Origin of the sequence: Archangium sp. Cb G35 (assembly GCF_001896145.1) — a bacterium.
Lineage (GTDB): Bacteria > Myxococcota > Myxococcia > Myxococcales > Myxococcaceae > Archangium > Archangium violaceum.
Genome location: NZ_MPOI01000002.1, coordinates 857,571 through 915,241, shown reverse-complemented (window position 1 = coordinate 915,241; position 57,671 = coordinate 857,571). Strand labels below are relative to the sequence as shown.

Genomic DNA, 57,671 nt, shown 5'->3' with positions numbered 1-57,671 from the left:
CCCGCCGCAGCTCGAAGGCGGAGAGATTGAGCGTGGCCTTCGCCGCGTCCGGCTGGAACTTGATGCCCGCCTCGAGCTGCTGGCCGCGCTCGGGCTCGAAGAGCTCTCCCGTCGCGGTGACCCCGGCGACCGGGTTGAAGGAGCGGGCATAGCTGACGTACGGCGCCAGGCCGTTGTCGAAGGTGTAGATGATGCCCGCGCGGCCACTGAAGGCCTGCTCGCCGCCGTCGTAGCTCGAGGCCGGCAAGAGCGAGTTGTCGAGCCGCAGGCCCACCCAGTCCTGGCGTCCGCTGAGCACCAGGTTCAACCGCTCGGCGATCCGGAGCTGGTCCTGGAGGTAGACGCCGAACTGGTTCTGGCGGACCGCGTTGACCGCGTAGCGCGAGGCGGTGGGCGTGACGGGAGCGTAGGCGGGCTCGAGCAGGTCGAGCGAGGTTCCGGCCTCGTAGCCCTGCTCGTCGTCGAGCGCGTAGTGCTTGTAGTCGAGTCCGAACAGCACGGTGTGCTGGAGCGGCCCGGTGTCGAAACGAACCTGGGCCTGATTGTCGACCGTGAAGAGATTCGTGAGCGGCGTCGTCACGAAGTTGCCACGGGCGAGCTGTTCGTCCTCCGGCGAGCCCGCGTACCCGACGCCATAGAGGGTCTGGAAATCGAGGGCGAGGTGGCCGTAGCGCAGGTTCTGGCGCACCGTCCAGGTGTCGTTGAAGCGATGCTCGAACTCGTAGCCGATCAGCGCCTGGTCACGCTTGAAGTGGTCCGAGTCCGGCTCGCTCGTGAAGAGCTCCGTGGGGATGCGCCCGTAGGGGGCGTTCACGACGGTGCCCACGTAGGGCAGGAAGTTCTGGCCGCGCGTGCGATCCACCAGGTAGCTGCCGTGAAGGGTCAGGCTCGTATTGGCGGTCGGCTTCCAGGTCACGCTCGGGGCGAGGAAGAGCCGGTTGTTGCCGGTGTATTGGACCTGGGTGTTGCCGCCCCGGGCCAACGCCGTCACGCGGTAGAACCACTGCCCGCCCTGACCGATGGGGCCGCCGAGGTCGGCCGCGCCGTAGCCATTGAGGTACTCATTGATGCCGGCCTCCACATGGAGGAGCCGTTCGGCGGGAGGCCGTTTGCTGACGAGGTTGAGCAGGCCGCCGGGATTGGTGCCGCCGTAGAGGACCGACGAGGGGCCCCGCACCGCCTCGATCCGCTCCATCCCGAAGGGCTCGAGCCTCCAGGTGGCGAAGGAGCTGGAGAAGAGCTGCAACCCATCCAGGTAATAGCCGGCCTCCTGGGAGGGGAAGCCCCTCATCAGGAACCAGTCGTTGCGCGAGTCGGCGCCGAACGACTCGGAGCGGACGCCGGGCGTGTAGCGCGTGGCCTCGACGATGCTCTGCGCCTGCTGGGCGTCCATCTGCTCACGGCCCACGACGGAGACCGACTGCGGCGTCTCGAGCAGGGACGCATCCGTCTTGGTGCCGCTCGCGCTCTGCCGGGCGACATATCCGTTCACGGGACCCGTGGCGCTCTCCCGCTCGTCCTCGACATGAACGGTGTCCAGGGTGAGCGGCTGCTCCTGCTCCTGGGCAACCGCCGCCGTCGAGAGCGCGAGCAGTGAGACGCCCACGAGAGTACTTGGAATTCGAGGAGACATGTTGTGGCTCTTGAAAATGATTCTGAATCGCAATGTCAGGTGACAGGCGTGTGGCCGCCTAACATGGGTGTACGAGGCGGGCAAGCCAGGATCACACGCCTTCCTCGCCGGACAGCCGCTCGGGAATGCACGCGACGAGCACGTCGATGGCGGCGCGCACCTTCGAGGGCAGGTGGTTGGTCCGCGGCCACACGGCGTAGATCTCATTGCCGTAACGGCGCTCCTCCTCCAGCACCGCGACGAGCCGCCCGTCCCGCAAACGCTCCGCGACGAGCCAGGAGGGGAGCCACGCCAGCCCGGCGCCCTGCACCGCGGCATCCGCGATGGTCTCCACGTCATCGAAGCGCAGGCGCGAGGGGACCGGCACGAGCTTCTCGCCCCCCTGCCCATCCGGGAACCGCCAGGGTTTGGAGATGCCGTTGCGGCCGTAGACGACGGCCTCGTGGCCGTCCAACTCCGCGAGTGTCGCGGGATGGCCATGCCTGGCGAGGTAGGCCGGCGAGGCGCAGACCAGCATCTCCTGGACGCCCAGCCTGCGAGCCGTCAGGCCGGCATGGTCCGAGAGGGGAGCGACTCGCACCGCCAGGTCATAGCCCTCCTCGATGAGGTCCACCACGCGGTCGCTGAAGGAGACCTCCACCTCCAATCCGGGATGCTGGTGGGCCAACTCCCAGAGCACGGGGGCCGCGCAGTGCCGGCCGAACATCACCGGCGCGCTCACGCGCAGGCGGCCGGTCGGGGCGCGACGGCCAGAGTCCAGCGCCGCCGTGCCGGCCTCCAACTCCGCCAGCGCGCGCACGCAGCGCTCGTAGAAGGCCTGGCCATCCTCGGTGAGGCTCTGCCGCCGCGTGGTGCGCAGGAACAGGCGTGCCCCCAGGCGGACCTCCAGCCGGGCAATGCTCTTGGCAACGGCCGAGCGCGACAGGCCCATGCGCTCGGCGGCGAGAGCGAAGCTCCCGGCCTCGGCGGCCTGGACGAACGCGACGACTCCACTGAGGCGCTCCATCATGACTCCGCTCCCATTGGCGACTTCGTGTCCACGGTGAACCGACGCGATGTCGCTACTGGAGAAAACCACTCGCCTTTATATCCCTCCCGGTTCTTCCACGCACTGACCGGGAGCAAGACGATGGGTGGCACGATGAAGCGGTGGCAGTTGTTGCAGGGGGGCCGGGCGAACCTGGAGCTGGCGGAGGTGGCGATTCCCAGGCCGGGTCCGGGCGAGGTCCTGATCCGCGTCTCGGCGGTGTCACTCAACTACCGCGAGAAGCTCGTCCTGGATGGGGCCGGGTACTCGGATTCGTCCAGGCCGTTCGTTCCGACCTCCGATATGGCGGGAGAGGTCGTCGCCGCCGGGGCGGGCGCTCACCGCTTCGCGGAAGGTGCCCGCGTCATCGCCAACTTCCAGACCGACTGGGTGGACGGTCCGTTGCCTCGCGCGAATGGCGGGGTGCGCAGTCTGGGCGGCAGCGCGCCGGGCGTGCTGGCCGAGTACGTGGCCATGCCCGAGAGCTGGCTGGTGGCCTCTCCCAGAACGCTGGATGACCTCCAGGCGAGCACGTTGCCGTGCGCCGGGCTCACCGCCTGGACCGCGCTGGTGGAGCTGGGGGGCCTGCGCCCGGGCCAGACGGTGGTGACGCAGGGGACGGGCGGCGTGTCCCTGTTCGCGGTGCAGCTCGCCTCGGCCATGGGCGCTCGGGTCATCGTGCTCTCGGGGGATGAGGACAAGCTTTCCCGAGCGAGAGCGCTGGGGGCGGCCCACGGCATCCACCGCCGCCACACGCCCGACTGGGAGAAGGCCGTGCTCGACCTCACCCGGGGCGAGGGCGCCGACCACATCCTGGAACTGGTCGGTGGGGACAACCTCGCCCGCTCGGCGAAGGCGCTCGCGTCCGGCGGGCGCATCTCCCTGATTGGCGTGCTGGAAGGCTTCGAGTCCCGCTTCCCGGTGCTTCCGCTGCTCCAGTCGCAGGGCGTCATCCAGGGCATCTTGGTGGGACACCGGCGCGGCCTGGAGAACCTGGTGCGCGCGGCCGACCAGCTCTCGCTCGCGCCCGTGGTCGATACCGTCTACTCCCTCGCCGAGTTCCCGAAGGCGCTGGAGCACCTGGACCGTGGGCCCTTTGGCAAGCTAGTGATTCGCGTCCGCTGACGTCGGCGGCACGCCAATGCACGGCGGCACCTCACCGTCGCCGGTGCCGAAGAGCTCCACGAAGGCGCGGCGATCGTGCGCGGGCAGGATGAGCAACCCTGGATCCCGCGCGTGGAGCTGCACCAGCTTCGCCACCTCCGCCTGGGTGCGTGCGAGGTCTTCGTCGGTGAACTGCCGCATCAGCCACGACTTCCCCACGTTCCGCTCGATGGATTCCCTCAGGTTGATGAGGTCTCCCACGTGCACGAAGCGCTGGGTGGGTGACACGTTCACGAACGTCGCCACGCTGCCCGGTGTGTGCCCGAAGGTGGGCACCACCACCACGGTGCCGTCACCGAAGACGTCGAAGCGGGCCTCGTAGTTCGCGTAGGGCTCCGCCTCGAAGGGGAGGGGCACCATGCGGTCCTTCAATGCCCGGGCATGCGCGGGGAGCGCCACCCCGTGCGGGTGCTCGAGCTCCGCTTCGATGAGCTGCTTCTCCTCGGCGGCCAGCCACACCGGTACGTCCGGCAGCGACGCCACTCCGCCGGCATGGTCGGCGTGTACGTGAGAGAGCAGCAGCGCCTTCGGCCGCGTCACCCCGAGCGCGGTGAGGGCGTCCTTCAAGTTCCGCCGTGGCTCGTTGCGGCCCGCCGTCTGCGAGAAGATGAAGCGTTTCCAGGCGCCCAGCTCCTGCTTCTCCTCCTGCGCGTGGGGAGAGATGCCGGTGTCGAGCACGAGATCGCCCTTCGGGTGGCGGATGACGAGCGCCGCGGAAGTGACCTCCCACGTGTCCGCGACGGTGGAGCCGCCCGCGCCGTACCCCCCTGGTGCCGTCAAACCGCCTGTGTCCACCCAGCACACCTGGAGCGGCGTGCCCGGGGACGGCGGGGGGACGAAGGCGTGGGGCGCCGCCGGGGGCAACGACGCGCACGCGGTGGACAGCAACGACAACACGATGAGCTTTCGCATGGGGCACTCCTCCTGGAGGGTTCGAGCGAAAGGTGCCCGTCCGCCGCGTCATTTGCCTTCTGGATGTGGGAATGATTGAGATTCACGGCGTGAATCTCGCCACCTTCGACCTGAACCTGCTCCGCGTGCTCGACGCGCTCTTCATCGAGCAGAGCGTGGGGCGCGCGGCGGCTCGCTTGCGGCTCTCGCAGCCGGCCACCAGCAACGCGCTGGCCCGCCTGCGCGACGCGCTCGGAGACCCGCTCTTCGTGCGAAGCCGTCAGGGCATGGTGCCCACCGCGCGGGCCCAGGCCCTGCGTGGGCCGCTCACGCTCGCGCTGCGGCAGCTCCAGGAAGCCCTGATGCCGCCCGAGGACTTCGCGCCCGAGACCGCGCACCGCACCTTCGTGCTGGCCGCGAGCGACCACGCCCAGCTCCTCGTGCTTCCCCAGCTCGCGGCGCAGCTCGCGCGCTACCCCGGCGTGAAGTTTCGCGTGGTCCCGCTCCCACGTGACTTTCCCACCGTCGAGCTGGAATCCGGAGAGCTCGACCTGGTCCTCGGCGTCTTCGACCTCGCTCCGGGGGATCGTGCACCGCGAGGACTCCAGCGGCAGGTGTTGGTGCGCGAGCGCTTCGTGCTCGTTGGCCGCGCGCACCATCCCGCCTTGCGCAATCCGCGGCAGTTGGACCTGTCACTGCCACAGCTCCATGTCTCACCGCGCGGCGGCACCGAGGGGCGCTTCGAGCGCAAGACGAAGCTCCGCCGCAACGTGGTGCTCTTCACCCCGCACTACCTCGTGGCGCCCTGGGTGCTGGCGAGCACCGACATCATCGCCGCGCTGCCGGAGCGGGTGGCGCGCCGCTTCGCCGAGGCCTTCCCGCTCACCGTGGTGCCGGTGGAGCGCCCCCACGAGCCGCTCCGCGTGCAACAGCTCTGGCATCCGCATCGGCAACAGGAGCCCGCTCACCGCTGGCTCCGTGAGCAGGTGCTCGCCGCCGCGCGCGCGTCACCCGTGGGGGAGGGGGCCTCCGGCTGAGCCTACCGTGCGGTCTCGCTGGAGAGCGACGCCAGGTCGATGACGAAGCGGTAGCGGACATCCCCCTTGAGCATGCGCTCGTAGGCCTCGTTGATCTTCTGGATGGGGATGATCTCGATGTCGGAGACGATCTGGTGTTTGGCGCAGTAGTCGAGCATCTCCTGCGTCTCGGCGATGCCTCCGATGCTGGAGCCGGCCAGCCGCTTGTTGCCGTTGATGAGCGAGAACGCGCCCACGGGCGCCGGCTCCGGCGGAGCGCCGACGAGCACCATCGCGCCCTGGGGGCGAAGCAGGCGCAGGTACTGGTTGTAGTCGTGCGGCGCGGAGATGGTGTCGATGATGAGGTCGAGGCGGCCCGCGAGCTTCCGGAAGGTGGCTTCATCCCGGGTGACCTCGAACCCCTGTGCGCCCAACCGGCGGGCATCGGCCTCCTTCGCGCGTGAGGTGCTGAGCACCGTCACCTCGGCCCCCATGGACGCGGCGAACTTCACCGCCATGTGGCCGAGCCCGCCCAGGCCCACCACGCCCACGCGGTCACCCTTCTTGCAGTTCCACTGCCGCAGAGGCGAATACGTCGTGATGCCGGCGCACAGGAGGGGCGCCGCGCTCGCGGGATCCAGGCCCGCGGGGACCTTCAGGGCGAAGTGCTCGGCGACGACGATCTGCGAGGCGTAACCGCCGCGGGTCGGCGTCTTCCGGTCCATCTCGGTGCTGTTGTAGGTGTAGGCGACGCCCTTCAGGCAGAACTGCTCCAGGTCCTGACGGCACGACGCGCAGTCACGGCAGGAATCCACCATGCAGCCGACGCCCGCCATGTCGCCCACCTTGAGCTTCGTGACGTGCTGGCCGACCTGCTTGACCCGGCCGATGATCTCGTGACCCGGCACCATGGGGAAGATGGAGCCGCCCCACTCATCACGCGCCTGGTGGATGTCGGAGTGGCAGACGCCGCAGTAGAGGATGTCGATGAGCACGTCATGGGGGCCGGGCTCGCGCTGCTCGAACGAGAACGGCGCCAGGGGCTTGTTAGCGGCGGCGGCGTAAGCGAGGGCTTTCAGCATGGTGTCTTCCTTCAAGAGGGGGATTGACTCGACCGCTCCTGATATGCACCGGATACATCGCATCCGAAACTGGCGGAATGCACATGGGCCACTTAGAAAATCTTCACGATGGCCCTGACCCCACTCAATGCCCTGCACGGCTTCCTCGCAGTCGCCCGCCACCGTGGCTTCGCGCCCGCTGCCTCCATGCTGGGCGTCTCTCCGTCCGCCTTGAGCCAGGCCGTCCGCCAACTGGAGGAGCGCCTGGGTGTCACCCTGCTCACCCGGACCTCCAGGAGCGTGGCACTCACGGAGGCGGGCCGGCGCCTGCTGGAGAACGCCGGGCCGGCCGTGGACCAGGCGCTCGATGCGCTCAAGACGGCCTCGGCTCAGCCGGGCGAGGTGACGGGACGGGTCCGGTTGTCCGTCCCAGCGATCGCCGTGCCCGTCGTCGTCGCTCCCTTGCTGCCCCGCTTCCATGCGCTCTACCCGAAGGTGGAGGTGGAAGCCCGGGTCGAGGACCGCTTCGTGGACATCGTGGCGGAGGAGCTCGACGCGGGCATCCGTCTGTCGGAGTCCATCGAGCGCGACATGGTGCAGGTCCGGCTGTTCGAGCCCAGCCGGTTCGTCGTGGTGGCCGCGCCAGCGTACCTCGAGCGGAAGGGCGTCCCGGAGACGCCGAAGGAGCTGCTGTCGCACGAATGCATCTGCATCCGCTCCACGACCACCGGTGGGCTCTATCAGTGGGAGCTGGAGCGCGGGCAGCGGAACTGGCGCATCCCGGTCCAGGGGCCCATCATCACCAACGACACGACGCTGATGCTGGAGATGGCCGAGGCCGGCATGGGGCTCATGTACGCGTTCGAGCCCACCGTCGCCGAGCGGCTACGGCGTGGGAGCTTGAAGGTGGTCCTGGAGCCCTTCGCGCCCGTGGTCCCCGGCCTCTTCCTCTACTTTCCCAGCCGTGCCCAGGTCTCGCCGGCCCTGCGGGCCTTCGTGGACGTCGCACGCCAGGCCGCGGCGGAGCGGAAGCCGCGGAAGCGCGGGTCGTGACCCATGAAGGTTCAGGAGGCACACATGACGCAACAGCAGTACGAGTTGGAGAGGCTGATCCGCAGGATCCGGGACCACCACTACATCGAGACCTACGTCAAGCCGAAGAACGAGGCCGAGTACCTCGAACGTCTGAAGGAGGAGCAGGCGGAGAACGAGGTGACGCTCGGGGAGATCCGGAAGCTCCTCGCCTCGGGCGTAGGACTGGACTTCGAGACGGTGAACCGCCACACGCCGCTGCTCATCGCCGTCACCCAGGACAACGTCGAGCTGATCCAGCTCCTCATGGAGTACGGCGCGGACATCCGCGCGCCCGTCCACTACGACACGCCGCTGCACCGTGCCGCGGAGTTCGGCGCGGCGCGCGTGGTGTGCTTCCTCATCGAGCAGGGCGTGGACCCGCGCGCGCCGTCACCGGGCGGGAGCACCGTCCTGGGCCGCGCGCGCGGCTCGCAGCACAGCAAGGGCGTGGTGTCCCTGCTGGTGGAGTTGCTGAAGCCAACGAAGTCGCAGCGGCCGCCGCCTCCCAAGAAGGCGAAGGACCTCTCCGAGGAGAACGTCCTGCGCTACCTCGCGGCGGAGGCGCCCGCGGGCGTGAGCGCCGAGTCCTGGGCGCGGTTGCGGCTGCTCATGGAGGGCGTCTTCGTGGAGGAGCACTCCATCACCCTCGACGAGTTCTACGAGGGCATCCAGGAGCAGTCCTCGTTCAGGCCGGACCTCGTCTTCGCCGCCATCGGGCTCATCCAGGCGGTGTCCACGCGCGCCCCCAAGGACAAGAAGGTCAAGAAGCTCTCCGCCTCGACGCTGTGCCACCACGGCAACCTGGAGATCGACGGCAAGCTGAACATCGGCTCGCTGCTGGTGACGGGCAACCTCACGGTGAAGGGCACCGCGTCCAACGTCCAGGGCCGCGCGCTGTTCGTGGGCGGCGACTTCACGTGCGAGACGTTCAAAACGGAGGGCCCGGTCATCATCGGTGGCGACCTCCAGGCCTCGCTCGTCGATGCCTACTACAACGACTATGCGTTGGAGGTTCGCGGCACGCTGCGCGCTGACAAGCTCGTGGTCGAGAAGCACGTCGTGAAGGCCGGGAGCTTCGAGGTCCAGGAGCGCATCGACAAGTGATGATCGGCGAGACCGGTCGATAGTTGCAGGTGCTACCAGATGGCGCACAGGGGCCTTCTCCAAAAGCCCTCGGTTTCCTCCTATGTTCGGAGCGGACGCCAGGCACGCGTCCATTCTCGCCGCCGAGGTTCCCGAGCAGATGGCCGTGAACTACTGCGTGCCGTAACAGCCGCCGCTCCAGTTCCTTCCGGGAGCTCGACGGCGCGCGCGAGTCGCCAGCAGGCAGTGTCCCGCCCACTGGCGACTCGTGCCCGGTGTTCCTTCAGCGGAGGCCCGGTGGTTCGGGCTGAGGATTCAATCCACCTCGGATGTGGGTCTTGACCTTCATGTGCGTGCTCCAGGTTGTCGCGTCGAGCTGGATCAACCCGGCGGGTCGGGTTGTGGATTGAATCCACCCCGGATGTTCGTCTTGACCTTCATGCGCTCGCTCCTGGGTAGTGCTGCGTTTCGTCCGGGCTGAGCACGGGAGCGGGGATTGTGAGCGCGGTCCGAGTCACTCCTTGGCGCCCGCGTGGAGGGCGAGCAGGCCGCTCACTCTCCCCCGGGCGAGACGACCGCGACGACGTGGCGTGCAGGCACCTGCGCCCCGACCGTGACGTTCACCGCCGTGACGACACCGTCGGTGGGCGCGACGAGCGGCGACTCCATCTTCATCGCCTCGAGCACCACCAGCACGTCGCCCCGTTTCACGGTCGCTCCGGCCTCGGCGTTCACCCGGATGATGCGGCCGTCCATCGGCGCGCGCAGGCGGCCGTCGCTGGCGCGCTCGCGCTCGGAGGGCAGCCGGAAGGAGACGTCGTGGAGGTGGCGCGTGACGCCATCGAGCGAGCACCACAGGGTTCCACCCGCGCGCCGGTACCGGACCGCGCGGCGCCTTCCCGCCACCTCGGCCTCGGCGTGCTCGGCGGCGATGGAGCGCAGGGACAGCGCGACACGGATGTCGCCGATGTGGACTTCGTACTCCGCCGGAGCGACGGGGCGGACCGAGGCGCGGAACTCCGAGGCCCCATCATTCAGGACGATCGGCACCGGCAGGGCGTAGGAACTGCTCCATCCGGCGATCGTCGCGTCGAAGCCTCCCCGCCGCGCGAGTGCCACCGCGTCGTCGTGGAAGAGCAGGGCGGCCAGGACGGCCTGGTCCTCGGCGGAAGCCTGTCCGAGCGCCCGCAGCGTCTCCGGGGGCATGTGCGTGGCGACGAAGCCCGTGTCGTACCGGCCGGAGATGAACGCCTCGTGCGCGAGGACGTGCTGGAGGAACGTGCCATTCGTGGTGACACCGAACGCCGTCAGCTCCCGGAGCGCCGCGGCCAGCCGCTCGCGTGCCGTCTCACGGTCCGGCCCGTGCGCGATGAGCTTCGCCTGCATGGAGTCGTAGAACGGCGTGATCTCCTGGCCCTCGCGCACGCCGTGGTCGACACGGATGCCCTCGCCAGCCGGCGGAGCCCACGCGAGGAGCCGGCCCGTCTGGGGAAGGAACCCGTGGGCCGGGTCCTCCGCGCACAGCCGCACCTCGATGGCATGCCCGCGGAAGGCGATTTCCGGCTGCGTCAGCGGGAGCGGCTCGCCGTCCGCGACACGCAACTGCCACTCGACCAGGTCGAGCCCCGTCACGAGCTCCGTCACCGGGTGCTCGACCTGCAGGCGCGTGTTCATCTCCATGAAGAAGAAGTCGCCGCTTGGAGCGAGGAGGAACTCGATGGTCCCCGCGCCGCGGTATCCGATGGCGCGGACCGCCTGCACCGCCACGGCCCCCATGCGCTCGCGCAGCGCTGGCGTGACAGCGGGGGACGGGCTCTCCTCGACCACCTTCTGGTGCCGCCGCTGGATGGAGCAGTCGCGCTCGCCGAGGTGCACCGCGTTTCCGTGCTCGTCCGCGAAGACCTGTACCTCGACGTGACGCGCGCCTTCGATCGCACGCTCGAGAATGAGCTCGCCACTGCCGAAGGCGTTCTCCGCCTCCGAGCGTGCGGAGCGGATGGCGTCGAGCAGTGCACCGGGCTCGCGAACGAGGCGCATGCCACGCCCGCCGCCGCCCGCCGCCGCCTTCACCATGACAGGGAACCCGATGCGCTTGCCTTCATTGACCAGGGCTTCGTCGTCGAGCGACTCGCCGGGACGGGCGGCCTCGTAGCCGGGGATGCACGGCACGTCGGCGGCCTGCATGCGCAGCTTCGCCTGCCGCTTGTTTCCCATCAGCTCGATGGCTTCCGCCGGCGGCCCGATGAACACGAGGCCGGCCTCCGCGCACGCGCGCGCGAAGTCCTCGTTCTCCGAGAGGAAGCCGTAACCGGGATGGATGGCATTGGCACCGGACGCCGCCGCCGCCGCGAGCACCCGCTCGATGGAGAGGTACGACTCCTTCGCGGGTGCGGGCCCCAGGCGCACCGCCTCGTCGGCGAGCCGAACGTGGGGGGCGTCCTGGTCCGCGTCGGAGAAGACGGCGACCGTGCGCAGGCCGAGGCGGCGGCAGGTCCGCAGCACGCGCACGGCGATCTCACCCCGGTTCGCCACCAGCACCTTGTGAATGCGCTTCATGGTTCCCTCGCTACAGCCGGGCGACGCCGAAGGTGTTGGGCGAGACCGTGCGGCGCCCGGCCTCCTCGCACGTGGCCAGGATGAACCCGAGCACCCGCCGCGTGTCCCGTGGATCGATGACGCCGTCGTCGAACAGCCGCGCGCTGCAGTGGAAGGCATCCGACTCGCGGTCGAACTGCTCGATGAGTGGCCGCGCGAATTCGTTCATCGCTTCCTCGTCGACAGGCTGGCCGGAGCGCCGGGCCTTCTCGGCCATGACGATGGAGAGCACCTTCGCCGCCTGCTCGCCGCCCATGACCGCCGTGCGCGCGTTCGGCCAGGCGAAGATGAAGCGCGGGTGGAACGCGCGGCCGCACATGCCGTAGTTGCCCGCGCCGAAGGAGCCCCCGAGCAGGATCGTCACCTGCGGCACGGTCGCGTTGGCCACCGCCTGCAACATCTTCGCGCCGTGCTTCACGATGCCGCCCTGCTCCGACTGGGTGCCCACCATGTAGCCGGTCGTGTTCTGCAGGTAGACGATGGGCGTCCGCGCCTGACAGCACAGCTGGATGAACTGCCCCGCCTTCGTCGAGCCCCTAGGCGTGATGGGCCCGTTGTTGCCGATGATGCCAATCGCCCGGCCCTCGAGGCGCGCCCAGCCACAGACGGTGAGCGCGTCGTAGTCGTCCTTGAAGGGCGTGAAGTCCGAGCCATCCACGAGCCGCGCGATCACCTCGCGGCAGTCGTAGGGCCGCCGGTAGTCGATGGGCACGACGCCACACAGTTCCTCCGCCGGGTAGCGGGGCGGCTCGAAGGCGGAGTGCGCGGGCGGCGGCGAGGCATCGTTCCACCCGAGCGACGCGACGACCTCACGCGCGATGCGAACCCCATCGGCGTCGTCCTCGGCGAGATGGTCCGCGGTACCGGCAACAGTGGCGTGCATCTCGGCGCCGCCGAGCTCCTCGTCCGTGGCGACCTCGCCCGTGGCCGCGCGCAGGAGGGGAGGGCCGGCGAGGAACACCTTCGCCTTTCCGCGGACCATGATGACGTGGTCGGAGAGCCCCGGAATGTACGCGCCGCCGGCCGTGCTCGAGCCGTGGACGATGGTGACCTGGGGGATGCCGGCCGCGGACAGCTTCGCCTGGTTGTAGAAGGTCTCCCCGCCCGGGATGAAGATCTCCTGCTGATAGAGCAGGTTCGCGCCGCCGCTCTCGACGAGCGACACGACGGGCAGCCGGTTCTCACGCGCGATCTCCTGCGCGCGCAGCACCTTCTGGGTTCCCCAGGGCGTGGCGGTGCCGCCCTTCACGGCGGAGTTGCTCACGCTCACGAGGCAGCGCACGCCCGAGACGAACCCGATGCCGATGATGGTATTGCCGCCGGCAAGCGAGCCATCGGTGTCGTCGTGGTGCTTGTAGCCGCAGAGTGTCGAGAGCTCGAGGAAGGGGGAACCCCGGTCGAGCAGCAGCGCCAGGCGTTCGCGCGGCAGGATCTGCCCGCGCTGCTGGAACTTCTCGCGGGCCAGTTGCTCGGTGTCACGCGACTTCTGCTCGATGGCGCGCAGCTCGGCGACACGGGCGAGCATCTCCTTCCGGTTCGTGACGAAGGCGGAGGAGGCCGGTTCGATGCGGGAGACGAGCGTTGGCACGTCACTTCTCCTTCGGGCCGTCGAGGATCTTCGGCGGCGCGGCGAGATGGAACCCCTCGTACGGCTTCGAGCGCGAGTGAGCCGGCAGTGGGAGGGTCTTCGTGTTGCAGGACGCGCCCCCGTCGATGCGGATGACCTCGCCGGTGATGAACGCCGCCACGTCGGAGAGGAGGAACACGATGGCTCCGCTCACCTCTGCCTCGGTGGCGAGCCGGTGCAGGGGCACCTGCCGGCGCAGCTGGGGAATGAGCGCGCGGATGGCCGGATCCTCGTAGGTATCGAGGCCGCTCGAGGCGACCCATCCGGGCGCGACGGCGTTCACGCGAACCCCGGCGGAGGCCCACTCGACGGCGGCCGTCTGCGTCAGGTTGAACATGCCGGCACGCGCCGCGCCCGAGTGCCCCATGCCCGGCATGCCATTCCAGGCGTCCGCGAGCATGTTCACGATGGCCCCGCCGTGCTCGCTCATGGACTGTGTGAACACCTCGCGTGCGACGAGGAATCCGCCGGTGAGGTTCGTCGCGACGACCGCCTCGAAGCCCTTCTTGGAGATCTGCGTGAGCGGCGAGGGGAACTGCCCGCCCGCGTTGTTGACGAGCCCGTCGATGCGGCCGCGCGCCTGGACGACGGTGGCGACCATGGTGCGTACCGCCTCCTCATCGCGGATGTCCACGGCATGCTGCGTGGACGCATGTCCCTCGGCGGCGAGCTCTCCGGCGACGCGCGCGAGCTTTTCCGGCTTGCGGCCGACGAGGACGACGTGTGCGCCGAGCGACGCGAGTTCATGCGCGGTGCACCGGCCGATGCCGCTGCCCGCACCGGTGACGATGATGGTGCGGTTCGCGAAGGTGCCAGGAGCGAAGACTGAACGGTATCCCATGGTGTGTATTTGCCTTAGCCGCGCGGCCTGCGGGGAAGGGTGCCCATCGCCTTGCTGATGATTCCGAGCATCACCTCATCGGCTCCGCCGCCGATGGAGCCGAGGCGCAGGTCGCGGTAGGCGCGTGCGACGGGGTTGTCCCAGGTGAAGCCCATGCCGCCCCAGTACTGGAGACACCCATCGGCGAGCTCGCGGGCGAGGCGGCCCGACTTGAGCTTGCACATCGAGGCGAGCTTCACGACCTCGGCGTCGTCCTTGTTCTCCACGTACAGCTCGACGGTGCGGTAGATGAGCGCCCGGAGCGCCTCGACCTCCGTCTGCAGCTCGGCGAGCCTGAAGTGCACGGTCTGGTTGTCGAGAATCGGCTGCCCGAACGCCTTGCGCTGCCGCGTGTACTCGGCCGTCTGCGCGATGAGCCGGTCGAAGGTGACGAGCGTGCTCGCCGACACGAAGAGCCGCTCCTCCTGGAACTGCTGCATCTGCATGGCGAAGCCGCGCCCCTCCTCACCGATGCGGAAGCGCACCGGCACACGCACGCCGTCGAAGAAGAGCTGCGCCGTGTCGGACGCCCACATGCCGAGCTTGCGGATCTTCGACCGGGTGATTCCGGGGCGGTCCATCGGCACGATGATGAGCGACTTGTTCGCGTGTGCCGGCCCGTCGCCCGTGTTGGCGAGCAGGCAGATCCAATCCGCCTGCATGCCGTTGGTGATCCACATCTTGCTGCCGTCGATGACGTAGTCGTCGCCGTCTCGGCGCGCGGTGGTCGTCACCCCCGCGACGTCGGAGCCGGCACCCGGCTCGCTCACCGCGATGGAGCAGACGCGCTCGCCAGCGAGCGTCGGCGCGAGGAACTCCCGCCGGAGCGCGTCGCTGCCGAAGCGGGCGAGGGCGGGAGTCGCCATGTCGGTGACGACACCGATCGCCATTGGCAGCGCGCCGCAGGTGCAGTGGCCGAGCTCCTCGGCGAAGGCGACCGAGAACGACGCGTCGAGCCCGAGCCCGCCGAACTCCGCCGGCTTGGTGATGCCGAGCAACCCGAGCTCACCGAGCTTCCGGAACACCTCTCGCGCGGGGAAGATCTCCGCGGCCTCCCAGGCGTCGATGTGCGGGTTCAGTTCCTGTTCGACGAACTTGCGGACGGTCTGGCGGATGGCGCGGTGTTCCTGGGTCTGCTGCATGGGCTTTCTCGGTGGGCTTGGGAGCGTGCGAAGGGTCAGAGAAGCTGTTCCGGTACCTCGACGTGGCGTGCGCGCAGCCACTCGCCGAGCGCCTTGGCCTGTGGGTCGAAGCGGGTGGACGACGAGACGCCCTCTCCGAGGAGGCCCTCGACGACGAAGTTCAAGGCGCGCAGGTTCGGAAGCACATGCCGGTGGATCCGAAGCGCGCGCGTCTCTGGCAACAGCGCGCGCAGCTTCTCCTCCGTGAGGGTGTGCACGAGCCAGCGCCACGCCTCCTCGGTGCGGACCCAGACGCCGATGTTCGCGTCCCCGCCCTTGTCTCCACTGCGGGCCAGGGCCACCCGGCCGAGCGGCACGCGCCGGGTGGGTCCCGGCGTCAGTGGCGCTGGCGGTGCCGGCTCCGGAACCGCTTCGAGCCTGAGCGTCTCTTCCGGGGGCGCCACGTCGATGCGTGTTCCATCCGGAAGCACAGAGACGTGCGGCACCTTCCGCGCATCGACCCAGGCCGGCGTGTAGACACCGAAGGGCGAGGCGTCGCCGGGAATCGCGGTCATGAAGAAGCCAGGGTAGCTGGCCAGCGCGAGCTCCACCGCGGCGCTGCTGAAGTGGCGTCCGACGACCTTCGAATCGGCATCCTTCGCGCTGACGCGCAGTGTCGCCGAGGACTGCTCCTCGCTCGGTGCGTCGGCGTGGTCGGTGCGCGCGAGGGTGTAGACGAGCTCGGCCGGCCGCGGGTCGAGCGCCGCGTCGAACTGCGCCCGCACGAGCGCGGCCTTCTCCTCGATGTCGAGGCCGACGAGCACGAAGCTGGCCTCGTTGCGGAACCCGCCGAGCCGGTTCAGGCACACCTTCACATCTGGAGGTGGCGGTTCTCCGCGTACGCTCGACAGGCGCACCCGGTCGGTGCCAGCGGCCTCGATCGTGATGGTGTCGAAGCGCGCGGTGGCGTCGGGGCCGGCATAGCGGGGGCTGGCGATCTCGTAGACGAGCTGGGCCTTCACGGTATCGACGGTGACGGCGCCGCCGGTGCCCGGGTGTTTCGTGATGATGCTCGAGCCGTCGGCGAAGATCTCCGCCAGCGGGAATCCGGGCCGGCGCGTGTCGAGCTCTCCGAAGAACGCGAAGTTGCCACCGGTCGCCTGGGCACCGCACTCGAGGACGTGGCCGGCGGCCATGGCGCCAGCGAGGCAGTCCCAGTCGTGGCGCTTCCAGCCGAAGTGGGAGGCGGCGGGGCCGACGACGAGCGAGGCATCGGTCACCCGCCCCGTGACGACGATGTCCGCGCCCGCGTCGAGACACGCCGCGATGCCCCAGCCGCCGAGGTACGCGTTCGCCGTGAGGGGCTGACCGAAGCCGAGCTCGTCCGCTCGTCCGACGAGGTCGTCACCCTCGACGTGCGCGATGCGGACCGGCAGACCGAGCTTCGTGGCGAGCGCGCGCAGGTCGTTCGCGAGCCCCGCCGGGTTGAGGCCACCCGCGTTCGCGACGATGCGGACCTTCTTCTCGATGGCGAGGCCGAGCGTCTCCTCGAGCTGGCGCAAGAAGGTCTTGGCATATCCGCTCGCCGGGTTCTTCAGCCGGTCGCGGCCCAGGATGAGGAGCGTCAGCTCGGCCAGGTAGTCGCCCGTGAGGAAGTCGAGCGGACCGCCTTCCAGCATCTCGCGGAACGCGGAGAAGCGGTCGCCGTAGAAGCCGGATGCATTGCCGATTCGCAGCGATCGAGCGTCCATCGACCCTCCCGTGACGGTGAGGAGTGAGTCTGTCCCCCTCGCCCGGAAAAAAGCAAGCGTGATTGCTTTTTTTCAGATGTTGAAACAGGGTAGGGGCATGAGTGGTACGGCGAGCGGAGCGACGAGGCAGGAGCAGGAACGCAGCCGTGTGACGCGGCAGAAGCTGATGACGGCCGCCATCGAGGTGCTCGCGGAGCAGGGCTGGGCAGGGGCGACGACCGGCGCCATCGCCGAGCGGGCGGGGGTGTCTCGGGGCGCCTGCCAACATCACTTCCCGACGCGGACGGCGCTCGTCGCGGCCGCGGTCGAGCATGTCTCCCACCAGCAGGTGGAGGAGCTCGCGCAGCGCGCGAAGAGCCTGCCGCAGAGCCGGCGACGCGTCGAGCCGCTGCTGAACCTGCTCTATGACATCTACGCGGGCCCGCTTTTCACCGCCGCGACGCATCTATGGGTCGCGGCCGTGGCCGACGCGGAGCTGAAGGCACTTCTTCTGCCGCTCGAAACGCATGTGGGCCGGGAGGTGCACCGGCTCACCGTCGAGCTGCTCGGCCTCGAGGAGCGCGAACGCGAGGTCCGTGACGCCGTGCGCGCGACACTGGACCTCCTCCGCGGCCTGGCGCTCGCGAACCTGCTCCACGACGACACCGCGCGACGCCGCAAGGTGATCGCCCACTGGGCGCGTACGCTCGAGGCTCAGCTCACGCCGGCGCCACGAGGCCCGTGAGGTCGCAGGCGATGCGTCCCTCTACAATGGGCACACAGTCCCGCGGACATTCCGTGGTGAAGTGCAGGCCCAGGGCCTTCGCCTTGTGGAGGAATCCATCGAGTCCCTCGAGGCAGGCATCCGGAATGTCATGCAGGACCATCAGCGTATGAGGGCGCGTGGTGCAATCCTCGAGCGCCCGCTCTGGCCATCCCTTGGGGTCCAGCCAATCGCCTGGAACGCTATTCCAGAGAACGCATGAGTACCGGTGGGTGAGCAGATGGTCGACCGCGCCCTGATTCAGGAGGTGCGGGCCCAGTTTGCCTCCGCCGCCGAAGGGGCGGAACCTCTTGGGTGGAGGCACCAGCGGGGAGAGGAGCGCATCCGTGGCGGCGATCTCCGCCTCCACCGCCTCCGGGCGTACATCCTCCCCGAGCGGTACGGCGTGCGTGAAGGAGTGGTTTCCGACGAGGTGCCCCTCGTCGCGCGCACGTTCGACGAGACGCCGCCCTTCATCCGAGACAAGGTTCTTTCCCAGCACGAAGAAATGAGCGGTGACCGCGTGCGACGCCAGGATGTCGAGCACCCTCGGCGTCACATGGGGGTCAGGTCCATTGTCGAACGAGAGCGTGAGAAGTCTCATCGGAAATCGTTGTTGGAGGTGCGGTCGCCCGCGAGCCAACGCACCAGCTCCCGGTGTGCTTTGGCGCGGCGGGCCTGCACCAGCTCGGGCTTCACGGCTTCCGGGCTGTCGTGCGTGAACTCGACGATCATCCCGTTCGGATCCTTGACGTAGAGCGATCGGCAGTAGCCATGCTCGAGCACGTACATTTCAGGCTCGGTGTAGCCGGCGGCCCGCAGGCGTTGCTCGATGCCGCGCTGGGCCTCCGGGTCGACATTCAGCGCGATGTGGTGGAACGGGGAAGGGGGCATCTCCGGTCCGAAGAGCTTCTGATCCTCCGGTTTTTCGAACTGGAAGAACGCGAGCGCACTCCCGTCGCCGAGCTCGAAGAACGTGTGGCAATAGGTGCGGACGGCGCCGAACAGCTCGTCTGATTCACACCAGGTCGCGACGAGCGGCAGGCCGATCAACTCCTCGTAGAACTTCCGCGTCGCTTCGAGATCCTTCGTCACGTAGGCCGTGTGGTGAAGCCGGCTCGGCAGTTTCGCTGACGTGGTCATTCGTCCTCCTGGGTGGGGTTCATCGAGACGCGTCGACGACGGGGTTGCGCAGCACACCGAGCCGCTCGATCGAGACCTCGCACACGTCACCGGCGCGGAGGAATCGCGGCGGCGTTCGCGCGGCGCCCACACCGCTCGGAGTGCCCATGGCGATCACATCACCCGGCTGGAGCGTCATGGCCTCGGAGAGCCCGGCGAGGACGGTGGCGACGTCGAAAATCATGTCCGACGTGCTCGCGTCCTGCACGAGCTCATCCCCGACGCGCATCTGGATGCGCAGTCCCTTGGCCCCCTCCGGCAGCTCATCGGGCGTCACGAGCTCGGGGCCCAGGGCGCCCGTCCCGTCGAAGTTCTTCCCGAGCGTCCACTGGTGGGTGCGCTTCTGGTAGTCGCGAATCGAACCGTCGTTGAAGAGCGTGTACCCCGCGACCCACTCCAGCGCCCGCTCGCGCGGGATGTTGCGCCCCGGACGTCCCACCACCACGGCGAGCTCGGCCTCGTAGTCGAGCTGATTCGAGCAGGTGGGCACCACCAGGGGCTCGCCATGCGCGAGCAGACTCGACGGCACGCGGGTGAACACCACGGGGTAGCGGGGTGTCTCGTAGGTCGCTTCCGATGCATGGGCGACGTAGTTCAGTCCGAGGCAGAGAAACTTGCTCGGCTCCGGCACGAGGGGCAGGTAGCGGAACTCCGAGGGCTCGAGCCGGTACCGCTCGGCCGCATCCGCCGCGCGACCGGCCAGGGACTTCAGCGCGCCGGGGCCGCGTTCGAGCAAGGCACGCAGCGAGCTCCCGAGCGATGGCTCCAGGGACGTCATGTTGATCATCCCCCTCGGCGTACGCACGCCGAGTGCTGGCTCCTCCTTCACGAGAATCGAAGCAATCCGCATGGTGCCGCCCTCCCTGCGCGCTCAGCCTAGCGGGGGCAACGAGCCGCATCAATGGAATGTCGACAAAATGCATTTTGCACTCATTCCTGTCCGACGCCTTGTGTCAATTCCTGGCCACGTCGTATACGGCCGGATGTTCCCGTGAGGAGGTCGATGGCTGCTTCATCCCGTTCCCCTGGCCCGGTGTCCGAACCCACGCTCGCATCGGCGGTCGTGGACCGGCTTCGCGGCGACATCCTTCATGGGGTGTTGGCGCCAGGCGAGAAGCTGAGGCTCGAACATCTGGCGCCACGCTATGGCGTCGGGAGGACGCCGTTGCGCGAGGCCTGTTGCCGCCTTGCGTCCGAGGGGCTCGTCACCATCGAGGACCAGCGCGGCTTCCGGGTGGCGCCCATCTCACGCGCCGGCCTGCTGGACCTGACGCGGACGCGTCAACAGATCGAGACCCTCGCGTTGCGCGCGGCGATCGCCCAGGGAGACATCACCTGGGAGGGCGAAGTGACCGCGGCCCTCCACCGCCTTCTCAGGAGGGTTCCAGCCTCGGGAAGCGGAACGCTCGACGAGGCCTGGGAGCTCGAGCACGCGCGCTTTCATGCGACCCTGCTCGGCGCGTGCGGCTCGCCCTGGCTCCTCAAGTTTCATGCGATGTTGTTCGACCAGACCGAGCGCTACCGCCGCCTTGCCCAGGCGTATGGCAAGGCAGGTCGAGACGTCGACAGTGAGCACACCGCCCTCGTGCGAGCCACCCTGGACCGCGATGCGGAGCGTGCCTGTGCGCTCTTGACCGAGCATATCGCCAGGACGACCGAGCTCGTCCTCGCCGGCCATCCGGGTCTGCGTGCCGGCCTCCCTTCCTCCGAGAAGGAATTGCCGGCAAAAACCAGGAGCATCCGCAAGAAGGGTTGACGCCCAGGCCGCATGCGCGTACTGGCTCGCGCCGGCATGCTACGCACTTCATTCGTTGAAGGTCCGGGTGGTGTTCGGCTCGCGGTGAGTGAGACGGGCCCTTCATCAGGGGTGCCGTCGGTGCTCTTCGTGCATGGCTTCGCCCAGAGCCGCCAGAGTTGGGAGGCGATTCTCCAGGGCCGCCTCGCGCGGAACCATCGCCTCGTCGCGGTCGATTTGCGCGGACACGGCGACTCGGACAAACCCGAAGGGGACGAGCCGTACGTGAACGGCGTTCACTTCGCCGATGATCTCCAGGCGGTCATCGAGAAGCTCGGCCTGGAGCGGCCCGTCGTGGCCGCCTGGTCGTACGGGGGGGTCGTCGCCGGCGATTATCTCCGGCACCGCGGAGACGCGGCCCTGGGTGGCCTCTTCTTCGTGGCGGCGTCGCTGAGGACGGGACGGCCCGCCCGCACCTTGTTCGGGCCGGGCATGCTCACGAACGCACGCGGCCTGCTGGCGGAGGACGTGGAGACCTACGAGGCCGCGGCGCGCTCCTTCTTCGATGCTTGCGCGGCGCGACGGATGGACCCGAAGCTGGCCGAGGAGAGTGTTCGTTCCATGCTGCGTGTGCCGCTGCATGTCCGCCGCGCGCTCCTCTCGCGCGTGGAAGACTATTCGGTGGAGCTCGAGCGCTGCGGCTGTCCGATGGCCGTGCTGCATGGCGAGCTCGATCAGGTGGTTCTTCCCGCCATGAGCTCGGAGGTGGTGCTGTCATCTGCACGAAGTGCCCGATGCACGCGGTTCTCCAACGTGGGGCACCTGCCATTCGTCGAGGCGAAAGCGGACTTCGAGGCCGTGCTGGCGGAGTTCGTCACGGACACTTCAAATACTCGCCGGGGTGCGGCCCGGGCCGTCTGAACAGCGGACGGCCCGCACCGGGCGCTATGTCCTCAGAAGTTCCGGATGAAGCTGGCAATCAGGTCGGCGCAGAGTTGCGGCGCCTCGTGCTGAGGGCCATGGCCCATCTGCGTGAGCACCATCAGGTGTACCGACTTCGTCCGCGGTGTCACGTCGAACCAGTTCTCGACCGGGAAGACGATTTCCTGGTCCCCTGAGATGACCAGCATGGGGATGTGGGTTGTCTCGAGGAAGTCGCGGTAGCCGTTGTCATCCACGAAGACATCATCGCCCCTGGTCTCGGCCAACATCCTCAGGACGGTGTCCATGGGAATCGCCGGACTGGTATCCGTCGTGCGCGCCGCGATGCGATGGTGGGACGCCACGGCGGCGGCGCGGGACTTCTCTGACTCCGGATGGAAGAACAGCACGGTCTCATCATCCAGATCGTTCACCGGCTTCAAGGCGCGCTCGAAGAAGATGGGCTTCGCCGGCAGGCGCACCTTGCCTGGCGGCGTGGTGCCAATCAGGAGGGCCTTGATGATGCGCTGAGGGTGCAGGCGCGCCACCACCTGGGCCGCGATTCCACCCAGCGACCAGCCACCGATGACGAAGCGCTCCAGGCCGAGCGCGTCGGCCAGGTCGACGGCATCCTGCGCCATCTTCGTGCGCACATAGCTGGGCGTGCCGGTCGACTGGCCCAGGCCGGAATAGTCGAAAGTGATGACGCGGTGGTGGGCCGCCAGCGCATCGAGGAAGGCGGGGTCCCACGAATCCAGGACGCCGCGAAACCGCAGGCACAGGATGATGGGCACGCCCTGGCCGAGGTCGCGATAGGCGAGGCGGCGCCCCTTCACCTCGACGAAGCGGGTGGGCGTGTTGACGGCGGTGGGGATGGGGGATGGCATATGCGAGCTCCGGGTGATGGAGGAGGACCCTCCGGGTAGAATGCAATCAGACGGACAGGGCCTCGAGCGGGCTGGCCGTGTCGAGGAACTTGAAAGTGATTATGATGACGGACCTTCGTGCCGTCTTTTGTACGGTGGGTTGGACGACTCACACCTTGGTATGAGTGCGTGTCCGCTAGCGCGCGAAGGGCAGGGTGAAGAGGAATCGTGCCCCGCCAGAGGGGATGTTCTCCGCCCAGATGCGGCCGCCATGCGCCTCGATGATGTTGCGGCAGATGGATAGGCCCATACCGAGACCGCTTGCCTTGGTGGTGAAGAAACTCTGGAAGAGCCGGTCGTGGTGCTCCGGGGGGATGCCCGGTCCCGAGTCCTCGATGGCGAAACGCAGCTCGCCGTTGTCCGCCACGGTGCTCAGGCCGAGCCTCGGCCGCGGGCAGTGGGCGCGCTTCATCTCCTGCATGGCATTGAGCGCCAGGTTGACGATGGTCTGCTGAAGCTGCACGCGGTCGGCCTCGATGTCTGGCAGGCCGCCCGTGAGCGCGAGGTGCAGATCCACCTCATGGGCCATCAATTCGTGGTGAAGGAACCGGACCGCTTCCTCGACGGCCTGGTTGGGCGGCAGACGCTGCCGCTCCGCGGCCTTGTTCGAGTCGTAGGCTCTGGCCTTCATGCCGACGGAGCGGAAGAGGCTCTGTAAGGCGGTACGCGGTGATGCGTCGTCGTCCACGATACGGATTACGGCGGCTTCCTCACACATGCCGGTAACCTGACATGGCGAGATCGAGCCCGCAGCGATGGCGCGAGTCAGAGCGCCGACCCCAGCCGCTGCACGCCGGCATTGGTCTTGGAAGAAGTGGGAAGAGGCACGGCGCAATCTCCTGATGCGTTATGGCAACAGGATGCACCGGGCACGCGTCCAAGCCCATTCTACGTGGGGTTGGGCAACCCATACCTTGGTATGAGGTGCCCAACCCCCCCGCCTGGCCCTTACAAGCGGATCAGCTCCACGTCATCCATGTGGATGTAGTTGGCCGAGTTGCCCACGCTGGCGCGGGTGTGGAAGCCCAGCTCGAGGGTGCCACCGGAGACGTAGATGGCGGGCGTCTCCACCAGCGCCCAGTTGCCGTAGGTGCCCAGGTCCGTGAAGACGGGTCCGCACGAGCCGCACGTCTTCGCCTGCAGCCGCGCGATGTCGAAGCCGCCTCCCTTGCGCACCCACGCGCGCACCTTGTAGTTGCCCGTCGCCAGCCCCGTGCGCGTCTGGTACGTCCACACCTCGAAGGGCGACCCGCTCCAGTGCGTCAGGTGGTACGCGCCCGAGCGGCCGCCGTTGTACGTCTCGGAGAAGTCCGCGGCCTCGGTGCCGTTGGGGCTCCAGGTGGCCCAGCCCGTCATGCCCGACTCGAAGCCCGGGTTGGTGAGCGASACACCGCTGGAGCCKCCCTGCTGGTACCAGCGCACCCACTCCACCTCCATCGTCTTCCTCGTGCCCGCGGGCAGCGCGATGCTGGCGGGGCTCGGGTGGCCGTACCAGTTGCCGCCCAGCGCCAGGTTCAGGATGAGGTAGTGCGGCTGCTGGAACTCGGTYTCRTTGTGGTAGTACGTGGCGCCCACGCGCTGGCCGTCCAGACGGAACACCATGCTGCTGGCGGTCCACTCCACCTCGTAGGTGTGGAAGGAGTCGGCCAGGTTGTARCCGCCGCTCTGGCCCGTGCCCCARTCCGCCTGCCCGCCGTTGTRCCAGTGCGTGGCGGACTTCATCCACGTGGGCTCRTTGGAGTGCCACTCCAGGATGTCGATCTCCCCGCTGGCCGGCCACCCGACGTTGGAGATGTTGGCRCCCAGCGTCCAGAAGGCCGGCCACATGCCGTAGCCCGAGGGAATCTTGATGCTGGCGGCAACCTTCCCGTACYGCCGYTCCACCTTGCCCTTGGTGTGCAGGCGGCCGGAGTAGAAGGAGCGCGGGCCRTAGCCGGTGCACCGCGAGTCCAYGGGGTTGTCGCCCGTGCGCTCGGCGGTGATGACGAGCTTGCCGCCGCCCACCGTGACGTTCTGCGCSCGGGGGAACTCCAGCTCGCCCGTGCCGAAGTTGCAGTTGTTGGTGACGGGGTCCCAGTTGCTCGTCAGCACGGTCCAGTTGTTGCCGTTGACGGCCGWGCCGTCGAACTCGTCCTGCCAGACGAGATTCCAGCCGGCGCCCGGGTTGTAGCCCAGCTCCGCCTGCTCGTGGCTCCCGAGGTCAACCTCCTCGGGGAGCTCGGAAGGATCCATCGCGCACCCCTGGAGGGCGGCGAGACAGCACGTGGCGAGGAAACGGAAATGAAGCTTGCGAGGATTCATGGGGGGTCCTCCTTGGAGAATGGGATTCCGCGTCAGGAATGTAAAACGCGCCATCGCCGACTTTATCCACTGTCCGAAGAAAGACAAGGGAAGGGGCACGGAATTCGAGCGACGCAACGCGGCACGACACGCTGTAGGCTGACCGCCCCGCCAATCTGGCAGGTGAAGGAGCGATACACGGATGGCCGCGCAGACGATGGAGCAGTTGGTTTCCCTGTGTAAGCGCCGGGGATTCATCTTTCCTGGCTCGGCGGTCTACGGCGGTCTTCAGGGCACCTATGACTACGGTCCGCTCGGCGTCGAGCTGAAGAACAATCTCAAGCTCGCGTGGTGGCGCGCCAATGTCTGGGAGCGCGAGGACATGGAGGGGATCGACGCGGCGATCCTGATGAACAAGCTGACCTGGCGCTACTCCGGCCACGAAGAGACCTTCGTGGACCCGATGGTCGACTGCAAGAACTGTAAGATGCGGTGGCGTGCGGATCAGATCTCCGGCAAGTGCCCGAATTGCGCGTCGGCCGAGCTCACCGAGCCGCGTCCGTTCAACCTGATGTTCAAGACGCAGATCGGGCCCGTGCCGGACCCCGAGTCGTTCTCGTACCTGCGGCCCGAGACTGCGCAAGGCATCTTCGTCAACTTCAAGCACGTGCTCGACTCCACGTCGCGCAAGCTCCCGTTCGGCATCGCGCAGATCGGCAAGGCGTTCCGCAACGAAATCACCCCGCGCAACTTCATCTTCCGGGTCCGCGAGTTCGAGCAGATGGAGATCGAGTTCTTCGTCCGCCCGGGCGAGGACGAGGCGTGGCACCAGAAGTGGGTGGAGGATCGGATCAACTGGTGGCTGTCCGTGGGTCTGTCCCGGCAGAACCTCGAGCCGTACCACCAGAAGCCCGAGGAGCTCGCCCACTACGCCAAGGCGACGGTGGACCTGCTCTACCGCTTCCCGCACGGACTGGAAGAGCTCGAGGGCATCGCCAACCGCACCGACTACGACCTGGGCTCGCACAGCAAGGACCAGGGCGCGCTCGGATTGAGGGCGCGCGTCAGCCCCAATTCACACAGCACCGACAAGCTCACGTATTTCGACCCCGAGACGAAGCAGCACGTGGTGCCCTTCGTGATCGAGCCGTCGGCCGGCGTGGACCGCGGGGTGCTCGCGCTCCTGAGCGAGGCCTACGCGGAGGAGCAGGTGAAGCCCGCCCCGGCGGACCGCTTGAAGCCGGTGCAGGAGGCGCTCGGCACGTTCCTCAAGTCGGTGGGCCGCAACGAGAAGATTCCGGCCCAGGCCAAGGAGGCCCTCCTGGCCGAGGGCGAGCGGATCGCCCAGGCGCTCGGCGAGCGGCTGCCGTCCATCACGGGGTTGCTGTCGATGCCCGGCGCGGAGAGCATCGAGGTGGCGAAGAAGCTGCGCGGCCAGGTGGACCCGGTGGTGGATGAGTTCTACCGGACGGTGCTGCACTTCAAGCCGCACCTGGCGCCCATCAAGGTGGCGGTGCTCCCGCTCAAGAAGAACCACCCTGAGATCGTCAGCACCGCGAAGAGCATCCGGAGGAAGCTCCAGTCGACCGGTGCGATGCGCATCGTCTACGACGACACCGGAGCGATCGGAAAGCTCTACCGGCGCCAGGACGAGATCGGCACACCGTTCTGCATCACGGTGGACTTCGACACGCTCGGTGAAGGCAACGACACGGCGCTCAAGAACACCGTCACCGTGCGCCACCGTGACAGCATGGCGCAGGAGCGCGTCGCCATCTCCGAGCTCGAGACCTGGCTGCGGGAGAAGATGCAGTCAGGCGCATAGGAAAGAGGGGGGCTTCTACGCGAAGGCGGCGCTGCGCAGGACCATCACATCCGCGAAGTCCATGCGGTGCGGCGCGAGACACAGCGCCCCCTGCGACACCTGCTCGAGAAAGTGCTCGCCATAGTCGTGGCGAGGGCCCGAGGCATACACGGTGATGTCCCGGGTCCTCGCGATGCCCCCCAACATCCGCGCAACCGCGTGCGCCACTTCTCCCCAGAAGGGGAAGTACAAATAGAAGGCGGTACCGTCCGACATGTCCACGTCGCGGACATCCGCGTGGATGAACTCCAGGTTCGGCAGCGTGAAACGCTCGGCGGTGCGGCGCGCGGACTCGACGTACGTCTGGCCGTACTCGACTCCCTTGACCCGGGCCGAGGAGCTCGCGGCCACGGTGATGGCGAACTTCCCGTTGCCGCAGCCGAGGTCATAGACCGTGTCGCGCTTGCCGGGATTGATGAGGGAGAGGAAGTCGGAGATGCGGTGGGCCCGCGAGGCCATGTTCACCTGACCGCATGGGGGCCGGTTCTGGCCGGTGGTGATGCGGGAGATGCGCAGCAGGCCCTCGAGCCAGTCATCCGCCGCGGTGCTCGCGCGGCCCTCCGCCTCGGTGAAACCAAAGCCTTCCCACCGCTCCCGGAAGTGAGCCGCCGTGAGGACTCCCGAGCGAAGCTGCTGGGCGACCTCATCTCCGGCCGCATCCAGCGCCTCGGTCACCGAGAGGGTTCGTGCCTCCACTGCTGCCCAGAGGGCCTGGAGCTCCGGACGCGCCTGCACATCCAGGAGGAGGAGGTCCGGCTCCACGTTCTCCTTCACGAAGGAGAACCGCTCGAAGAGCTCCCACAGCCCACCCAGGCCCATGGTGCGCAGGTCCTTCGTGTCCAGGAGGGTCTCGGCGCGCTCGACCCACCAGGGCGCGGCACGTGGGGTAGGGGAGGTGGGCATGGGACCCAGGGTGTCAGAGCGCCGGGCACCTGTCCAAGACGGGCGCGTCCGGCCCGGCGCTTTCCTCGCGGGCCCGCCAGCTTCCCTGGCGAGCTCATCAAGTGAAGACGTCGGAGACCAACCGGCCCTGTTTCTCCATGTCCGTGAGCCATTCCGTGGCTTCCTCCGCGGAGCAGCCCACGGTTTCCTGGTGGAGCCTCGCGAGCGTCTCCCGGACCGCGGGTGCCATGCGCTGGCCATCCCCGCAGATGAAGAACAGGGCTCCCTGGCCGAGCAGCGCCTTCACCCGCTCGCGTTCCTTCCACAGCCGGTGCTGCACGAACGTGACGTCACCGTCGGGTTGGCGGAAGAAGGCGGGCAGCACCTCCACCACTCCCTCCCGCTCCCATTTCTCCAGCTCGTCCCGGTAGAGGAAGTCCACGTCCGGGTGGTCGCAGCCGAAGAAGAGCAACGCCGGCCCGGCCGTCTCCCCTCGCGCGTGGCGCAGCGCCCGCTCCTGGAGGAAACCCCGGAAGGGCGCCAGTCCCGTGCCCGCGCCCACCAGGATGATGGGCGTCGCGTTCGAGGCCGGCGGGTGGAAGGGCACGTTCGGCGTGCGTACCGCGACCGCCGCCTGCTCCCCGGGGCGCAGCCGCGCGAGGTAGCTCGAGCACGTGCCGTGGAAACGGCCCCGGCCGGACCAGGCCTCCGCGTCCACCACCGCCACCGTCAGCGTGCACCGCGTGGCATCCGCCAGTGGAGACGAGGACACCGAGTACTGCCGCACCCGCATGGCCGGCAGCAGCTCGAGGAAGTCTCCGAAGGACAGGATGCACGAGTCGTACTGCTCCAGCAGGTCCAGCACACTCACGCGCTTCTCGAGGATCTCCTTCTTGTACCGCTCGGCGTCCTGGGCCAGGGCGGCCAGGTGCATCGCGTGTGGCGGGCACGGGTTCTTCTCCGCCAGCCGCTCCAGATCCTTGCGCGTGGCGGGCGCGGACAGCTCCACGTGCCGGCCCAGCAGTTCCTGCACCGACAGGGGCCTGCCCGTGGGAAGCGAGGAGGCCTGGTCGCCCCGGGTCGAGCGCAGGACGATGGCGGCATCCGTGCGCACCCCGAAGCGGCGAGCGGCCCGCTCCACGAGCTCCGGGTGGTTCTCCGGCAGCACGGCGAGGTAGTCACCCGCCGCGTACGTCACGCCCTCGGGCAGCTTGAACACGAGGTGCCGCTTGGAGCGCCCGAACGGCGACGTCATGTCCACGAGCTCGCGGTTCTCCACCACCGTCGCCAGCTCGAGCTTGTTCTGCCTCACCAGCTCCACGCTGGCGGACGGCACCACCTCCACCGTGAAGAGCGGACCGGAAGCCACCTGGCGCGAGGACACGCCGAGCGCCGTGCCCACTCCGTCCCAGAAGGGCACGTACCACTGCTCGAACTCCCCGAAGAAATCCGCCCGTGCATCCGCCTCGCCGCGTGCGAAGAGCCTCTGGGCCCCCGCGGCGCTCAGCCGTTCGTCGAGGTGCCGGGGAACGGCCTGGTAGGTGTCGCCCCAATCCTTGTTGCCGCAGCCGAACACGGCGTAGCGCACGTTCTTCAGCGAGCCCTCGGGGAGCTGGGACACCCACGCGTGGAACGCGCGCGCGTTGTCCGGCGGCTTTCCGTTGTAGGAGGCCGTCACGATGAAGACCGCGCCTTCCGTGGGCAGCTTGCCGGTGTACTCGTCCAGGGGCGCGACCCGCGCCGAGTAGCCACGCGCGAGCCCATCACTCGCGATGCGCCGGGCGAAGGCCTCGGAGGCCCCCGAGTTGGAGCCGTAGAGCAGCAACAAGGGCGTGCCATGCGCGGCCGCCTTCTCCGCCGGCTGGGCCGGCTGGGACACGGGCACCGCGGGGCGGGGCGTGGGCCGGGGCGCGAGCGGCCGGGAGGTGGGCTTGCGCTCGCGGACGCGGAGCTTGAGGCAGTCGGGCTTGAGCGTGAGCGTCTCGCGGATGCGGAGCTTGTACGGCTCGGGCTCGGAGAGGTGGAAGCGCTGCAGCATCATGCCGAGCACCAGCGTGGCCTCCTGGAGCGCGAACGCCCGGCCGATGCACGCGCGCATCCCGTTGCCGAACGGCTTCCACGCGTGCGGGGGAATGCTGTCGCGCACCTCGGGGGCGAAGCGCTCCGGGTCGAAGCGCTCGGGGTCCTTCCACACGGCGGGGTCGCGGTGCAGCATGGGAATGAGCACCAGCAACGGATCGTCGGGCCCGACGGGGTAGCGCCCTCCCAGCAGGGTGTCTTGGGCCTTGGCGTGCAGGCTGAAGGCCGGCGCGGTGGGCCACAGGCGCAGCGTCTCGCGGAGGATTTGATCGATGTACTGCAGCTGGGAGACCTGCTCGAAGCGCGGCGTCTCCGAGCCGAACACCCGGTCCACCTCGGCCTGGGCCTTCTGGAGTACCTCGGGGTAGTGGAGCAGGTAGTAGATGGCGAAGGACAACAGGCCGCTCGTCGTCTCGTGGCCCGCGATGAGGAAGGTCACGAGCTGATCGCGGATGTTGGTGTCATCGAGCCTCTCGCCGGTCAGGGGATCCACCGCCTCGAGCATGATGCTCAGGATGTCGCGGGGGGCCTCGCCGGGACGGGTGGCCCGGCGCTTCTCGATGAGCTGCTGCGTCAACTCGCGCAGATAGCCGGTGTCGGACTCGAACTGGCGCCGGGTGCGCACCATGAGCTGCGTCTGCACGGGCAGGCGCCGGGTGCGGTTGCCCGCCTCCTCCAGGGCTCGCACCATGGAGTCGACGAAGGGGTGCATCTGGGTCTGGTAGAAGGAGTTGAAGCGGAAGGAGAAGCCGCACAACGCGATGGTGTCGAGCGTCAGCCGCGTCATGTCGTCGGACACGTGGATGTCCGTCTCGGGTCCGAAGCGCGCCCAGCGGGTGAGCATCTGGTCGGCCACGTCGAGCATGCCGTCGTGGTAGTCGCGCATGGCCGCGGGGCTGAAGGCGGGCACCAACAGGCGGTGGGCCTTGCTCCATTTGGGGTCCTCCGTCTCCACGGTGAAGAGGCCTTCGCCTCCCAGGGCGCGCAGGTTCTTGAGCGCCTGGGTCACCATCTTCTCGAAGCGCGCCTCGTCACAGGCGTCCGCCACCAGCTCGTACGAGCCGATCACCTGGACGGATGCGCCCGGGAAGGACAGCCGGAAGATGGGCCCGAGCTGGCGCGCGAGCTTCATCATGTTCTGCAGGGGGATCTCGGAGCCGATGTCGGGCGCGTTCCCCAGGAGGGGGCGGGGGCGTGGCTGGGGGATGTTCGTGGACAGGGCGGGCTTGCTCATGGGAATTCCAGGTGGGCTGAGCCCATGAATAGTGCTCAGCTCGCGAGAGCGAAATTCGCATTGGGCTCACTTTTTGGAGACGCGGTGACATGAGCAAGCGCAACCGGTCCGCTCCTCGGAAAAAGCCACGTCAGGAGCGGGCGAAGGCCACGGTGGAGACGATCCTGGAGGCGGCGGCTCACGTTCTGGTCACCTCCGGCTACGAAGGGACCACCACCAAGGCGGTCGCCGAGCGGGCAGGCGTGAGCATCGGTTCCCTCTACCAGTACTTTCCGAGCAAGGAGGCGCTGGTGGCCATGTTGCTCGAGCGCTTCCACCAGCGCGCCCTGCAGGTGCTCTCCGAGAAGCTGGCGCCCCACCCGATCACGGATCTGGAGCAGGAGGTGCGTGAGCTGGTGCGGGTCCTGGTGGAGTTCTACGCGGAGAATCCGCGCTTGCAGCGGGTCCTCCTGGAGCAGGCGCCTCGCATTGGACCCCTTCAGGCCGTCCAGCAGATCGAGGCGCGCGTGGAGTCACTCGTGCAGATCGTGCTCGCCCAGAACCTGGAGTTCGAGCGGCCGCGCAACCTGGGGCTGGTGGTCTTCGTCATCATCCGGGCCCTGCGCAGCGCCGTGTGGGCCTCGGTCGTCGAGCGGCCCGAGCTGATGGGGACCCCCGAGTTCGTGGAGGAGCTGAGTGCGCTCATCCTGGGCTACCTGCGGCCACAAGGAGCGCAGCGGAGGCACCCCGCGCCCTGAGTGAAACCGTGTGGTTGATTGGGGCATTCAATCCACCAGGAGCAGGCGCAGGCTGACGTCGAGCTGGCTGCGCACGAGTCGCAGCAGGCTGTCCAGCTCGTCGGGCGTCAGCCTCAGCCGCGCCGTCAGCTCCTCGCGGGTGAGGACCAGCAGCCGCTCGCGGGCACGGGCAATCCAGCGGGCCACCGTGGAGCGGGGCGCCTGATAGGTGGCGCTCACCGCGTCCATGGACTGGCCGTGCACGTGGTGCAGCCGCAGCAGGTTGCGCTCCCGGGCCTCCAGCTGGCCCAGCGCGGCGCGGAAGGCCTCCCGGAAGTCCTCCTGGTGCCGCTCGCGGATGAAGGCCAGCTCGGGGTCCGCGCCCAGCCGATCCGCCAGGACCGCCGGAGCCTCCTCCAGGGACCGCTCGCGCGGCGCGGCGCGCTGCCGGTCGATGTGGAGCCGCAGCGCCACCGCCCGCACCCACTGCCCCAGCGGACCCCGCCCGGAGTAGGAGGCCAGCTTGGGCGGTGCTCCCTCCACCGGCACCAGCAGCCGCTGGCGCAACAACTGCCGCAGCTCGTCCACCAGGGCTGACTCCTCGCGCGGCAGCCACGTTCCCACCAGCGATAGCACGTGCGCGTCGAGCGCCTCGAGTGCCCGCGCCTCCCCTCGCACGCAGGCGAAGGCGAGGAAGAAGTCTCCCGCGCGCAGGCTCTCGAGCACCTCGCGGGCCTCTCCCGTGGAAGGCAGCCGCTCGGCCACGTAGGCCAGGAAGGCCTTCGCGTCCATGCCCACCTCCGGCCAGGCCTCGCGCGCCTGGCTCACCAGCCCCGCGAGTGCTTCCTCCAGCCCGGGAAGCGCCCGTAGCGCCGGGACGAGCGCATGCGGCGCCCGCGACAGGAAGGACTCGGTCTGCTCGGACGTCACGGTTCACCTCCATCAACGGGCGGACAGCCAGGACTGTACCTCGCGCGCGCGGGGCTGGTAGGCGGGCACGCCCTGGGCGTAGGCCTCGTGGGCCTCGCGCGCCAGGGAGAGCGCCCGGGGCCGTTCCTCCCGCGACGGCCAGAGGACACGGGCGAGCGCGAAGCGTGCCCGGGCCAGCTCGGGTGGGGCCAGCTCCACCCGCGTGGAGAGCTCCACCGCCCGCTCCAGCGGCTCGCGGGCCTCGAGCAACTGGCCGCCCTCCACCAACGCTTCGCCCAGCATCGCGAGCGTCTGTGCCACCCGGGGGTGTTCCGCTCCGAGCGATTTCTCGCGCAACTCCAGCGCCTGCCGCAGGTGGAGGAGCGCCGGGCGTACCCTGCGCAGGCGCAGCTCCACGTGCCCCAGGTTGTACAGGGCGCTGGCCACCTTCGGGTGCTCGGGGCCGAGCGTGGCCTCCCACAGCCCGCGCGCCGCCTCGAAATGGTCGCGCGCGTCGTGCAGGCGGCCCACGTCCATCGCCACCCAGCCCAGGTTGTTGCGCGACAGGGCCACGTCCGGGTGCCGGGGGCCGAGGTGCGCCTCCTGGATGGCGAGCGCCTCGCGGTAGGCCGCCTCCGCCCGCGTGTGCTGTCCCAGGTCCGCCTGTACATTGCCCAGGCTCAGCAGCACGTGGGCCATCCGCAGCTGCCCCCCGTCCCCTCCCTCGCGCAGACTGGCCAGGGCTCGCTCGTAGTGGGGCAGTGCCTCCGCCAGCTGGCCTCTCAGCGAGAGCGCGTCGCCCAGGTTCACCCGGATCATGCTGGTGCTGGAGTGCTCCGCTCCCAGGAGCCGCTCGCTGAGCTCGAGCGCCTCGCCGTAGCGTGCCACCGCGTCGGCCACCTTCCCCTGGAGCCGCAGCGCGGTGGCCACGTTGTTGAGGTGCACCGCACGCAGCGGGTGCTCCTGGCCGTACACCGCCTCCACCAATGCCAGGGCGCGCGCGTGGTGCCGCTCCGCCTCCGCGTAGCGCCCCAGCGCGTTGAGGGCCGAGCCCATGCCCGTCAGTACATCGGCGAGCGCCACGTCCTGGGGGCCGCGCGCCCGCTCCAACAGGGACAGGGCCTCGCTGGCGTCCGTGAGCGCGCGCGCGTAGTCGCCCTGCCGGTAGCTGAGGCTGCTGCGGACGCGGCGCAGCTCCGCCGCCACCTCCAGGGAGGCCTCGGGCCCCAGCCGTTCCAGGGCCGCCTCCGCCATGCGCGCGGTGCGCTGCGCCTCCTTGTTCAGGCCCAGGCCCTCGGCTTCCGTGTACAGGAGGCGGTTCCATGCGCGCGCGGCCGTCTCGTCGTCGTGCCCGGCCTCCGCCACGCGCACCGCCTCCTCCAGCACCTCGCGGGCCGCGGCGAAGTTCCCCGCGGTGCCGCGCAGCTCGCCCAGCAGGAGCAGGGCCCACGCCAGCGTGGGCCGGTGTCCCAGCCCGCGCAGTGCCTCCACCGTCTCCTCCAGCCGGAGCAGCGCGCGCTCATGGACGCCGGCCGAGCCCTGCACGCGCAGTCCGTCCAGCTCCCGGCGCAGCGCCGCCAGCCGCCGCCGGGCCTCCGGGGCTTCCGGCAACGGGTCCACGCGGGCGAGCGCGTCCCGGTCCGCGCACGCGGCCAGGGAGGGGAGCTGCCGCGCGGCTTCGGTCGCCCGCGTGAGGGCCTCCCGCTCGCCTCCCTCCAGCAGCTCCACCAGGTCGTTCAACGCCTGGCGCCGGCCATCCAGGCACGCGGCGCGCAGGTCCATCAACTGCTCGGACTGCGCCCGCCGCACGCGCGTGTCCTCGCAGGACTGCCGCTCCTGGGCCACCAGCGCCTGGGCATAGGCGTCCAGTGCCCGCGCGGTGGACTCGAAGCTGTCCCCCCGTCCCGGCGGCGCGCCCTGACGGAAGCGCTGCTCCAGCCGGGCCCGGCGCGCCGCGTCCCATGTGCCCTCCAGCCGGGCCTCGAAGCCGGTGCACACCCGCGAGGCGTCACCCCTGGCCAGGCCGAAGCCCGCGGCCGCGCTGGCCGCCACACCCGCGGCGAGTGCCGCCGCCGCCCAGCGTCCGCGGCGCGCACGTGAGCCGGAATCGAGCCGGGTGAGCAGGGCGTCCAGGGTGGGGTGGCGCGAGTCCGGCTCGGCGGCCAGACCTCGCAGCACGGCCTCGCGCACGGCGCCGGGCACACGCGCGCCGCGGGGCGGTGGCGTCACCCGTCCCCCTCGCAGGGCCTGGATGCGCTCCTCGGGCGAGTCACCCGCGAAGGGCCGCTGGCCGAAGAGGGCCTCGTACAGCGCGACGCAGAAGCTGAACTGGTCGCTGCGTGCGTCCGCGCGCAGGCCCCGCCACTGCTCCGGGGACATGTACGCGGGCGTGCCCAGCCGGACGCCGGTGATGGTGTCGCCTCCCCGTGGCGGAGTCTCCCGGACGGGGCCTTCTCCGTCCCTCGGCTCCGGTGGCGTCTGGGGCGCGAGCACCGCGCGCGCGAGGCCGAAGTCGGTGACGCGCACCTGGCCGTCGTCCCCCAGCAGCACGTTGTCCGGCTTGAAGTCGCGGTGCACCAGCCCCACCGCGTGCGCGGCGGCCAGCCCCTGGCCCGCCAGGAGGAAACGCGAGAGCACCTCGCGCCACGGCCGGGGTGCCTCCGCCAGCCACTGGCGCAGCGTCCTCCCCCGCACCAGCTCCATGGCGAGGAAGACGGTGTCGCCGTCCTGGCTCACGTCATGGACGATGACGACGTTCGGATGGGACAACCGGGCCAGTGCCTGGGCCTCGCGCACGAGCCGTCCCCGCGCCTCCGCATCCGCCACCGCCCCGGGTTTGAGCAGCTTGAGTGCCACCTCCCGGTCCAGGTCCGGGTCATACGCGGCGAAGACGACTCCCATGCCCCCCTCGCCCACGCGGCGCTGCAGCACGTAGCGCCCCACGCGGGCTCCGGGCCCAGGTGTCAGCGGCGCCGGGGGCTCCAGGTCCTCCGTGGACGGGGCCTCCCCACCCCTCAGTCCCGCCGCCACCGCGCAGCATGCCGCGCACCCATCCAGGTGGGCCTCGAGACCGGTCACGGCCTCCGCTGACAGGCGCCCCTGCTCCCACTCCAGCAGCTCGTTTTCGTCAGGACACGGAGTCATGAGAATAACCGTAAAATCTTATAGGTCGGGAAATGTACTTCACCGGGAGACCCGCCTGAAACGAGGACGATCACGGCGGTGGGGCGGGGGGCCGGGGCCAGCTCACGCCGCAGGGGGGCTCGGCGCCCCTGGCCATGCGCTCCACGACGGGCATCTACTCCGTGACCGGCGGCCCGCTGGGCCGCCTCCCGGTGCGGGACGGCCTCATCCAGGACGCGGGCTCGCTGCGTCAGGCCGCTACCGTCGACGGCTACGTCGGCAAGCCGGTCTCCGCGCTGCTGGAGCGGATCGCCTCCCGCGCCAGGTCCGTCCAGTACGCAGGCCCCGACGCGCCCAAGCTCTCCATGATGGAGGCTCGCCCCACTGGGCCGAGTGCCCAGAGCTGGTGCGGGATTCCTCTCTTTGGCCACAAGTGGTGCCGCAAGCCCACGAACATCACCTTCACGGACTACACGAGCACGCGTTGGCTCGTCGGCGATGGCATGAACGAGTGGATGTACAACAACTACAACAACAGCCTGTATCTCTACTGGCGTGCCAGCGGCACGTCCGACGTCATGGTGTACGAGGCCAATTACGGCGCTACTGGGTAGTGGGGCGCGGCATTCTGCTCCGGCCCGGCGCACTGCCCGCGCGTCACCCTCCAGCGGCCCTTCTTGCTCCCTCTTCACCAGCCCGCCGCCCTTCACAGGGCCCCCATGTGTCCTATCCTCTTGCGCTGTTCGTGACGAAGGGCTCGGGCCTGGTCCGCAGCCAGAACGAGCGTCCAAGGGCTACGGCAGCGTGGAGACCTGGGACCACCTGCGGTTGAGCAAGCCCCGGCTGTTCGGCTGGGTGAGGGCCTCTGGCGGGTCCCCGCGAGTCACGTTTTCGACGAGCCAGCTCTATCCAGGGGAACCGCAACCTCCTTCGCCTCTCGGCGTGCAGAAGCAGTGGGTGAAGTCGTCTCGCTAGACGGCTCCCCGCATGCACGCAACGACGGCGAGAAGAAGGGCGCAGCGGCGTTCGCCTGGCTCACGAGCAACTGGCACGGCGTGAGCCTGACTGTCACGACCACGGCGAACCCACTTCACCCCTGGCGGGAATGCCGCGTGGAGGATGCCATGACAAGGAGCTGCCTCATGACGTGATTCGAACAATGTCTCACAAAGAATGCCGTCCTGTTGCCGAGACGTGGAGGTGGTGCCTCCCTGCTCGTCCACATCGAAGACACACATGATTGCAAAATGATCACCTGACCAGCCATTGGAGAACATCATGTTGCACAAGATCAAGACCCTGCTCGCCGGCGCTGCTGTGGCGGGCGCCCTGGTGACCATCGCGCCGACCAGTGCTCTGGCGGCGTCCACAATCCCTTCGCGTGCTCAGTGCAAGACCAAGGATTTCATTGCATCCAAGAATTATTACGATTACGTCAAGTCAGAAACGCGCACATCGGAGCTCGGCACGATTCGCATCACGCATTTCTTCAAGCCCGTGACGGGTCCCAAGAAATGGTGCGCCTACAACACCAGTGGCCGCGAACAGTTCAATACCGGCACCTGGTAACAGCAGCCAAAACAGGGCGAGCGCTTCCAAGCTGAGCGTTCTGGAACTGGAGCTGGCGCGGTTTGCCGCGCCAGCTCCACCAGAAGTCCCGCCTGGGAGCGGCGTACCAGGGCGTCTCCACGCAGAAAGTGGTGAGCTCGTCCAGCCCTCCAGAGACATCAAGGGCTCCGCGACGGCCTCGGGGTGCTCGGGGGTGAGGACGTCCACCCGGTCCCCGAAAACCCCCGTGAGGCTCATCAGCACCGCGGGCGACCACCACCCCCGCAACTCTCGCAGCGCACCCGCGCGAAGCCGTGCACCCATCCAGGTGGGCCTCGAGCCCGGCCACGGCCTCCGCCGACAGGCGCCCCTGCTCCCACTCCAGCAGCTCGTTTTCGTCAGGACACGGAGTCATGGGAATAACCGTGAAGCCGTATAAGTCGGGAAATGTACTTCACCGGAGACCCGTCTGAAACGAGGACGATCACGGCGATGGGGCGGGGGGGGCCGGGGCCAGCAAGGCCATGCGTCGCGCGGGGGCGCCTCGGCCTCCCGCACTTTTCACGCTCGGTCAGAGCGCCACGCCGGCCTTGGTAGGTATTGAGGGCGTACTCGACCAGGCGCAAGGCGGGAGGGTGACCGTGAAGGTGGTGCCGCGTCCCGGCGCGCTCCGCACCTGGATGTCGCCGCCCATGGCCTGCAGATGGGTGTGGCAGATGGACAGGCCGAGCCCGGTTCCCTCGCCCACGGGTCTGGTGGTGAAGAAGGGCTCGAAGATGTGCGGCAGCACCTCGGGAGGAATCCCCACACCCGTGTCGCTCACCTGGATGACGGCGTGCCCCCGCTCGTCCCGGCGCGTGGTGACACGCACCTCGTTCTGGTCCGCGCGTCCCTCGGGGATGGCCTGGGCGGCGTTGACGAGCAGGTGGAGGAACACCTGGCCCAGCCGCGTCTCGTCACCGAGCACCGTCGGCGGCGTCCCATACTCCTTCACCACCCGGGCCCGAGGACGGAGCTGTCCGTCCGCTGTCGCCAGGGACACGTCGAGCAGCGTGTGGAGGTCCACCTCCTTCGAGGGCTCCCTTTGGGCGCGGGCCAGGGTCCGCAGGTCCGCCACGATGCGGCGCACCCGCTCCGCGCCCACCTTCGCCTCGGAGAGCGCTTGCTCCACCTCCTGCCAGCGCTCGGACTCATCCTCGCGCTTCGTGAGGTCTCTCAGCTCCCCCGTCACGTAGTTGAGGTTGGAGATGATGAAGGCGAGCGGGTTGTTGATCTCATGCCCGACGCCCGAGGCAAGCGTCCCCACCGCGGCCATCTTCTCCGCCTGGACGAGCCGCTCCCGGGTGTCCTGCAGCTCCTGGAGGTGGGCCCTCAGCTCGGTGGTGCGCTCCTCGACACGTGCCTGGAGCTGGCGCTCGCGCAGGCGGTGTTCGCGCAGGCGCAGCCACATCCCACCGGCGATGACCAGAGCCCCCGCCAGCGCGCAGGCCGTCCGGAAGAGGCGCGTCTCGTGGAAGTGGGGTTGCTGGTGGATCCGCAGCTCCGCGGCGGGGGTCGTCTGGCCGTCCTCCGTCGAGAGCGCCATGACGCGGAACCGGTAGTGCCCCGGCGGCAGGTGGGTGTAGACGGCCTTGCGCTGCTCCGGCCCGGCCTCCACCCAGTCCTTGTCCAGGCCCTCGAGCTGGTAGCGGAAGCGCAGGCGCTGCGGAGAACCCAGGCGCGGGGACGTGTAATGGATTTCGACACGCTCCGTGCCGGGAGGGAGGTGGCCCCACTGGGAGGCGGGCACGGTCCGCCCATCTACCCGGACCTCCTCGAGGAGCACCGGTGGCGGAGGGGCCGCGGGCGCCACCTCGCGGTTCGGATCGTAGGCGACGGCGCCGCGGATGGTGGGGAACCACAGCCGGCCATCCCGGCTGCGCAGCCCGGAGGGCCACCCCACCGCGTTGGACTCCGGGGATCGCATCCCGTCGTCCGTCCCATGGAGCCGCGACCGGACGCGTGCGAGCCGGCCCTCGGCCACCGCGTCCAGCTCCTCCTGGGAGACGCGGAAGACGCCCTTGTTGCAGCCCAGCCACAGGTTGCCGCGCCCATCGGGCATGGCCTGGAAGATGGCGTCGTCGAAGAGCCCCTCGGCCCGGGTGAAGCGCGTGAAGCGCCCCGCCTTCCATCGGGTGAGTCCCGCGGTGGAGCCGATCCAGAGCGTGCCATCGGCCTCTTCGTGGAGCGTCAGGATGGAGCCGGTGAGCGCTGTCTCCGCGGACGCCAGGGGGACGAAGCGGCCCTCCTGCACGGAGCCCAGGCCGCCGTTGCCGGACGCCACCCAGAAACCTCCCGCGGCCCGCGGATGCAGGACGGTGATGGCGGCGCCGGGCCACCCGTCCCGTGGCGAGAGCAGCTCGAAGCGCTTCCCATTCCATCGGGCGAGCCCCAGATGGGTTCCGGCCCAGAGCGTGCCTTGCTCGTCCTCGTGGACGGTGCGCACGCCCCCGTGCAGTCCCTCGGCCTCTCCGAGCGAGCGGGTGATGGTCCCCGCCCGCCAGCGGCTCACGCCTCGCTGCGTGCCGAACCAGAGGCCGCCGTCCCGCGCTTCGGCGATGGAGAGGACCCGGTTGCTCGGGAGCCCTTCGCGCGTCGTCCAGTGCGTCATCTCCCCCTCCTTCAGGCGGGTGACGCCGCCGCCCAGGGTGGCGAACCAGAGGCTGCCGTCCCGGGACTCGTGGAGGGCGATCATCATGTCGTGCACCACCCCCTCGGGGCGGCCGTACGGGGAGAAGGGCCCATCCTTGAGGCGGTGCAGTCCCCGCGACTCCGTCCCCACCCAGAGGTTGCCCTCGGCGTCCTCCAGCAGGGCGTGGATCGCGTCACCTTCCAGCCCGGAGGGGGTTTCCAGGACCGAGCGCTGGCCGTTGGCCAGGCGCAACAGTCCCCGGTCCGTGCTCCCCACCCAGAGCGTGCCCAACCGGTCCACGAGCAGGGCCCCGATGGGGGTGCCCGGCAGGCTCGCCTCGGGCACCGGGTGCATCATCCCCTCCCGCAGCTGGTACACGAGGCCATTCAGGGTGCCGGCCCAGAGGGCGCCGTCCCGGTCCAGCGCGAGCGACAGCACCCGGGAAGGCGTGTCCGCGAAGGCGGGCCCCTTCTGGAAGGTGGAGCCGTCCCAGCGCAGCAGGCCGCCCTGCGAGGCCACCCAGAGATTCCCGGCCGCGTCCTCGGCGAGCGCATCCACGTGATCGCTGCCGAGCCCGTCTCCGGCCTTCCACACCTGGAAGTGTCCCTGGGAGAGGCGCAGCAGTCCGTGACCGGCCGTGGTGATCCACAGGCTCCCATCCCGGGCGGCAAGCAGGCGGCGCAGGTTGCGCAGGGTGATGCCCTGGGGTGGGGTGACGCGGAAGAAGGTGCCCTCCCGCATGCCGGCGAGCCCCGAGCCCGTGCCGATCCACAGCGTTCCGTCCTGGCCGCGGGCGAGGCCCCAGATGAAGCGATCCGGGAGGGCCGGCGTGTTCTCCGGATCGAAGACGGTGAAGCGCACGCCGTCGAAGCGCACCAGCCCCTCATAGGTGCCGCCCCAGAGGTAGCCGTCCGCCGTCTGGACGAGGGACAGGATGCTGTTCTGCGGCAGCCCGTTCTCCGTCTGCCAGGTGCTGGAGGGGAACTGGGTCAACGCCTTGGCCGGATCCAGGGCCCAGGCATTCCCGGTGACCGCCAGCAGGAGGCCCAGCAGCACCCTCGTGGCCAGCACGCCCACGCGGACCCGGAGCGAGCCGGGCGCGGGGCGGGACTCGTTCCGGAACCCGCGGAGGGCAGGAGGTATGAGGGACGGTGGACCCACGGGGAGAGCCTGTCCCGAAGAATAGAAGAGGTGGTCCTGGCCTCCCACCCCCCCTCGGCGATTCGTCGCGGCCCGCATTCGCCCCCCTCCCAGGGAGAGAGGGGAGGGCTGCCCACTCGCCCAGGCGTTGTTGTCCTCGATGAGCGAAAGTGCTCAGTGCGGGTGCTGAGCGTGCCCACCTGGCCCCGAGCCGGACCCAGCCTTGGGGTATGCATCGGCGCTGTCTACACGCCCACCACCGGCTTGCCCGTCGCCGCGTCGGTGACGTCGAAGTGCAGCATGGCTGCCTCGCCTGCGCGAATCTCCGCGGCGCTGTGCAGCGTCACCTCGAGTCCATCCGTGCGCTGCGTCCTGGGCGACTCCGTCAGCGCCGCGGCCACCGGGCGCGCGGCGCCCTCGACGTGCACGATGTGCCGGTCCACCACCTGGCCGCGGCCCGGCTGCTGGTAGTCGACGAAGAGGGTGTACTCCCCCGCCGCCGCGAAGGTGTGCTGGACATGGAAGGATTCGCCGGTCAGGGAGGGATGCACGTGCGCAGCGTGAGGTGAACGAGCGCCTGGCTGAGGTAGGGCTTGATGCGGTTCATGAGTGTCCGTGCTGCCTCTTGGGTTGGACCGCGGATGGACCCGCCCCCCGCGCCGGAGCGCCGCTCTGGTGCGGCGGGGGTTGAGGTGGCGCCCGGGCAAGTGAGCAGTCAGCTCGTCGAACCCTCGCGCCGGGTTTCGAGCCTCACAAGCGAAGCGATGCCTCTCTATGAAAACAGGGGCAAGCCATGGCCGAAAAGGATACACACCCCTCGTCTCGGGGCATCAGTCGTTTACCTGGGTACCGCACGTGCATTGTGGAAGCGGGCGACCAACCGCCTCGCGGCAGGCAGTCACCGGCAGGTCAGCCCGAAAAACGACTGAGGGTGCGGACGCCCGAGCACCTGGTTCTTTCAGGCGGAGACCGCTACGGAGCGATCGCTCACGACCGCCACATCCTGTTCTACCGCTTCGATGACCTGCCCGCGGATGGCGGCGCTGCCCGGCCGGTCGCGGAGATCAGGACGGAGTCTCCGGTGATCGGGCTGGCAAGCCGGCCCGGCGAGAGGAGGCTGGCCCTTGTCGTCGCGTTGGCGGACCGGTCACTGGTCGAGCTCGAGCTGCCCGAACCTCTTCTGGGCAGGGACTCCAACGTGAAGCCACGCAGCCGTGTCTTGCTGAAGGACATGGGCGGCGAGCTGCGCTACCTCGTCTGCACGCGGCGGAGCACGCTGGCGGTGGTCGACCGTGCGCGTGGCGCCGGGCCGGTCCTGGTGGCGGTCAGCGCGGAGGCGGGTGGGGCAACCCGGCGGGCGGAACTGCCGCTGGCGAACCTGACGAGCGTCTCCGCGTTGGATCCGCAGCGGAGCGACCTGCTGGTCGCGGTGGATGCGCGGCATGGCGCGCACGTGCTGGGGTTCCCGACCGGCCAGGACAGCACGGCCCTCGAGGTGGCACAGGTCGACGCCGAGGTGCGGGCGACCGCAGTGGCCGCGCTGAGCGACCAGTGGCTTGTCATCGCCCGCAAGGGTGGCGAGTTGCTCCAGGTGCGCGCCACACCAGCCACCGGAGGCCGCGTTCCTACCGCGGCCGAGGTGTGCCGGCGGCTGAGGCACCTGCTGCGCGCCTGTGGCTGTGAATGCCGTGAGCCACGCCCGCCCGGCGGCCCGGGGACCCCTGGGAATGGGGACCCCCCGGACGGGCCGAGCCCGGACGATGAGCCCTGCCAGGAGCGGCAGCGCGCCACGCTCGGCTGGACGGTGGCACAACTCCGGCGCGCGGGCCGGTATCTCGTCGCGCTGGCCAAGGGCGGCGAGCGCATGGCCGTGCTCGACCACAACCTGAACGTGGCCTTCGAGCGCTACCTGGGCCCGCGCGGGTCGCTGGTCGCCACCAGCCCGGTGGGCTCCGGCCGCATGCTCGTGATGCAGCGGGGGACGAACACGCTGGAAGCCTGGTCACTCGACGAATACGTTCCCGCCCTCCGCGGTGTGCCCGCGACGGCACCCGGGCGCCGGCCGGCTGATCCGGCGCTGGCCCGCCCGGTGACGTTCCACGGGCGGAAGTCCCGCCCCGCCTCGCCGAACCCGCACCTGCGCGTGTGCGTCTTCACCGTCACCGAACCGGGCCAGGTCTTTACCGACCCCGACCAGGCCAAGATGCAGGCGCTGCTCGAGCCCAACGTCTACGACATCGCCTACGACTACTACCGCGAGAACAGCTTCCAGACGCTCGAGACGGAGTTCACCGTGTTCGGCGTGCACCTCGGCGCGCCGCACCCGCCGCTGGTGCTGCCGCGCTCCTTTGCCTCGTACTTCTACGACGATTATACCCCGGGCGGCATCGAGGCGGTCATGCCGGCCGACTGGGCCGACCCGCCCGTGTTCGATGGAACCGAGGCGATGACGCTGCACTCCGAGCCGGCCTTCGGCGTCGGAACGGATTACGCCATCCCGTTCGCCGCGCTGTGGACGACTCACACGCACAACGCCTATCCCGTGGCGGTGAACTTCGCCGGGACGGAAACGCTGCAACTCGACGTCGAGGACGAAACGGGCGCCGCCCGGGTCCTGAACCTCGCCTTTGGGGCGCTGGCGCTCAACCACGCGCAGGGCGACGACGAGGCCGCCTTCCTCGACGCGCTCGGCCAGCACGTCACGAACGCCATCCGGGCGGCCGAGTCCGCGGCCGGGGCCCCGGTCGTGATTCAGGACGTCGTGTTCCGGCGCATCCGCACCTCGGACGACGATACGCAGTTCGGCCGGCTCCAGGGTCAGATCCGGGTGGCGGCTGCCGGCGGCGCGACCCAGAAGGGGCGCGTCACGCTGACCCTGCCGGGCCCGGCTCCGGCTGCGCTGGTCGCGGCCGGGCTCGATGGCGTGGGCTCGCGCTCGGGTGTGTTGGGCAGCCCACTCCAGATCGCCAGCTACTTCGCCGAGTGCCTGCACGCCGCACAGCGTGATGCCGGCGAGGGCGAAGGCCTGAACGACCCTCATCTCGACACGGCCGTCGAGACCGAGGAAGACGCGGCCGCGCAGGAGGTGCGCGTGCGCATCAACCTCGCATCGGACAAGGGCGGCAACGGCGCGCGGATCACCCTGCTTTCGACCAGCGAGCTCGAGGGGAGCGGGTGGCCAGCGGCCGCGCCGGTCGCGGCGAGCGACAGCAACGTCAGCAACCAGAACGCGATGCGCTATCACCCGGACCTGGCAAACGACGTTTTCACCGCGGCGATGGAGCACCTCCGGGCGACGGGCCCCTGGGACGCCGAGGCCGTGCGCGCTCAGTTCGCTGACTTCGACGCGATGATGATCGGCTTCGTCGGCGCATGCCCGGCGTCCGTCCCCGCGGCCGACCGCTGGAACTGCACCAACGCGGTCGACTTCGGTCGGTTGCGCATGTTCGTTCGCCGCCACCAGGCGACCGACCTGAACAACCCGGACCCGGACGACCCGCCGGTCACCATGGGCACGGATCTGCTGATCGGCCAGCGCTTCAACCAGTTCGATCCTGCGGTCATGAGCCACGAAATCGGCCACGGGCTGGGTCTGCCCGATCTGTATTCCGACAGCGGCTTCCGCGACGACGTCGAATACATCGACAGATGGTGCCAGATGGCCGGCTACAATTTCCGCTTCAACCACTTCTGCGCCTGGTCCAAATGGGCGGTCAACTGGATCGTGGAAGACCCCGGCAACCCGAGCCTCAACCGGGTGGTGAACGTGCCGATGCCGGACCCGGCGGGGGTGACCGAGACCGAGGCCTGGCTTTGCCCGGTGGAGTACTGGGACAACGCCATGCGTGCCGACATCGAAGCCGAGGTGGGCGCGGGGCTGCCGATTGGCCAGATGATGAAGGTCCACCTGGGCAGCGACGGGGGCGTGGTCGACCTGATCGAGCTGCGCGCACCCGGCGTGTCCTACTCCCAGATGCTGCCGCCGACCCCGGCCGTGATTGTCACCAACGTGCTCCAACCGGGGACGGACCGCCGCTGGGCGGTCAACGGGCTGTACCGCCGCAGCGTCCACCTGCTCAACGAAGGACGGGAGCTGACGGCGGTTGGTGACACCTTCGACTTCGCCGCGTCGCCCGAGTTCCCCGTCAAGGGCACCACGGTCGAGCTGGTGGACCTCCGGACGATCCGCGGCGGGACGATCCCCATCGCCCGCGTGAAGGTCGTGCGCGAAGCGGCCGAGTTCATCGATCTCTTCTTCCAGGACAACGTTCCGTCCTGGCGCAGTCCCGATATCTGGGTGGACTGGCCCGCCGACAACCCGGATCCCTCCGTGGCGCGGGTCTATCCCGAGGGCACGCCGACCGACCAGGGCGAGACGGTGCGTTTTCCGAGCAGCGGCGTCGAACCGCATTTCCTGGTGGTGCGGCCGCACAACGCGGGAGTCGTCCACGCCGAGGATGTCAAGGTGCGCTGGTTCATCTGCGACCCGCCGGGCGCGGGAGACGACGGCCGGTGGGTGCAGCGCGACACGATGACGATCCCGCTGATCAACGGCGGCACGTGGGAAGCGGCCCCGTTCACCTGGAACGTGGACCCGGCCACCAACGCGCATCAGTGCCTCCGCGCGGAGATCATCGATTGGACCATCCCAGCTGGAGTCGATCCCGCGACGGGCGACACGCTGGCGCTGGCGTCCGATGATGTGCTGCTACAGAACAACAACGCTCAGAAGAACGTGTTTGAATTCGAGGCGACGACATGAGCTACGACCTGATTGAATTCCCATTCCAGGTCCACAGCGATGCCAAGGTCGTCGAGCGGGCCTACCTGGTCCCGGAGGGCCTGCCGTGGGGCGCGACGCTGGAGGTCACGCCCTCCCAGGCCGACATCCCGCCCGGCGAGACGGCCATCTTCACCTGCCGGTTGACCCTGGACAACGACATCATCCGGCCGGGGTGCACCAACGATCAGGGCTTCAGCCTGACGGCGTGGCGTATCGCCGAAGACGCGGACGAGCGCTGGGGAAGCTGCTTCTACTTCATCCGCCCGCGGGTGCGGACCCGGCTCCGCATCATGAAGGCGCAGTGGCACGAGAAGCGGCTGCTTGTGTTCGGCGTGTTGAGCCTCGACACCGACCAGTCGGTGGACCTCAACGCGCAGCTTCCGCTCAGTGTGCGGGTGCGGCTCGAGCACGACCACCCCGCCGGCAACCTGCGGCAGTGGGTAACGGCCCCAGTCCAGCCGGGCGGCGCGTTCAGCATCACGCGCGAAGAGTTCAACGGCCCGCCGGGGGTGGAACTGCGCATCCAGGCCTGGTTCGATCGCACCGACCTGTTGGCTTCCTCTCGCTCGGACGTGTTCCGGTGCCCGCACATCACCGTGCCGGTGATTGGATGACCCGCGGGGGCCCTGCCTCGCGCAAGGCGGAAGCCTTACGCCGGCCGTGGAGCTCCTCTGTCCAGGTGGACAGTGTCTGAGAGTCACCACTTTCAAGGTCCCTTGCTCACGCGCGCTGTTGCCACATGTTTGCGCGCGACCTTCCCCGGCACATAGCCTTTTTTCACCTTCTTCTTGGCTGCTCGGGGATGTTTGCGCAACGTAGAGAGTCTGACCTTCTTCGCCAGTTCCAGGAGTGTCTCACTCAACTGCTGTGCGGACCGGGTCTCCTTCTCCCTCCAGTCCTCCGGTTCCACCACCATCATCATCCCACCGTAGGCGAACTTCACTTCGGTCGCGATGTAGTAGGTAGACACCTCCACCGCGAGTTGTACCGAACCTCAAGGGCTGCGCGCCCGCCGATCTCCGGGAAACGCTCGTAAGCCCGTTTGAGCGCGTCCAGGTGCGCGGGGTTGTCCAGGTCGAGCGGCGCGTCCGTGAGCCCGAGGCGGGCGACCTCCGTTCTACAACGGCATGCGGTCCTTCGCTCCTCCGAGCAACTCGAACGCGGCGTCCCATTTCTGAGGGTCGGAGTCATCGCGTGGCGGCAGGCGGTCACGAGTGGGCTGTCGGTCATCGTCTGGGGCCTCTGGGTCCGCGCCCGCGTCGAGAAGTAGTCTCATCATCGGAATGTCCAGCCGCGATATCGCAATCCCGAGTGCGGTGCATCCAGTCAATCCGCCCCAGTCATTGATAGTCTGCGTGGCACCCGCGCCCAGCAGGAGAGAAGCTATTTCCACATTGCCCAGCTCCGCGCATGCCCGCAGCGGCGTATCGCCTTCACTGCTGCGCACATTGGGTTCGGCCCCCGCTTTCACGAGCACGCCGACTGCCGCTAGCTGGTTTTCGCAGACCGCATCCAACAAAGGGGTCCTGTCCCGCTCGGCATCCCATGCGTTGACGTCCGCGCCGTGCTCAAGGAGCGCTAGGAGCACATCGAGTTCGCCTCCATCGGCGAGTGCGTGGATGGCCACTTGCAACGGAAGCAGTCCCGGCCACTCCTGCTGTGGCTCGTTCGGATCGGCCCCTCCCGCCAGCAGCGCCTTGACCCGGGCTGTATCGTGCTGCTCGATCGTTGCGAAGAGTTCTTTCGACATGATTCACTTCTCCGCCATCGGATGACCAGGGGCACAATTCTTTGCTTCGAGTTTCTTGATATTCGCAATGCCCTGTTCGAGTTCGGTCATTGTTATATCGTGGCCCGGGTCGGGCTTGCCTCCAAAGCAATCTTTCTCAATCTCCCACCGTTTCTCCAGAACTCTTTTCATCGATTCAAGACGCAGCCGGATCCTGGAACACGGCACCTTGTCCAGCTTCTCTACGTTCTTCGATCTAGGGGCCTTCGGATCGTAGGGAGGAACTAACTTCATAAGCAGCTTTTTTTCCGCCTCAAGCTCGTCGAGCCGGCTGTTCTTGCAGGTCTGATCCGGGTGGCGGGGAACCTGGTCGTACTCCTCCATGCTGGTGTAGTTCCTACCCGTCGCCGGATTGGTCTTTTTCCACCAAGGGGTGGGAGCCGTGACCGCCGCAACCGGGTCCGAATCAATGTCCGGCACGACATCCTCTGCTTCCTGACGCTCAAATTCCTCCATGAGCCGCCGCGACTCCTCCGCCACCTCCCGCAGACGGGCCTCGTACTCCCCTTGAGCGTCGACCCACTCCGGGCGACGGTCGATGTCTGGCCCGGCGGTGCTGGAGGGGTAGAGCAGGACGAGGCCCACGAGCAACGGGCCCACCCGGGGGAGGAATTCAGCCAACGTCCTGGCGCGTCCCGCCTGCGCGACGCCCTCCGCCCCCCCTCACCACCTTGGCGGCGTGCCCGCTCGCTTTCGCGGCGCGCGAGAAGCGCTCGAAGGCCCGTTCCGCTGCGGTGAGCTTGCGGTTCAACTGTTCCCATTGACGCGGCTCGATGTCTTGGTGTGCCCGAGATAGCAGTGCCCTGGCCTTGTCCAGGTCCGGCTTTCCAATCCACGACCGTTCCGGTGTCGGCTCCATCGGCACGGAAACGAACCGGATGCGCGGACCCGAGGTGGGAGCCGACGCGAAGGCATGGGGCCGTGGCATCGACTGCGGGGCGGGCGCGCTCGCGCAGGCTGAGGCCAACAGCAGAAGTACAAGGCAGGCTCGGAAACGCATGGGGTCCTCCATTCGAGCTGGGATCTGGGGGTCCTGGCGGGGCCGCTCGGAGTATGAAGGGGCGCCCTGACAGCTACGAACGAGCGCGCTGGGGGAACGGAAGGGGGCCAGGGTGCAGCACCCGTAGCTCGGGCCATCGCGAGCACCAACGCAGCGCGCAGCCGATGCTCGGCACGATGCAGGCCCTAATACTACGAGGTCACTTAGGAAGTAACCTCGGAGGACCCGTGTTCTCAAGTAGATGACACGGAGAGAAATGAGGCAGCTCGACCGGGAGCTGAGCGAGTACATGGAGATAGGTCTGGACCACTTCGAAGGCCGCTCCTGGCGCGGCTTCCACCATCACGCCACGCTCTGCGCTGTCGCTCACGGATTTCTCGTGCTGCGACGAGCGCTTTTCCCCCCTGAGGAGGACGCCTTGGACGTTGCCGCAGGTGCGCAGACGTCTACAGCACCTGCTGCTGCAACGTATCGGTCACTGCCCGCTCTGCCTGCGTCATGTCGACAGTCGCGCCCCACCTCTCGGCCCTTCTCGCATCTGGCCAGGTAGTACTAGCTGGGTGCCGGCGAGGAGGCAGTGCGAAGGGCCTCCACCACCTCGTCCATCAGCGGGGTGCCCCTCCCACGGCGCAGCAGGAGCCGGTAGGTGGTGGAGGGCAGTCCGCGGACGGACAGCCGCGCCAGCTCCGGGGTGGGCACCAGTGCGTTGACGAGCCCCACGCCTACCTCGAGTGACGCCAGCCGGCAGACGGCCTCCCAACCTGTCACCTCGACCGCCACCCGGAGCGGCAGGCCGTGCGCCGCCGCCAGTTCCTCGAGGGTGGTGCGCAGCACCCGGCCTGGCGGGGGGAGCAGCAGGGAGTGGGCGAGCAGGGTGCGCGCATCCACTTCCTGGCCCGCGTGCGCGAGTGGATGCGTGCGCGATACCACCGCGAGCAGCGGAGTGGTGAGGAGCGGGAAGGAGCGCAGGCCGGGCGTGGCGCCCGCGGGACCCGCGGCCACGGCCAGATGGGCCGTTCCCCGCTCCACCGCGGCGGCCGCCGCCGGCCCATCGAGCACCAGGAAGGAGAGCACCCCGGGCCGGGCCCGTGCGAGCGCCGCCAGCCGTCCGGAGACGACGTGCACGAGCGCTCCCTCCCCGCATGCCACCACCACCCGCTGCGTGGCCCGTCCTCCGTGCAGCTCCGCCCGGAGCGACTGCTCGCGCTCCAGCACGTCCCGCGCCCAGGCGAGCACCTGCCCGCCCTCCGCCGTCAGTTGCAGGGTGCGCCCCCGGCGCTCGTAGAGGGTGACGTCCAGCTCCTTCCCCACCGCCTGCAGCCGTGCGTGCATGGCGGGCTGTGACAGCCCCACTGCCTTCCCGGAGCGGGTGAGGTTGCAACCGGCCTCGGCGAAGGCCACCAGGGCACGCAATCCATCGAGTTCCATGAGGAGCAACCATCCATCTTTTGGATACCTCGTGGGAAGGTCCGATTTCCCGCCAGAGGCCCCCCGGGGCTACCTTCCCGGGCATACGCTGTTCACTCCCGAGAGGAGCCCACTCATGCATCCCCGTCACCGCGCCGCCCCCGATTCACAGGCCCTCGTCTCGAGGTCCAAGAAGCTCTCCTGGTTGCTGCGCCACGGCGCTCGCGAGTCCAGGCTGGCCATGGACGAGGCCGGCTTCGCCCCCGTGGCGGAGGTGCTGCGCCTCACGGGCCTGTCGCGGGCCCAGTTGGATGCCGTGGTCGCCGAGAACTCCAAGTCCCGCTTCGAGGTGAGGGGTGATCGGGTGCGTGCCGTGCAGGGACACTCGCCCGAGGGCACTCCCGTTACCCTGGAGGGGCTGGAGCGCAGCTGGGAAGTGGTGCTCGGGGATGCGCTGCTCTACCACGGCACCTCGGTGGTGGCCGCACGGGCCATCCTCGACAGCGCGGGAGTGCACGCGGCCGCGCGCAGCCACGTGCACCTGGCGCCCGAGGTGGACGCCACGGTCGGCAAGCGGGCTGGAGTGGACGTGCTGCTGGTGGTCTCTTGCGTCCGGCTGCGTGCGGCCGGTCTGAACGTCTTCCGGGCTCCCAATGGTGTGTTGCTCGCGCGGGAGGTTCCCCGTGATGCCGTCACGGACGTGCTGGCCGCCACGTCCGCTGGCGAGCGGGCGCTCGGGGAGCTGCGGTGGCGTCTGTCCTCCTGAACCCACCTGGGGTCTGGGTCCTCAGGTGACCCGGGCGGAGGACCCTGTTCGGGGTTAGACTTCGCCAATGAACTCCAGCCCCTCCAGCCGGTCCTCCGTCGTCGTGGCGGAGCTGGGGCCCACGAATACGGGGAAGACGCACCGCGCCATCGAGCGGATGCTCGAGTACGAGACGGGCATGATCGGCCTGCCGCTGCGCCTGCTCGCTCGTGAGGTCTACGACCGGGTGACCGCTCGCGTGGGTGAGGGTCGGGTCGCCCTGATGACCGGGGAAGAGAAGCGCCTGCCGCCCCGCCCGGACTATTGGATCTGCACCGTCGAGGCGATGCCGACCGACCGGCAGGTCGACTTCCTCGCGGTGGATGAGATCCAGCTCGCCGCCCACCGGGAGCGCGGGCATGTCTTCACGGATCGGCTGCTCCATGCGCGTGGGCGCCGGGAGACCTGGTTCCTCGGCGCGGACACGATGCGGCCGATGGTCCAGGCTCTCATCCCCCATGTGTCGGTGAAGCGCGCCACCCGCCTGTCCCAGTTGCGCTACGCCGGGACGCGCTCCCTGAAGAGCCTTCCTCCGCGCTCGGTCGTGGTCGCGTTCTCCGCGGACCGCGTGTACGAGCTCGCCGAGTCGCTGCGCCGCCTCCGGGGTGGGGTGGCCGTGGTGCTGGGCGCGCTCTCCCCGCGCACGCGCAACGCCCAGGTAGCGATGTACCAGTCCGGGGAGGTCCAGTACCTCGTGGCCACGGATGCCATCGGGATGGGGCTGAACCTCGACCTCAACCACGTGGCCTTCGCGGCGCTCTCCAAGTACGACGGCGCCGAGCAGCGGGAGCTCTTCCCGGACGAGCTGGCACAGATCGCGGGCCGCGCGGGACGCCACTTGAACGACGGGACGTTCGGAACCCTGAACTCACTGTCCGAGCTGCCTCCGCGCGTGGTCTCGGCCATCGAGTCCCACCGGTTCCCGGCGGTGCGCAGTCTCATCTGGCGCAATGCCTCGCTGGATTTCTCGAGCCCAGAATCCCTGCTGGATTCGTTGTCGCGGGCGCCGAACCACCATGCCTTCGTCCGGGTGGAGCGCGCGGACGACTTCGATGCGCTCAAGGAGCTCTCGAACGTTCCCGCGATTCGAGACATCGCCACCCACCGGGCCTCGGTCGAGCTGCTGTGGGAGGTCTGCCAGATTCCGGATTTCCGCAAGGGGCTCTTCGGCCAGCACGTCGCGCTGTTGCGCGAGACCTTCCTTCAACTCTCCGAGGGCGACGGGAAGCTGGAGCAGTCCTGGCTGTCCAGGCAGGTGTCTCCGCTCGACGATGTTTCCGGAGACATCCACACGCTGATGGACCGGCTGGCCGCCATCCGCATCTGGACGTACATCAGCCATCGCTCGAGCTGGCTGCACGACGCCGAGCACTGGCAGGAGCGCACCCGCCGCATCGAGGACGCGCTGGGAGACGCCCTGCATGAGCGGCTCGTGGAGCGCTTCGTGCAGCGGGCCGCGCGAAGGAGCGCACGCCGGTTCGTGAGGTCCGCCGCACGCCCCGCTTCCGAGTCGGACAGCCCCTTCGCGAAGCTGGGGCAGTTGCTGGGAGAGGTGCCGGGCGCTGAAGGCGGGGCGATGACCGAGGAGCAGTTCGTCCAGCGGGTGGTGGACGCGACGCATGACGCCTTCGAGGTGGAGGCGTCGGGGAGCATCTCGTTCGAGGGGCAGCCGCTGGCCCGTCTGGTTCCCGGGAAGGACCGGCGCACCCCGCAGATCGCGCTCGCGGAGCCAGAGGTCTGGACGGGAGGCGCGCGGCGGCTGCTCGAGCGCCGGCTGGTGGCGTTGTCGCGGGATCTCGTCACCGAGGCCATGGGCGGTTTTCCCGCCGAGGCCCTCACCGGCTCGGGCAGCTTCGCGGCGATGCGGGGCCTCGCCTACTGCCTGGCCGAGGGGTTGGGCGTGACGTCCCAGGAGGCGGCGCGCGAGCAGTGGCGGCTCCTGGATGCGGAGTCCCGGGAGCGCTTGAGGGCGCTGGGTGTTCGCGAGGGGCAACGCTTCCTGTACGTCGCCGATGCGCTCGCACCGCATGCGCTGGAGCGGCGTTGCATGCTGACGGCGCTGTTCCATCGAAGTCTGGCCCCCCAGGGCGTTCCACGAGAGCCGGTGCTCCAGGTCGCGGCGATGGGCGGCTGGAATGCGCGGGCCTTCGGCTATGAGATTCTCGGGCCCGTGGCGTTGCGGATCGACATCGTCGAACGGCTCAGCGAGGCGCTGCGCCACCCGAACGGTGCCCAGCAGGTGCACGCGCTCCTTCAAGAGCTGAAGCTGGAGGGCGGTATTCGAGCGCGGGTGCTGCGAGAGCTCGGGGGACGGTCCGGGCATGCTCCGGTGAAGAGGCGGCGGCGCCGGCGGGGAGGGCGAGCGCCGGGGACGGCTCCCGACAAGAGTGGCGCCAACGGGCCACCGGCTCACGCTGGTGCGCACTCGAAGCCCCGGAGGAGTGGGACCGGGGAGGGGAGCGGATAGGGGAGGGTCGAAGCGCCCACGTCACCGGGGAGTGAGGTGCCGCTCGATGGCGGCAAGCAGCGCCCGATACTCCACATCTTCGCCGCTGTCGCTTGTCGCGAAGTCGGCCGGCTCGGGGCCGGTGGGGACTTCACACGCGTAGTCGTAGCGTCCGTTCTCCTTTCCGAAGGTGCTCACGTATACGAGGCGGCGCCTGTCGGACGGATGGGCAATGCCGACTGCCATCAGGTCGGCATTCCAGTGATCCTCGATCACCCAGCCGCGCTCATCCATGGAAAGCCGTGCGAGCAATTCCACGATGCTTTCGTCCTTTTCAAGCATCTGGCGAACCTCTTGGCGATCAGCAATTTTCGTGAGGTCGTACCATGCTCGCCCCCTCACTTCAGCCCCCGTTCCCCATGCACCTCCTCACCCGACTGCTGCCGCTCGTGCTGCTCGTCCTCACCGCCTGTCCGCCGCAGGGCCCCGCGGACCTCTGCAACTCCCGGGAGGAGGCATTGCGTTCGCGCGAATGCCAGCTCACGCCTGGTGTGCCCCTGAAGGACCGCTATCTCTCCTTCGCGCGTGACACCGATTGGTACAGCGTGCGGATGCCCTCGGATGTGGGGCCCCGCTCGTTGCTGCGCGTCACGGCCAGCTATGACGTGTCCAGTACCCCGGTGAACCTGTCCGTCACCCTGCTGCGCGAGGATGGCGGCGAGTTGGCACCGCGCCGCGTGGACGCACACGGTGAGGGGCAGCCCAGGCCCGTCGAGTTCCTCCTGCCCTTCTCCGAGCCGGACGCGAGGCTCCTCCTCCAACTCGGTGACGAGCCCGCCAATCCCAGCCAACCCGGCTACGACGCGAGCAACCCCTACTCGCTCACGGTGGAGGTGCTGGAGAACCCGGACGCCAACGAGCCCAATGACTCGGCCGATACGGCCACGCCCGTGCCGCTGACGAGTCAGGATGGCTTCCAGGTGGGAAGCGCCTCCGGCTTCCTGGCCACCGACGGAGACGTGGATCTCTTCTCCTTCGACGTGCCCGCCGGGAAGATTATCTACGCGCGGGTGACGGCTCCGAGCCTCGCGCCCCTGCCGCCTCCGGCCTATCTGCTCTCGTACGAGCTGCTGCGCCCGGATGGCTCCGTGGAAGACGAAGCCCACGTGGACTCCCCCACGATGGCCGTGGACCTGGCCACTGCGCGCCGGGCGAAAGAGGCGGGAAGGTGGCAGGTGCGGGTGCGGGCCTGGAACAGCGGTACCTCCAGCGAGCCGCCTCCTGGAGACCTCCGCCTGCGCTACACGGTGGACGTGAAGGTGCTGGACGAGGCGGATCCCCATGAGTCCCCCACCGACAACGACGAGCTGGCGCGGGCCCGTGCCGTGAACCTCGAGGGCAAGCGTCCACCGGTCTCGGAGTCCTTCACGGGGCGCCTGGGTTCGGTGCAGGACAAGGACTGGTACAAGGTCCAACTGCCTTCGAGCACCGAGCACACCGTGCTGCACTACCGTCTGGTGCCGCTCTCCTCGGGAGGCCGTTTCCCTCCGCTGCCAGGGGTTCCGCACCGGCTGGTGCGCGTCCTCTCCGAGGTAGCGGGCTCCTCGGCCAATGACTGCGTCACGAATGCGGACGTGTGCCCCAAGGGCAATGGTTACGGGCCGGACCCGGCCGTGACGTCCCTGGTGGATGGCTGGTGCGGCCAAGGCACGCCGCTGTGCCTGCACTCCTCTCGCGACGAGTTCGAGGCCTTCGCCCACCTGCGCAACCTCGAGGGCGTATTGCCGGTGCCTCCGCACAGCTCCACGGTGAGCTACTTCTTCCTCTTCCAGGACGAGGGCCCACGCCAGGCGGACGATCACGAGTACCGCCTGGAGGTGGAGTGGCTGAGCGACCCGGACGAGAATGCCCGGAAGGGGAGTGGGACGACGGAGACTCCCGTGTCGAAGATGCTGGCCAGCGATGATGCCGGCACGGCCTTCCCCGCGCCGCCCAGGGGGAGCGAGTACGAGGTGCACGGTTCCATCTCCTACGGCCTGGGCGGGCTCGTCGGACATGATCCGTCGAAGGGACAGGGCGTGCGTGGCCCCCGGGACTACGACGCCGTGCCTGGCGACGTGGACAGCTTCTCCTTCATCCTGCCCTCCGCCCTCCCCACGCCCATGGACCGCACCTGGGAGCTGCAGTGGGAGGTGGCGGACCTGCCCGATGGGGGCATTCCCTACGGCCTCTCGCTGGACCTGACCTTCTGTGATGGGGACCGGCCGGACGTGGGAAGCGCCTGCGCCCCCGTGTCCACGGGCAGTGCCGGCGCTCCGCTGACGCTCGCATACAGCGGGGCGCCGATGCGTGCCTGGCACTCGCCAGCCAGCGGCCCCGGCGAGCTCCAGCCGCTGTACTCGCTCGAGCGCGGGGACGGCGTGACGCGGGTGACGATGCGGCCCTACGCCTGCTCCTGCTTCGAACCGCGCTTCCTCCGGGGCGGCGTCCTCGAGGTATTCGTACGTGCCGTGGATCGGATGGACTACGGGCCGGCGGACTACACGCTGCGCACCGCGTACACCGGTTACCCACGGACGTACTCCACGCTCGATGGAGGTACCGCCTCCTGTCCGCGCCCGGAGGGGGTGGTGCCGGGCTGTGTCTTCACCCGGCAGCCCGTCCCGCCGGCTACATCCCCTTGAAGCGGGCGCAGTCGACCCGGTAGATGTTCTCCCGGTCATCGACGACGGCCTGTCCGAACACGCCGCCGGACATGTGCTGCTGCTCCGCCTCCATGGGCTCCGCGTAGCAGGCCTTCTTGTCCTTGCTCCGGGCGAGCAGCCACACATCGATGGTCCGGCCCACGAGCGAACCGTCGGTGCCCGAGGTCACGCGCGCCCAGTCCGCGGCGTTGAGGATGGCCTTGAAGTAGGTCTTCTTCTCCGTGGGGCCCCACTTCAGGTTGGCGGCCTGGAGGATTTCCTTCTCCAGTGCCGCATCCACCTTCTGGGGGTTGGGAATGGTCACCTTGGAGCCCACCGCCAGCAGCATCGCGTCGTAGCTGCCCTTGCCGGTGTCGAGCAGGAAGTGGTCGTACGAGTCGTATCGCGTCTCGTTTGCTCCGCTCCAGGAGTAGCGGACCAGCACGGTGAACTTGGAGCGGTTCGCGGTGCCAGCGGCCAGCTTGTTCAAGAGCCACAGCCGGTGATCGTCCTCCGCGCCAATCTCCGGGACCAGGAACGGCTGGGCGAAGGTCTTCTGGGCGGCCTGGGCCTCGGGAATCTTGATGTTGTCACGCCATCTGCCCCCGCCGCCGGACTCGAGCTCCTTCCAGTCCGGCTTGTAGGCGGCGTCCTGGACCTGGACGTACTCCCTGAGCTTCTGGGGATCGCTCAGCGCGGGGTTGGCCGTCCAGAACATGGAGACGTAGACATTCTGGTTGGGAATGTCGCGAAGGGTCTCGTTGACCGTGAGCCAGCCGTGGATGGGCTGGCCCGCTTGGAACTCGACCTGCTTGGGGGCGGTGGTCTCACCCGCGGGCGCGGTGTTGCTGAAGCCGCTTTGCGTCACCGTGATGGGCTTGAGCCTCGCGGCTCCCCCCCCGAGCTCCGTGGAGACCTGCCGGATGAGAGTGGCGCAACCCGTCAGGAGCAGTCCCGACGAGAGGAAGAGTGGCAGCGCGTGCCGCGAGAAAGACATATGTGGACCCCCGTTGGCCGTGTTCGATAGTGAGCAGTCGGCCTGAGGCCGACTCTAGACCGGACGGGGGGTCCTCGCGCCACTCCGGGCCTACCAGAACACCATCACGGACGAGGCGCGGTTGTTCCACGTCTGCCGGAAGAACCAGAAGTAGGGGTACACGCGGTAGCTGCTCAGGTTGGGGACGGCCCAGTTGCGGCCCAGCCACAGCCGGCGGCCCTGGTAGTTGGGGAACTCGGTGAGCAGCGTCCAGCTGCCGCACCGGGTGCCGCGGGTGGAGGAGATGCGGTTGTCCCACACTCCCAACGAGGCATGCCCGAAGCCGGGGCGCAGCGAGAAGTACCTGCCCGTGTAGTAGGTGCCATCGTAGAAGTACGCGGGCGGCCGGAACCAGCACAGCAGCGAGGACTTCTCCTGCGGCTCATCCGAGGGCATCTGCCCCGTCTTCTCCAGGTAGACCTTCAGCGACTCCGCGTCGCGGAAGCCCAGGAGGATGTCCTGCTCGGCGGCGTTCGAATCGAGCACGTAGTGCGGCAGCTTGATGCCCGACTTCTCCAGCTCCTCGGCCGAGTACAGCTTGCCGTCGACGAGCACGGGCAGATCCGGAAGGAACTCGTCGTCCTTGGCCTGCTCGTCCGAGGGCTTCACCTCCCGGAACGCCATGTCCACCGTCACCGGCTGCGTCTCGACCTCCTGGAGGGGCAGCTCCTCGAACTCCTGCTCGGGCACGGGCTCCATGCTGGAGGCCAGGGCCTGGCTGCCCGTGACGCTGATGGCGAGCACCAGGGTGCCCAGAAGCTTCTTCTTGAAGGTCATGACGAATCCTTGAAAGGGGGGACGTTGTTGTCCGGACGGGTATTTCTGCAATCACCGTACCGGCGGTTC

General features: G+C 68.8%; 44 protein-coding genes and 2 pseudogenes (1 of these 46 only partly in view). 17 read left to right on the top strand and 29 right to left on the bottom strand.

Features of this window, described 5'->3' with window-relative positions; translation table 11 throughout:
• A protein-coding gene (locus BO221_RS10270; protein ID WP_073560183.1) for a TonB-dependent siderophore receptor crosses the window boundary here: on the bottom strand, window positions 1-1,633 show its 5' portion. The gene continues 491 nt to the left of window position 1, outside the view; 1,633 of the gene's 2,124 nt are visible here — the first part of the coding sequence; the start codon lies at window positions 1,631-1,633; its stop codon lies off the left edge, out of view.
• Between the two features lie 91 nt (window positions 1,634-1,724).
• Complete coding sequence (locus BO221_RS10265; RefSeq protein ID WP_073560182.1) at window positions 1,725-2,642, bottom strand: LysR family transcriptional regulator; 918 nt, start codon at window positions 2,640-2,642, stop codon at window positions 1,725-1,727.
• A gap of 120 nt (window positions 2,643-2,762) precedes the next feature.
• Between BO221_RS10265 and BO221_RS10260 the strand changes: the two genes are divergently transcribed.
• Window positions 2,763-3,785 (top strand): NAD(P)-dependent alcohol dehydrogenase, encoded by a 1,023-nt coding sequence (locus BO221_RS10260; RefSeq protein ID WP_198956080.1) that lies wholly within the window; start codon window positions 2,763-2,765, stop codon window positions 3,783-3,785.
• Here the strand turns inward: BO221_RS10260 and BO221_RS10255 are convergent.
• A complete protein-coding gene (locus BO221_RS10255) occupies window positions 3,765-4,736 on the bottom strand; it encodes an MBL fold metallo-hydrolase (protein ID WP_073560181.1) in 972 nt (323 codons plus the stop codon). The two genes, BO221_RS10260 and BO221_RS10255, sit on opposite strands and share 21 nt — an antisense overlap.
• A gap of 71 nt (window positions 4,737-4,807) precedes the next feature.
• Between BO221_RS10255 and BO221_RS10250 the strand changes: the two genes are divergently transcribed.
• Entirely contained in the window at window positions 4,808-5,752 is a 945-nt protein-coding gene (locus BO221_RS10250; protein ID WP_073560180.1) for a LysR family transcriptional regulator, read from the top strand.
• A gap of 2 nt (window positions 5,753-5,754) precedes the next feature.
• Here BO221_RS10250 and BO221_RS10245 read toward each other — a convergent pair whose 3' ends face one another.
• Window positions 5,755-6,813, bottom strand: a complete 1,059-nt coding sequence (locus BO221_RS10245) for an NAD(P)-dependent alcohol dehydrogenase (RefSeq protein ID WP_073560179.1) — start codon at window positions 6,811-6,813, stop codon at window positions 5,755-5,757.
• Window positions 6,814-6,921: 108 nt separating this feature from the next.
• Between BO221_RS10245 and BO221_RS10240 the strand changes: the two genes are divergently transcribed.
• Both BO221_RS10240 and BO221_RS10235 read left to right on the top strand, forming a co-directional pair.
• Window positions 6,922-7,845 carry a LysR family transcriptional regulator gene (locus BO221_RS10240; protein WP_073560178.1) on the top strand — a complete coding sequence of 308 codons (924 nt, stop codon included), beginning with the start codon at window positions 6,922-6,924 and terminating at the stop codon, window positions 7,843-7,845.
• Window positions 7,846-7,869: 24 nt separating this feature from the next.
• Entirely contained in the window at window positions 7,870-8,970 is a 1,101-nt protein-coding gene (locus BO221_RS10235) for an ankyrin repeat domain-containing protein (RefSeq protein WP_073560177.1), read from the top strand.
• Between the two features lie 531 nt (window positions 8,971-9,501).
• On the opposite strand, the gene BO221_RS10230 is transcribed toward BO221_RS10235, so the two are convergent.
• From BO221_RS10230 to BO221_RS10210, 5 genes are read right to left on the bottom strand one after another with little or no spacing between them, the layout of a single operon-like run.
• Complete coding sequence (locus tag BO221_RS10230; RefSeq protein WP_073560176.1) at window positions 9,502-11,505, bottom strand: acetyl-CoA carboxylase biotin carboxylase subunit; 2,004 nt, start codon at window positions 11,503-11,505, stop codon at window positions 9,502-9,504.
• Window positions 11,506-11,515: 10 nt separating this feature from the next.
• On the bottom strand, window positions 11,516-13,132 hold the full coding sequence (locus BO221_RS10225; RefSeq protein ID WP_073560175.1) for an acyl-CoA carboxylase subunit beta: 1,617 nt from the start codon (window positions 13,130-13,132) through the stop codon (window positions 11,516-11,518).
• Window position 13,133: 1 nt separating this feature from the next.
• Window positions 13,134-14,012 carry an SDR family oxidoreductase gene (locus tag BO221_RS10220; RefSeq protein ID WP_073560174.1) on the bottom strand — a complete coding sequence of 293 codons (879 nt, stop codon included), beginning with the start codon at window positions 14,010-14,012 and terminating at the stop codon, window positions 13,134-13,136.
• Between the two features lie 14 nt (window positions 14,013-14,026).
• Window positions 14,027-15,193, bottom strand: a complete 1,167-nt coding sequence (locus BO221_RS10215) for an acyl-CoA dehydrogenase family protein (RefSeq protein WP_073560173.1) — start codon at window positions 15,191-15,193, stop codon at window positions 14,027-14,029.
• A 35-nt stretch (window positions 15,194-15,228) separates the two neighbouring features.
• Entirely contained in the window at window positions 15,229-16,923 is a 1,695-nt protein-coding gene (locus BO221_RS10210; RefSeq protein WP_073560172.1) for an acyclic terpene utilization AtuA family protein, read from the bottom strand.
• A gap of 97 nt (window positions 16,924-17,020) precedes the next feature.
• Here BO221_RS10210 and BO221_RS10205 point away from each other — a divergent pair, with 97 nt between their 5' ends.
• Entirely contained in the window at window positions 17,021-17,647 is a 627-nt protein-coding gene (locus BO221_RS10205; RefSeq protein ID WP_073560171.1) for a TetR/AcrR family transcriptional regulator, read from the top strand.
• On the opposite strand, the gene BO221_RS10200 is transcribed toward BO221_RS10205, so the two are convergent.
• From BO221_RS10200 to BO221_RS10190, 3 genes are read right to left on the bottom strand one after another with little or no spacing between them, the layout of a single operon-like run.
• Window positions 17,622-18,269 carry a polysaccharide deacetylase family protein gene (locus tag BO221_RS10200; protein ID WP_073560170.1) on the bottom strand — a complete coding sequence of 216 codons (648 nt, stop codon included), beginning with the start codon at window positions 18,267-18,269 and terminating at the stop codon, window positions 17,622-17,624. The genes BO221_RS10205 and BO221_RS10200 overlap by 26 nt on opposite strands.
• Window positions 18,266-18,808 (bottom strand): VOC family protein, encoded by a 543-nt coding sequence (locus BO221_RS10195; protein ID WP_073560169.1) that lies wholly within the window; start codon window positions 18,806-18,808, stop codon window positions 18,266-18,268. Before BO221_RS10195 ends, BO221_RS10200 begins: the two co-directional genes overlap by 4 nt.
• A 19-nt stretch (window positions 18,809-18,827) precedes the next feature.
• The gene (locus BO221_RS10190) at window positions 18,828-19,697 is read right to left on the bottom strand and encodes a fumarylacetoacetate hydrolase family protein (RefSeq protein WP_073560168.1); all 870 of its coding nucleotides are present in this window, start codon (window positions 19,695-19,697) and stop codon (window positions 18,828-18,830) included.
• Between the two features lie 153 nt (window positions 19,698-19,850).
• Here BO221_RS10190 and BO221_RS10185 point away from each other — a divergent pair, with 153 nt between their 5' ends.
• Both BO221_RS10185 and BO221_RS10180 read left to right on the top strand, forming a co-directional pair.
• On the top strand, window positions 19,851-20,603 hold the full coding sequence (locus BO221_RS10185; protein WP_083680901.1) for a GntR family transcriptional regulator: 753 nt from the start codon (window positions 19,851-19,853) through the stop codon (window positions 20,601-20,603).
• A 120-nt stretch (window positions 20,604-20,723) separates the two neighbouring features.
• Window positions 20,724-21,503 carry an alpha/beta fold hydrolase gene (locus BO221_RS10180; RefSeq protein WP_233165857.1) on the top strand — a complete coding sequence of 260 codons (780 nt, stop codon included), beginning with the start codon at window positions 20,724-20,726 and terminating at the stop codon, window positions 21,501-21,503.
• 32 nt (window positions 21,504-21,535) lie between these two features.
• On the opposite strand, the gene BO221_RS10175 is transcribed toward BO221_RS10180, so the two are convergent.
• The 3 genes from BO221_RS10175 to BO221_RS10165 all read right to left on the bottom strand — a co-directional run bounded on the left by BO221_RS10175 (window position 21,536) and on the right by BO221_RS10165 (window position 24,730).
• Window positions 21,536-22,390, bottom strand: coding sequence for an alpha/beta fold hydrolase (locus BO221_RS10175; RefSeq protein WP_073560166.1), 855 nt, complete (start codon window positions 22,388-22,390; stop codon window positions 21,536-21,538).
• A gap of 175 nt (window positions 22,391-22,565) precedes the next feature.
• Window positions 22,566-23,060 (bottom strand): sensor histidine kinase, encoded by a 495-nt coding sequence (locus tag BO221_RS10170; RefSeq protein ID WP_158079811.1) that lies wholly within the window; start codon window positions 23,058-23,060, stop codon window positions 22,566-22,568.
• A gap of 317 nt (window positions 23,061-23,377) precedes the next feature.
• Window positions 23,378-24,730 (bottom strand): family 16 glycosylhydrolase, encoded by a 1,353-nt coding sequence (locus BO221_RS10165; RefSeq protein WP_073560164.1) that lies wholly within the window; start codon window positions 24,728-24,730, stop codon window positions 23,378-23,380.
• A gap of 181 nt (window positions 24,731-24,911) precedes the next feature.
• Between BO221_RS10165 and BO221_RS10160 the strand changes: the two genes are divergently transcribed.
• The gene (locus BO221_RS10160) at window positions 24,912-26,534 is read left to right on the top strand and encodes a glycine--tRNA ligase (RefSeq protein WP_073560163.1); all 1,623 of its coding nucleotides are present in this window, start codon (window positions 24,912-24,914) and stop codon (window positions 26,532-26,534) included.
• Window positions 26,535-26,549: 15 nt separating this feature from the next.
• Here BO221_RS10160 and BO221_RS10155 read toward each other — a convergent pair whose 3' ends face one another.
• Together BO221_RS10155 and BO221_RS57285 are read right to left on the bottom strand one after the other, a co-directional pair.
• Entirely contained in the window at window positions 26,550-27,476 is a 927-nt protein-coding gene (locus BO221_RS10155) for a class I SAM-dependent methyltransferase (RefSeq protein WP_073560162.1), read from the bottom strand.
• Between the two features lie 97 nt (window positions 27,477-27,573).
• Window positions 27,574-30,768, bottom strand: a complete 3,195-nt coding sequence (locus BO221_RS57285) for a bifunctional cytochrome P450/NADPH--P450 reductase (protein WP_073560161.1) — start codon at window positions 30,766-30,768, stop codon at window positions 27,574-27,576.
• 89 nt (window positions 30,769-30,857) lie between these two features.
• Between BO221_RS57285 and BO221_RS10145 the strand changes: the two genes are divergently transcribed.
• Window positions 30,858-31,505 carry a TetR/AcrR family transcriptional regulator gene (locus tag BO221_RS10145; protein ID WP_073560160.1) on the top strand — a complete coding sequence of 216 codons (648 nt, stop codon included), beginning with the start codon at window positions 30,858-30,860 and terminating at the stop codon, window positions 31,503-31,505.
• Between the two features lie 27 nt (window positions 31,506-31,532).
• Here the strand turns inward: BO221_RS10145 and BO221_RS10140 are convergent, their stop codons facing one another.
• Together BO221_RS10140 and BO221_RS10135 are read right to left on the bottom strand one after the other, a co-directional pair.
• Complete coding sequence (locus tag BO221_RS10140) at window positions 31,533-32,414, bottom strand: sigma-70 family RNA polymerase sigma factor (RefSeq protein ID WP_073560159.1); 882 nt, start codon at window positions 32,412-32,414, stop codon at window positions 31,533-31,535.
• A gap of 12 nt (window positions 32,415-32,426) precedes the next feature.
• Window positions 32,427-35,537, bottom strand: a complete 3,111-nt coding sequence (locus BO221_RS10135) for a serine/threonine-protein kinase (protein ID WP_073560158.1) — start codon at window positions 35,535-35,537, stop codon at window positions 32,427-32,429.
• A gap of 134 nt (window positions 35,538-35,671) precedes the next feature.
• Here BO221_RS10135 and BO221_RS10130 point away from each other — a divergent pair, with 134 nt between their 5' ends.
• Entirely contained in the window at window positions 35,672-36,130 is a 459-nt protein-coding gene (locus tag BO221_RS10130) for a hypothetical protein (protein WP_073560157.1), read from the top strand.
• Window positions 36,131-36,794: 664 nt separating this feature from the next.
• Window positions 36,795-37,085: a hypothetical protein gene (locus BO221_RS10125; RefSeq protein WP_073560156.1), complete on the top strand. Its 291-nt coding sequence runs from the start codon at window positions 36,795-36,797 to the stop codon at window positions 37,083-37,085.
• Window positions 37,086-37,635: 550 nt separating this feature from the next.
• On the opposite strand, the gene BO221_RS10120 is transcribed toward BO221_RS10125, so the two are convergent.
• On the bottom strand, window positions 37,636-40,806 hold the full coding sequence (locus BO221_RS10120; protein WP_233165855.1) for a two-component regulator propeller domain-containing protein: 3,171 nt from the start codon (window positions 40,804-40,806) through the stop codon (window positions 37,636-37,638).
• 314 nt (window positions 40,807-41,120) lie between these two features.
• Window positions 41,121-41,426, bottom strand: coding sequence for a hypothetical protein (locus BO221_RS10115; protein WP_073560154.1), 306 nt, complete (start codon window positions 41,424-41,426; stop codon window positions 41,121-41,123).
• Between the two features lie 380 nt (window positions 41,427-41,806).
• Here BO221_RS10115 and BO221_RS10110 point away from each other — a divergent pair, with 380 nt between their 5' ends.
• A complete protein-coding gene (locus tag BO221_RS10110; RefSeq protein ID WP_073560153.1) occupies window positions 41,807-45,637 on the top strand; it encodes a hypothetical protein in 3,831 nt (1,276 codons plus the stop codon).
• Window positions 45,634-46,272, top strand: a complete 639-nt coding sequence (locus BO221_RS10105; RefSeq protein ID WP_073560152.1) for a hypothetical protein — start codon at window positions 45,634-45,636, stop codon at window positions 46,270-46,272. Before BO221_RS10110 ends, BO221_RS10105 begins: the two co-directional genes overlap by 4 nt.
• 92 nt (window positions 46,273-46,364) lie before the next feature.
• Here BO221_RS10105 and BO221_RS10100 read toward each other — a convergent pair whose 3' ends face one another.
• From BO221_RS10100 to BO221_RS10085, 4 genes and pseudogenes are all read right to left on the bottom strand, one after another.
• The gene (locus BO221_RS10100; protein ID WP_143195359.1) at window positions 46,365-46,628 is read right to left on the bottom strand and encodes a hypothetical protein; all 264 of its coding nucleotides are present in this window, start codon (window positions 46,626-46,628) and stop codon (window positions 46,365-46,367) included.
• A pseudogene (locus BO221_RS57585) lies at window positions 46,598-46,753 on the bottom strand (DUF5953 family protein); the annotation flags it as partial. The gene BO221_RS10100 and the pseudogene BO221_RS57585, both read right to left, overlap by 31 nt.
• 22 nt (window positions 46,754-46,775) lie before the next feature.
• Window positions 46,776-47,408, bottom strand: coding sequence for an ankyrin repeat domain-containing protein (locus BO221_RS10090; RefSeq protein WP_073560149.1), 633 nt, complete (start codon window positions 47,406-47,408; stop codon window positions 46,776-46,778).
• Window positions 47,409-47,411: 3 nt separating this feature from the next.
• A complete protein-coding gene (locus tag BO221_RS10085) occupies window positions 47,412-48,032 on the bottom strand; it encodes a hypothetical protein (protein ID WP_233165853.1) in 621 nt (206 codons plus the stop codon).
• Between the two features lie 707 nt (window positions 48,033-48,739).
• Between BO221_RS10085 and BO221_RS57580 the strand changes: the two are divergent.
• Window positions 48,740-48,997 (top strand): annotated as a pseudogene (locus BO221_RS57580) (IS701 family transposase); the annotation flags it as partial.
• A gap of 2 nt (window positions 48,998-48,999) precedes the next feature.
• On the opposite strand, the gene BO221_RS10075 reads toward BO221_RS57580, so the two are convergent.
• Complete coding sequence (locus BO221_RS10075) at window positions 49,000-49,875, bottom strand: LysR family transcriptional regulator (protein ID WP_073560146.1); 876 nt, start codon at window positions 49,873-49,875, stop codon at window positions 49,000-49,002.
• Window positions 49,876-49,990: 115 nt separating this feature from the next.
• Between BO221_RS10075 and BO221_RS10070 the strand changes: the two genes are divergently transcribed.
• Complete coding sequence (locus BO221_RS10070; protein WP_073560145.1) at window positions 49,991-50,620, top strand: RNA 2'-phosphotransferase; 630 nt, start codon at window positions 49,991-49,993, stop codon at window positions 50,618-50,620.
• A 67-nt stretch (window positions 50,621-50,687) separates the two neighbouring features.
• Window positions 50,688-53,126: a helicase-related protein gene (locus BO221_RS10065; protein ID WP_073560144.1), complete on the top strand. Its 2,439-nt coding sequence runs from the start codon at window positions 50,688-50,690 to the stop codon at window positions 53,124-53,126.
• A 21-nt stretch (window positions 53,127-53,147) separates the two neighbouring features.
• Here BO221_RS10065 and BO221_RS10060 read toward each other — a convergent pair whose 3' ends face one another.
• Window positions 53,148-53,447: a hypothetical protein gene (locus BO221_RS10060; protein WP_143195358.1), complete on the bottom strand. Its 300-nt coding sequence runs from the start codon at window positions 53,445-53,447 to the stop codon at window positions 53,148-53,150.
• 44 nt (window positions 53,448-53,491) lie between these two features.
• Here BO221_RS10060 and BO221_RS10055 point away from each other — a divergent pair, with 44 nt between their 5' ends.
• The gene (locus tag BO221_RS10055; RefSeq protein WP_083680896.1) at window positions 53,492-55,789 is read left to right on the top strand and encodes a hypothetical protein; all 2,298 of its coding nucleotides are present in this window, start codon (window positions 53,492-53,494) and stop codon (window positions 55,787-55,789) included.
• On the opposite strand, the gene BO221_RS10050 is transcribed toward BO221_RS10055, so the two are convergent.
• Together BO221_RS10050 and BO221_RS10045 are read right to left on the bottom strand one after the other, a co-directional pair.
• Window positions 55,776-56,786 (bottom strand): hypothetical protein, encoded by a 1,011-nt coding sequence (locus BO221_RS10050; protein WP_073560142.1) that lies wholly within the window; start codon window positions 56,784-56,786, stop codon window positions 55,776-55,778. The genes BO221_RS10055 and BO221_RS10050 overlap by 14 nt on opposite strands.
• A 90-nt stretch (window positions 56,787-56,876) precedes the next feature.
• Window positions 56,877-57,602 (bottom strand): hypothetical protein, encoded by a 726-nt coding sequence (locus tag BO221_RS10045; protein WP_073560141.1) that lies wholly within the window; start codon window positions 57,600-57,602, stop codon window positions 56,877-56,879.
• Window positions 57,603-57,671: the final 69 nt, after the last annotated feature.

Coding starts and splice junctions, on each gene's coding strand:
- BO221_RS10265 (WP_073560182.1), bottom strand. CDS start 2,642: ATGATGGAGCGCCTCAGTGGAGTCGTCGCGTTCGTCCAGGCCGCCGAG.
- BO221_RS10260 (WP_198956080.1), top strand. CDS start 2,763: ATGGGTGGCACGATGAAGCGGTGGCAGTTGTTGCAGGGGGGCCGGGCG.
- BO221_RS10255 (WP_073560181.1), bottom strand. CDS start 4,736: ATGCGAAAGCTCATCGTGTTGTCGTTGCTGTCCACCGCGTGCGCGTCG.
- BO221_RS10250 (WP_073560180.1), top strand. CDS start 4,808: ATGATTGAGATTCACGGCGTGAATCTCGCCACCTTCGACCTGAACCTG.
- BO221_RS10245 (WP_073560179.1), bottom strand. CDS start 6,813: ATGCTGAAAGCCCTCGCTTACGCCGCCGCCGCTAACAAGCCCCTGGCG.
- BO221_RS10240 (WP_073560178.1), top strand. CDS start 6,922: ATGGCCCTGACCCCACTCAATGCCCTGCACGGCTTCCTCGCAGTCGCC.
- BO221_RS10235 (WP_073560177.1), top strand. CDS start 7,870: ATGACGCAACAGCAGTACGAGTTGGAGAGGCTGATCCGCAGGATCCGG.
- BO221_RS10230 (WP_073560176.1), bottom strand. CDS start 11,505: ATGAAGCGCATTCACAAGGTGCTGGTGGCGAACCGGGGTGAGATCGCC.
- BO221_RS10220 (WP_073560174.1), bottom strand. CDS start 14,012: ATGGGATACCGTTCAGTCTTCGCTCCTGGCACCTTCGCGAACCGCACC.
- BO221_RS10215 (WP_073560173.1), bottom strand. CDS start 15,193: ATGCAGCAGACCCAGGAACACCGCGCCATCCGCCAGACCGTCCGCAAG.
- BO221_RS10210 (WP_073560172.1), bottom strand. CDS start 16,923: ATGGACGCTCGATCGCTGCGAATCGGCAATGCATCCGGCTTCTACGGC.
- BO221_RS10205 (WP_073560171.1), top strand. CDS start 17,021: ATGAGTGGTACGGCGAGCGGAGCGACGAGGCAGGAGCAGGAACGCAGC.
- BO221_RS10200 (WP_073560170.1), bottom strand. CDS start 18,269: ATGAGACTTCTCACGCTCTCGTTCGACAATGGACCTGACCCCCATGTG.
- BO221_RS10195 (WP_073560169.1), bottom strand. CDS start 18,808: ATGACCACGTCAGCGAAACTGCCGAGCCGGCTTCACCACACGGCCTAC.
- BO221_RS10190 (WP_073560168.1), bottom strand. CDS start 19,697: ATGCGGATTGCTTCGATTCTCGTGAAGGAGGAGCCAGCACTCGGCGTG.
- BO221_RS10185 (WP_083680901.1), top strand. CDS start 19,851: ATGGCTGCTTCATCCCGTTCCCCTGGCCCGGTGTCCGAACCCACGCTC.
- BO221_RS10175 (WP_073560166.1), bottom strand. CDS start 22,390: ATGCCATCCCCCATCCCCACCGCCGTCAACACGCCCACCCGCTTCGTC.
- BO221_RS10170 (WP_158079811.1), bottom strand. CDS start 23,060: ATGAAGGCCAGAGCCTACGACTCGAACAAGGCCGCGGAGCGGCAGCGT.
- BO221_RS10160 (WP_073560163.1), top strand. CDS start 24,912: ATGGCCGCGCAGACGATGGAGCAGTTGGTTTCCCTGTGTAAGCGCCGG.
- BO221_RS10155 (WP_073560162.1), bottom strand. CDS start 27,476: ATGCCCACCTCCCCTACCCCACGTGCCGCGCCCTGGTGGGTCGAGCGC.
- BO221_RS57285 (WP_073560161.1), bottom strand. CDS start 30,768: ATGAGCAAGCCCGCCCTGTCCACGAACATCCCCCAGCCACGCCCCCGC.
- BO221_RS10145 (WP_073560160.1), top strand. CDS start 30,858: ATGAGCAAGCGCAACCGGTCCGCTCCTCGGAAAAAGCCACGTCAGGAG.
- BO221_RS10135 (WP_073560158.1), bottom strand. CDS start 35,537: ATGACTCCGTGTCCTGACGAAAACGAGCTGCTGGAGTGGGAGCAGGGG.
- BO221_RS10130 (WP_073560157.1), top strand. CDS start 35,672: ATGCGCTCCACGACGGGCATCTACTCCGTGACCGGCGGCCCGCTGGGC.
- BO221_RS10125 (WP_073560156.1), top strand. CDS start 36,795: ATGTTGCACAAGATCAAGACCCTGCTCGCCGGCGCTGCTGTGGCGGGC.
- BO221_RS10105 (WP_073560152.1), top strand. CDS start 45,634: ATGAGCTACGACCTGATTGAATTCCCATTCCAGGTCCACAGCGATGCC.
- BO221_RS10090 (WP_073560149.1), bottom strand. CDS start 47,408: ATGTCGAAAGAACTCTTCGCAACGATCGAGCAGCACGATACAGCCCGG.
- BO221_RS10075 (WP_073560146.1), bottom strand. CDS start 49,875: ATGGAACTCGATGGATTGCGTGCCCTGGTGGCCTTCGCCGAGGCCGGT.
- BO221_RS10070 (WP_073560145.1), top strand. CDS start 49,991: ATGCATCCCCGTCACCGCGCCGCCCCCGATTCACAGGCCCTCGTCTCG.
- BO221_RS10065 (WP_073560144.1), top strand. CDS start 50,688: ATGAACTCCAGCCCCTCCAGCCGGTCCTCCGTCGTCGTGGCGGAGCTG.
- BO221_RS10060 (WP_143195358.1), bottom strand. CDS start 53,447: ATGCTTGAAAAGGACGAAAGCATCGTGGAATTGCTCGCACGGCTTTCC.
- BO221_RS10055 (WP_083680896.1), top strand. CDS start 53,492: ATGCTCGCCCCCTCACTTCAGCCCCCGTTCCCCATGCACCTCCTCACC.
- BO221_RS10050 (WP_073560142.1), bottom strand. CDS start 56,786: ATGTCTTTCTCGCGGCACGCGCTGCCACTCTTCCTCTCGTCGGGACTG.
- BO221_RS10045 (WP_073560141.1), bottom strand. CDS start 57,602: ATGACCTTCAAGAAGAAGCTTCTGGGCACCCTGGTGCTCGCCATCAGC.